Origin of the sequence: Corallococcus interemptor, from assembly GCF_003668875.1 — a bacterium.
Classification (GTDB): Bacteria; Myxococcota; Myxococcia; order Myxococcales; family Myxococcaceae; genus Corallococcus; species Corallococcus interemptor.
On sequence record NZ_RAWM01000012.1, the window covers coordinates 54,535 to 111,545 of the forward strand.

Sequence of the window (57,011 nt, forward strand, 5' to 3'; positions counted from 1 at the left end):
GGGAGCGACAAAAGAACCCGCCCCTCATCCCGGAGTGTCCCCTAGCATGCGTGAGTCGGCCGAAGTCATTTCCGGTCCCAGGAAGATGTCCATGCCCCCCTCTGAACAGCCGAAGACTGACCTCGAGAAGGAGCTCTCCGAGCTCCGCCGCGAGGTCATCGAGTCGCGCAACCTCGTCATCAAGACGGACAACCTGCTGAAGAACCTCCACGCGGAGGTGAAGGCGGTTGGCAAGCGTCACGAGGACTTCCAGAAGCGGCAGTGGATCTCCTCGGCGGTGGCCTACGCGCTCTTCGCGATCCTGGCGGTCGGTGGCGCGGTGCTGGTGAACGGCGCGCGCAGCTCCAGCAACACCAATGAACGCGAGCGGCTGGAGAAGCAGGTGGCGGACCTCTCCACGCAGCTGGAGAAGCAGCGCGCGGATACGACGTCGCACCTGACGGCCCAGCGCGCCGCGGGCGAGGTCTACAAGATGATGACCACGCTGCCGGGTGACGAGCGCCTCAAGGGCATCGACGCGCTGGTGAAGCTGGACACGCAGAAGCTGTCCTCGCTGGAGCGCCAGGCGCTCAACGACCGCGCCGCCATCCTGCGCCGCGAGACGGGCGACGCCGCCTTCGAGCGCGGGAAGATCGCCTTCCGCAAGAACGAGATGAACGCCGTGGTGGAGGACCTGTCGCGCTTCCTGGCCATGAACCCGCCGGAGGCGGACGCGCTGGACGCGTCCTTCTTCCTGGGCACCGCCTACAACCAGCTGCGTCAGCACGACAAGGCCGTGCCGCTGCTGGCCCGCTTCGTGGAAGGCGACAAGAAGTCCAAGACGCGTGACTACGCCATGCTGCTGCTCGCCCAGTCGTACCAGGAGACGGGCGCCTTCGATAAGGCCGCGGACACCGTGCGCGACGCGCTGGCCACGTACCCGGCCACCCAGTACCTGACGCAGTTCCGCGGCCGCCTGAGCTCCGCCAAGCGCGCCGCCGCCGGTGGCTCGGACGCCGCCGCGGTGCCCGCCGCCGCTCCGGCCGCCGCGCCCCAGGCCGCTCCGGCCGTGGGCGCCCCCGCCGGCCAGTAGCAGCCCCCAGGCCGTCGCCGTCCGGACGGTGCGCAAGGGAAGCATTGCCACCCGGGGTCCAGGGTCGTAAGACCTGGACCCCGTGTCCGTTCCAGACCCTCGGAAAGATCCCCGCTTCCGCGTCTACCGTGGCGTCGCGTACGCCATCCACATCACGCTGGCCACGCTGGTGTCGGCGTGGCTCATCTGGAACGTGGGCCACTCCGTCGCGGCCATGACGCCCGAGCGCCCGCCGTCCGTGACGCCGCCGCTCACCGTGCGCGAGTGCCTGGACGCCGCGGACGCGCACTGGAAGGACCTGGAGTCCGAGCGCGAGAAGCTGGTGCACGTGCTGCCCGCCCGCAAGGTCGACCAGGAGTGGATGCGCTTCCGCACGGACTGGCTGACGCGCGTGCGCAAGTCCGAGTCCGAGTGCGCCCTGGAGTCGAGGGATCCGGCGCGCGTGGAGCTGCGCTCGGTGTTCCGCCACCTCACGCGGGTGCAGGACCTCTACACCATCCACGCGGTGCAGTACGCGGGCGAGGTGGGCGGCGCGGTGGACGCGCTGCACGCCGCCTTCGACACCGCGCGCCGCAAGGACAGCGGCCGCTAGGCCTTCAGCGCGTGGGCAGCACGGTGGAGTAGCGCCCCGTGCTGTCGGACACCGTCTGCGCCAGCAGCAGCGACTCCGGCCGTCCCGCCACCGTCACCACGCGGAAGAAGCGCACGGACGCGTTCGCCGCGATGCCGTCCGGCGCCACCTCGGGGTCCGGGGGCAGGGTGATGCGGCCGCTCAGCGAACGGCCCCGGGACAGCGTGAAGGCGGCCAGCGGCAGCACGTCCGTCCCGGCGTTGCCGGCCGGCACGCTGACGAAGCGGCTGACGCGCGGCAGGTTCTCCCCGGGCAGGAAGTCCAGCCGGTACTCGCCCGGGTCCAGGGCCAGCGAGAACTGGCCCTCGCTGTTGGTCGTCTGGGGGGACTCGAAGCCCAGGGGCGGCTGGGGCCAGCCCGTCAGCGCGCCCACCGGCTCCACGACGATGCGCACGCCCGACGCGGGGCCCGTGCCCTCCGGGTTCTTCACGCTGCCCGTCACCGTCATGCGCGCCGGGCACGTCACGTCGTCCAGCGCCGTGTCCACCGCCGCCACCGTCACCGGCTGGAGCGTCAGGCGCGAGGGCGAGCCAGGCGGCGGGACGATGACCAGCGTGAGCGGGGACTCCGCGACGCCGGGCCGGGACTGAAGCTGGTAGCGCCCCTGCGCGTCCGTCAGCACCGGCACGCCCTGGAACGTGCCGCCGCCGGCCACGCGGCCCTGGAGCGCCACGCGCGCGCCCGCCATGGGCGTCTGGCCGTTGGACTCCAGCACGCGGCCCGTCACCTTCACGGCCGCGCCGGGGTTGCCCAGCTCCAGCGGGGAGGTGAGGGGCTCGGACGGGTCCACCACGAAGGTCTTCCGGGGCATCAGGTCCGCGGCGTCCACGGGCGCGGCGCGCAGGAGCACCGTGGCGCGCTGGGCGTCCGCCCGGGCGAGCACCAGCTGGAACGCGCCCGTGTCGCGGGCCACGCGGGCGCGCTGGGACAGCGGGCGCAGCGACTCATCCAGCGCCTGCACCTCCATGTCCGCGTCCACGAGCGCCGGGCCCTGGAGCACCAGCGTCCCCGACAGCGTCACCACGTTCGGGGCGGTGGGCAGCTCGAACGTCACCGTGCCGCCCGTGGCGGGGTCCACGGAGGCGGTGCGCGACAGCGGCGGCAGGCCCGGGTCCAGCGGCGTGAGCGTCACCGTGTAGTCGCCGCTGCCCACGGGCAGGGCCCACGCGCCGTCCTCCGGGGAGAGCGTCGTCTCATAGCGCCGCGCCACGCCCGGGATGAGGCGGCTTTCGCCCGTGGCCAGCAGGTGGACGGGCGCGCGGTAGGGGATGGAGGCCAGGCCCCCGTCCGGCGTGGCCATGGTGCCGCGAGACACCTCGCCCCTCAGGCGCACGGGGCTGAACAGCTCCAGGTTCTGCTCCGCGCGCAGCCGGTCCACCGGGAAGTCCTGCGCGAGCAGGCCCGCCTTGGGCAGGGGCTCCACCTCCACGACGATGTCGCCGCCGGGGTTGCCGCAGCCGTCCACGAAGCACACCTGGCCCGGGGCGCACTCCGCGTCGGAGCGGCACACCAGCTGATCCGGCGGAGGCTCTTCTTCCAGGAAGCCACACCCGGCCCCGGTCAGCCCGAGCGCCAGCGCCAGGGCCCGGCGCGCGCGCGTCACTGGCAGTCCCCCGCCACCGTGTTCACCACCCACGAGTACGAGGTGACGAAGCCCGGGTTCTTCACCACGCCGCCGTCCGCGAGGAACACCTCCTCCGGCGGATCCGGCTGGCGGTTGGTGAGGTGCCGGTCCGTGACGAGCGCCTCCACCAGGTGGATGCCCGGCGGGGCCAGCGGGTTGTTGGCCGAGCGCAGGTCCATGCGCAGCGTGCCGCGGTCGTCACGGCGGGGCTGTCCGGTGTTGGCGAGGACGATCTGCCGGTAGTAGCCCGAGGGGTAGGACGGGTTGTAGTCCACGTACCACTCCACGGTGATGCGGTCGTCGACGTCCAGGTCCTCCACCACCACGTTGAAGTCCTGGACGCAGCTGCCCACGCCGAAGTTACGCAGGATGCGCTCCGAGGGCTCCACCTGCTCCTCCATGATGCGCGGCGGCCGGTTGCGGAACTGGGGCACGCTCTCCAGCAGCGCCTCGTCCTGGGGGATGAGGCACCCGGAGCCCGTCGCGATCGCCGCGAGCCCCAGGGCCGCCACGAGCGGCTGGAGGATGCCGCGGGACTGTCGCGTCACGTGACGGTGCATGGCGTGGCTGGAGGGCAACCCTATAGCAGTTCCTCGTTGTCGTCCGGGGGAAGCGGACCGCCCGTCTTCTCCGCCTCCAGCTTCTCCAGGTGGCGGAAGATGGTGCGCGGATCCACGCCCAGGTCCTTGGCCGTCTTCGTCCGGTTGCCGTTGTTCCGCGCCAGCACCTCGTTGATGTAGCGCTTCTGGAACTCCTCCTTCGCCTGGAGCAGGGGCATGATGGGCTCCAGGTTCTCCGGCTTGAGGTCCAGGTCGTCCGCGCCCAAGAGCGGCTTGTCCGCGAGGACGACGGCCTTCTTCAGGCGGTTCTCCAGCTCGCGGATGTTGCCCGGCCAGCCGTACTTCTTCATGGACACGGCGGCGGCGGGCGTGAAGCCGCGCGCCTTGGAGTTGAACTCGCGCGCGTACTTCTGGAGGAAGAAGCGGCCCAGGACGATGACGTCCTCGCCGCGCTCGCGCAGGGGCGGCAGCTTCACGGTGACGACGTTGAGCCGGTAGTAGAGGTCCTCGCGGAACGTGTTCCGCTTCACCTCTTCCTCCAGGATTTTATTCGTCGCGGCCACCACGCGGATGTCCACCGGCTCGCCGCGGTTCTCACCGACCTTGTAGACGACCTTGTCCTGGAGCGCGCGCAAGAGCTTCACCTGGAGCTGGAGCGGCATCTCGCCGATTTCATCCAGGAAGAGGGTGCCGCCGATGGCCGCCTGGAACTTTCCGGGCCGCGTGGCCACCGCGCCGGTGAAGGCGCCCTTGGCGTGGCCGAACAGCTCGCTCTCCAGCAGGTTCTCCGGGATGGCGCCGCAGTTCACCGTGATGAACGGGCCCTTGGTGCGCGGCGAACGGCGGTGGATCTCCCGGGCAATCAGCTCCTTGCCCGTGCCCGTCTCACCCGTGATCAGCACGGAGATGTCCGTGGGCGCGATCTTGTCGATGCGCTTGTACACGTCCCGCATGCCCTGGCACGCGCCCACGATGTCGCCGTAGCGCTGGTCCTCCAGCTTGCGGCGCAGCTCCGTGTTGTCGAGCTTCAGGTCGTTCACGAGCAGCGCGTTCTGCAACAGCAGGGACGCCTGCGCCGCGAACACGGTGAGCATGTCCAGGCTCTTGGGCTCGAAGCGGTTCACCAGCCGGTCGTTGCCCACGTAGAGCACGCCGAACAGGTCGCCCTTGTGCATGACGGGCACGCACATGACGGAGTGGACCTTGAGGTTCACCACGGACTCGCTGGCCTTGAACTCCGGCGCGTCCAGCGCGTCCGCGACGATGATGGCCTTCTGGTCCTTCACCACCTTGGCGATGATGGAGTCGGACAGCTTCTCCACCGCGTCCTCGATGTTCTCCCGGGCCACGTTGCGCGCGGCCTTCACGCGCGGCTCGCCGCTCTCCATCAGGATGAGGAAGCCCTTGTCGGCGCGGGTGACCTCGATCGCCTCGTCCAGCAGGCTCTCCAGGATGCGGTCCACGTCGTAGCTGCCGAACAGCCGCTCGCTGAAGGCCGTCAGCCGCTTGAGCAGGACGAGCTCGCGGCCCACCACGCCGGGCAGCTCCGCCGTGTGCGAGTCCGACGACGCGGTGGCGGCGGAGGGCAGGGGCACCTCGCGCTCGGGCACCTCGCGGCGCACGGGTTCGCGGGGGGCGTCCTCGCGGGAGAAGGTCAGCTCGGTGCCGCCCACCTTGACCACGTCGCCGGTGGACAGCGCGTGGTTGTCGCGGCGCTTGCCGTTGACGTGGAAGGTGGCGCCCAGGCTGCCCACTTCGTAGCGGGTGCCGTCGAAGGTGACGTGCAGGGCGCTGGCGGGGACGTTGGCGTCCTCCAGCGGCACGTCGTTGTCGGATCCCCGCCCCAGGCTGGTGATGCGCTTGAGCAGGGAGACCGTGCGGACCTTTCCATCGGGGGTGCGGACGGTGAGGCTGGCCATGGGCGGGGTCGGGCTCTTCGGGTGACTAGAACGTGAGGGAGAAGCCGGCGCCCAGTCCACCGCGGGTGGAGTACAGCCGCATGCGTGGCGACGCGGCCTGGGAGACGGAGGGAGAGGGCTTCGGTTCGGGGCGGGACTCGACGGTGGTGCTGGTCACCACCTGGTCCTCGTGGTGGTAGACGGCGTCCACCACGCCCAGGGCGTAGACGGTGTAGAAGCCGGTCGCGGACGCGAGCCGGAGGAACTGCCAGGTGTCCGCCTGCCGGGCGCGGTCCGTGGGGATGAAGCGCACCGGGATGGACGCGCGGCCGTCCTCGTCCAGCACGTTGTCCAGGTTGATGAAGCGCTCCTCGAAGAGAGAGTCGTACGCGAAGAACGCGATGATGCTGGTGATGGCCATCACGCCCTCGGTGGCGGCGAAGGCGATGCCCATGCCGTTGCGGCCCTGCTGGAACTGGCCGGCCCCGAAGGGGACGAAGTTGACCAGGAAGTTGCGCTTCTCCACGGTGCGCACGGTGACCTGACGGGCCAGTTCCTCCGCGCGGCGGCGCTGCGTCTCCAGCGCGACGCGCTCCTGTTCACGGCGCTCCTGTTCGGCCTTCTCTCGCTCCAGGCGCAGGCGCTGCTCCTGGCGGAGGAAGTCGCGCTCGCCGGACATCTGGTTCTTCAGGTCCTCGAAGTAGGCGACGGCCGGGGGCGGGACGACGAAGGGGTCCAGGCTGAAGTCCGGGTCCAACCGGAGCACGGCGCGCAGGTGGCGCTCGGCGTCGTCCGTCTTGTTGAGGTTGAAGGCGGACAGGCCCGCGAGCTTGTGCAACTCCACCAGGTCCTCTTCCGGCAGGTCGCCCCGGTCGATGCGCTGACCGGCGCGCTCCAGCACCTCCGCGTACTTGCCGTACTCGAACGACGAGCGCAGGGCCGCGACCTCCGGATCCGCGCCAATGCCCGTCTGGGCGCGCGCGGACGCGGGGCCCAGCAGGGCCAGCAGGAGACAGGCGAGTAGCAGCGGACCGCGGCTCATTCGGGCGCCAGGCTCCCGCGCAGGGTGGTGGGCTTGCCGGGCTCCAGCAGCACGACGCGCTTCTCCGTCTTGTAGCCGGGGGAGGAGATCTCCACCTCCACGCGGTGCTGGAAGCTGGCGGGGCCGCGCGGGGAGCGGATGTCGAAGGGGTGCTGGAGGCTGTCGTGCGCGGTGCGCTCCACGTCGCCCACGCGCACGGTGGCGTCCTGCGGCTGGTAGTCCATGGAGAGCTGCGAGGCCTTCAAGAGCGCGCGCAGGCGGAAGACGTTCTCCCGGTCCGGCCTCACGTCGATGGTCTCCGTGGCGTCCTCGCAGTAGCCGCAGGAGACGGTGATGGTGTGCGGGCCCGGGGTCAGGTGCACGTCGTGCTGCGAGAGCTGCTGCGTGCCTGCGGGCCCGTCATCCACGCGGATGGAGCCGTACGGACGCACGAGGATGGACACGGGGACCTTGCCGGTGCGGGCGTGCCTGGCGTCGTCCTGCGGCTCCACGCTGGCGACCACCAGGGGCGGCCGCGACGGCGTGCGCTCCGGACGCGGAGGCGTGTCGGTCTCCCGGACCGGCGTGGACGTCCCGGTGCCGCCCATGCCTTGCGCGCCGGCGGGACGCGGGCCCGTGGGAGCGGCCTCGACCGGGACCGGAGTGGTGGTGTCAGCGGGAGGAGGGGAGACCTTGGGAGGACTGTCCGGAACCTGCGCGGGCTTCGTGCCGGGGTCCTGCACACGCGGAGCCGTCGCTTCCACTGTCGGCGTCTCGGGCGCGTGCGCGTTCATCCGGTACACCTGCCAGCCACCCAGCCCCAGGGCCAGCGCCACGCCCGCCCCAATGCCCGCGCGGATGCCGCGCTTGCGCCAGGTGCGCCGCCGCTGCTGACGCTGGATGCTCTTGAGCAGCCCCAGGGCGCGCTCGTTCGTCGCGTCCAGCGCGAGCACGTGGTTGAGGCACGCCAGCGCGCGCGGCGTCCGCTTCTCCGCGAGCTGCCGCTCCCCTCGCTCCAGCAGCGCCGCCACGATGCGCTGGCGCGCGAGCCGCTGGTACGACGGCGGATCCGCGAAGAACGAGATCAGCTCTTCACCCACGCGGGAGAAGCCCAGCCCCGCGAGCGCGTCCGCCAGCGCGTCGCGCAGCTTGCCCGCGTTGGGGTAGCGCCGCGCCGGGTCGCGCTGGAGGCACGTGGCGCAGATCTCCGCCAGCTCGTCCGACAGCGTGGGCACGCGGCGGCGGGGGTCCTCGTAGGCCCCGTCCAGGATGCGCTTGAGCGTCGCGGTGGTGTTGGACGCGGTGAACGGCAGCCGGCCCGTCATCAGCGCGTAGAACATGATCCCCAGGCTGAAGACGTCCGCCTCGGGGCCGGCCTCCATGCCCTCGATGATCTCCGGCGACATGTGCGCGGGCGAGCCCACCAGCGCGCCCGTCACCGTCATCCGGTCCTCGATGTCCAAAAGCCGCGCGATGCCGAAGTCCATGAGCTTGAGGACCCCGTCCTCGCGCACCATGACGTTCTCCGGCTTCAGGTCGCGGTGGATGACGCCCGCCTCGTGCGCGTGCGCCAGCGCCGCCGCCAGCTCGTGGATGATCATCGCCGCCAGCTCCGGCGGCTCCAGCGGGCCTTCATCCAGGTACGTCTTGAGCGTCCGGCCGCGGATGTACTCCGTGACGATGAAGGCGTCGTGCGCCTCCGCGGAGGAGAAGTCGAAGACCTCCAGGATGTTGGGGTGGTGCAGCTTCGCCACCGCGCGGGCCTCGCGCGCCAGGCGGCGGCGCGACTCGTCCTTGCCGGCCAGGTGCGGGTGCAGCACCTTCACCGCGACCTCGCGGTCCAGGGCCGTGTCCAGGCCCTTGTACACGACGCTCATGCCCCCGGAGCCCAGCTCCTCCAGGATGCGATAGCGACCGATATGGCGGCCGACGAGCGTCATGGCGTGCGGTGCGCGCTCTCCCCTCAGTCCCCGAACCCGATGCCCATGCTCCGCGCGAAGCGCACCAGGTCTCCCTGGACGTCCACGCGGCGCTCCTTGCGAGACTCACTCAGCGGCACGGCGACGACGTCGTTGTTCCTCAGCGCCACCATGTGGCCCCACTGGCCGTCCCGCACCAGGTCCAGCACCTTGCAGCCGTAGCGCGTGGCCAGCACCCGGTCCGCCGCGCTGGGGCTGCCGCCGCGCTGCAGGTGGCCCAGCACCGTCACGCGGATCTCCGCGTCGATGTGCCGCGCCAGCAGGTCCGCGCACACCTTGCCGGAGCCGCCCAGCCGCACCACGCCGCGCCCCGGGATGTCCGCGGCCTCCGCCAGCACGGACAGCGCGCCGCCCTCCGGATACGCGCCTTCGGAGATGGCGATGATGGAGAAGCTGCGCCGCCGCGTGGCCCGGCGCTTCAGCGTCTCCAGCAGGGACTCCACCCGGTACGGAATCTCCGGGATGAGGATGAGGTCCGCGCCGCCGGCGATGCCGCTCTCCAGCGTGAGGAAGCCCGCGTGGCGGCCCATGATCTCCACCACCATCACGCGGTCATGCGCCTCCGCGGTGGAGTGCAGCCGGTCCAAAGCCTCCGTGACGATGAGCCGCGCGGTGTCGAACCCGAAGGTCTGGTCCGTCCCGGACAGGTCGTTGTCGATGGTCTTCGGGCAACCGACGACCTTCAGGCCCTTGCCGGCCAGCTGGTGCGCGATGGAAAGCGTGCCGTCCCCGCCAATGGCCACCAGCCCGTCCAGCCGCAACTCCTCGCAGCGGCGCACGACCTGATCCGACACGTCCTTCTCCACCCAGCCGTCGCCCTCACGCACCGCGTAGCTGAACGGGTTGGCCTTGTTGGACGTGCCCAGGATGGTGCCGCCCTTGGGCAGGATGCCGCGCGTGTCCTCCACACCGAGCGGGCGGACGAGCTCCGGCTCCACCAGGCCCATGTAGCCGTTCTCGATGCCCACGAACGAATGGCCGAACTCGTGCACGCCCCGTCGCACGAGGCCCCGGATGAGCGCGTTGAGTCCCGGGCAATCACCACCGCCGGTGAGGACGCCGAGTCGAAGAGGTCGAGCCATAGGAGCGAGGAAAGTGGGACGCGGGTGTCAGTGGGAACGGGCGACACTATGACAGCAACGTCGGTGCGGATTGTAGGTGCCACCCCAGGGGGGTGCAACGCATCAATCAGCTGTGACGTCGGATCCGCGCTCGCAAGGACTCAGGGGGCCGCCCCTCAGTCGCGCTTGAGGCGACGCCGGGAGGCCAGCCGGTCCAGGAGGGCCTGGAGCCGGTCCTCCTTCTTCGCGGGAAGGGCGCGGTCCGTGGGGGACTGCACGGGCATCTCGCGGGCCATCCGGTACAGCTCCTCCAGCCGCTCCAGCACCAGCTGGTTGCCGGGGCGCTCCTGCAGGGCCCGGCGGTACGCGGCGGCGGCGCCCACGTAGTCACCCAGCGTGAAGAGGCGCTCGCCCTCCTGCATGGGGGAGGCGGGGCCCAGCGGGAGGTGCTGGGGCTCGCGCACGCGGTTCTTCAGGTGCTGCAGCTCCTCCGGCTGGAGGCTGTCACGCAGGTGGGCGACCTTGAGGGCCAGGGCCTGCTCGCTCGGGAAGGCGGCGAGGAGGTGCTCGAAGAGCTCGAACGCCTCCGCCAGCTCCCCCCGCCGCAGGGCGCGGTCGGCACGTGCTTCCATGTCGGCCCGGACGGCAGGAGTCATCTCGCGCGGCAGAGTAACTGGACCCCACCCGGGATGTCACATGCGGAAAAGCCGCCGCTCGCCGGGCCGCAAGGCCTCTCAAGCAGGCGAGGCGGACGACTCCGGAATCACCGCGTTCTCCGCGCTCCGGGCGCTCCGGCGCCAGTGGCGGAAGAGCCACACGGCCACCAGCCCGTGGAGCAAGAGGCCGAAGACGCCCTCGCCGTTGAAGACCCAGACCTGACCGCCGAAGAGCCCCGGCCGGCCGTTGTAGACGCTGCCGAAGAGCTGCGGGTTGATGAGGTTCCAGCTGATGTGGAAGAGGGCGGGCGGCCAGATGGAGCGCGACGCCATGTACAGCTGCGCGAACACCACCGCGGCCACGGCGATGGACAGCAGGAACGTCACGTTCTGCCCCACGTGCCCGCGCTGCGCCTTGGAGAAGATGAGGGGCAGGTGGAACGCGGCCCACACCGGCATGGTGATGGCCGCGGCCAGCGCCGGCCGGTGCATCCACCAGCGCACCAGCGTCCCGCGCCAGCCCACCTCCTCACCCAGCTCGCTGGGGACGCCGAAGCCCACGACGGGCGCCCACACCAGCGCCGCCAGGCCGTAGCGCAGCCAGCGCCAGCGCTCGGGCAGCTTCGCGCCCAGCTTCTCCACCCAGCGCCAGCGCACGGACGCGGCGGCCAGCCACCACGTCACCGTCATGGCCCAGAACAGGAGGATCATCACCGGCACCGTCGCCAGGCCCGTCACTCCGAACGGGCCCTTGAGCAGCTCCGGCTGGTACGTGATGAAGGACGCGTCCCCGGTGGCGAACCGGATCGCGTAGGCCAGCGGCGTGATGACGGCGCCGTACGCCAGCGGCAGCGCCAGCCCCAGGAACCACCACTTCCAGCCGGGGAACGCGAAGCCCACCGCGGACGGCGCTTCGCGACGGAAGAACCACGAACACCCGAGGCCGGCGATGCCGGGCACGCACATCATCCAGCGCATCAGCCACACGTCCTCGCGCGTCTCGCCGCCCATGATGAACAGGACGCCCATCGTCCAGCTCACCGCCAGCGTCACCGCGATGAACGCGAGGGTTTCTTTCCGGGGATTCCGCATGTTCCGGAGCATACCGGCTTCTAGCTCTTCAGGTGGACCTCGCGCGCGCCCTGGAGTCGTTCGGCCTGGAGGCCGCGCTCGCGGGCGGTGGTGAGGAGCAGATCGGACTCCTTCATGCGGGGCGTCTCCGGCGTGGCGGCGGGCCCGATGATGTGCTCCATCCAGGGCTCCAGGCCCATGGCGTAGTTGAAGAGCCGCTTCGCGCCCACGAGCTCCAGGAGGCGCAGGCCTTCGGTGGAGTTGCTGCCGCGGCAGCGGCGGTTCTTCTCCAGCTTGCGGTCGCGCTTCTTGGGGAAGAAGCCCTCCAGCATCCACGTGTGCGGCGCGCCGACGATCTCCGTGTTCATGAAGACCGTGTGCAGGTCGCCCACCGTGCTGCGCAGGTCGCGGTACGTCGTCTCGTCCACGCACATGGAGTCGGCCGCGAAGAACAGCCGCTCCTCGCCCGTGCGGATGATCCACGCCGTCTTGGCGTGGGCCACGTCGCCGTGCTCGCCCATGAACGGCGCGGCGATGATCTCCCCGTCCGGGATGGGCAGGGACTCGTAGAAGTAGGGCTCCAGCACGTTCTTGAAGCCGAGCGCCTTGCCCAACAGCCGGGGCGAGTAGTCACCCGCCAGGGCGCCGCTCGAGCGAGGCACCATCAGCGTGCCAATGCGGTGGCGCAGCCGCAGCAGCGTCTCGATGTCCAGGTGGTCCGGGTGGCTGTGGGTGATGACCACGTAGTCGATGCGGCGGGGCAGGTCCGCGAAGGACATGCGCTCCAGCGGGACCGCCACCTTCTCCGGGCGCACCGGCACCACCGCGTCGATGAGGATGGACGTGCCCTTCCACTCCACCAGCACGCACGCGTGGCCCACGTAGCGGATGCGCACGCCCGGCCCGTTCCACGTCTCGGGGAGCGTCTGCGGCGCCTCCGTGAGCAGCGGCATCAGGTCCGCGTCGGACTTCACCGCGTCGCCCAGCACGTCGCGGATCCACTCCAGCGGCTGGGGCTGCAGGTCCAGGCTGAACAGCTTGTCCAGGCGCTCGTCGTGGAAGGGCACCTTCCAGTCCAGCTGCCCCGCCTCCATCAGGCGCGGCGTGGTGAGCAGCGAGTCGCGCTCCGCGTCCGCCTTCAGCCGGCGGAGCCGCATGGACTGGAGGTCCGACTTGTAGTGGCGGCCGCGGTACAGCAGGCCCTCGTGCACGCGCATGGAGGGGCGGTTCACGTAGTCGTAGACCAGCTCCACCACGCCCTTGAGCGGCTCCGGAAGGCGCGCGTACAGCGGCTCCAGGGACTGGCCCTTGGCCTCCGCCAGCAGCTGCGTCTGGAACTCGTCGAACGCCTCCGCCAGCTTGATGTTGTCCTCCTGCGCGGCCGTCATCCGCTGCATGAGCGCCCGCACCTCTTCCGCGCGCTCCGGCGCGATGCCCACGAACGAGCTGCCGCTGAGCTCCGGGTCCTTCGCCGCCTTCGCGTGGAAGTCCGGCGTCTGCAGGTAGGCCTTGATGAGCGGCAGCAGGTAGGCCTGCAGATGCAGGCTCGCGGGCATGGGGGCCACCGTCATCCACCAGGCCTGGAAGTCCTGGACGAGCGGTTCAACGAGGGTGGCGTCCGCGAGGCGATACAGGGGAGCGGTCATGGGAGTTCGGGCGATCGGGGAGGCACCCACGCCCTGCTCAAGCTCCAGGCGATTCCGAGCGTGGAAGTCGCGGAGTCAAGGCAGGACAGGGCGCGTGCTGAAGACCAGGAAGCTGAGCTGACAGGCGAATTTGAGCGATTCGAGCAAATTGTTCAAGTTCGGTAGAACCGGGTCCTGGTGGTATTCTCGTATCCAGTTCTGTTCCCCCGGACACATTTCAAGGGCGCCTGTGCCACGCACGTTGTGGGTGCGTTCCGCACAGGAAGTCGGCCCACTGAAGCCCGTGTCATGTGCTCCGGCCTTCCAGATGGGTCCTTCCTTGTCGCGTTCTCCTGAGCTGACGCCCTCGAATTCCACCCTCGTCGAAATCTTGCGGACCCGGGCCCAATCGCGGTCCGAACAGCCGCTGTACACCTTCCTGGATGACGCGGGGCAGGAAGACGGAACGCTGAGCTACGCGGGATTGGATGCTCGGGCGCGGCGCATCGCGGTGGCGCTGCGCAAGGTGGCGAAGCCGGGCGAGCGCGTGATGCTGCTGTACCCGCCGGGCCTGGAGTACGTGGCGGGCTTCTTCGGGTGCCTCTACGCGGGGCTCGTCGCGGTGCCGGCGTATCCGCCGGATCCGATGCGGCTGGAGCGCACGCTGCCGCGCCTGCGCGCGATCATCCAGGACGCGAACGCGACGGTGGTGCTCACCACGTCCGGCATCCTGTCCATGACGGAGTTCGTCTTCGAGCAGGCGCCGGACTTGCGCTCGCTGCACTGGGTGGGGACGGACGAGATTCCGGCGGGTGGGGAGGCGGAGTGGACGCCTCCCGAGGTGGACGCGTCCACGCTGGCGTTCCTCCAGTACACGTCCGGGTCCACGGGCTCGCCCAAGGGCGTGATGCTGAGCCACGGCAACCTGGCGCACAACCTGGCGCTGATCACGGACGCGTTCGAGCTGGGCCCCAGCAGCTCCGCCGTCATCTGGCTGCCGCCGTACCACGACATGGGCCTCATCGGCGGCATCCTCACGCCGCTGTACGCGACGTTCCACGCGGCGCTGATGTCGCCGCTGACGATGCTGAAGAACCCGCGCGTGTGGCTGGAGGCCATCACCCGCTACAAGGCCACCATCAGCGGCGGGCCGAACTTCGCGTTCGACCTGTGCGTGCGGCGCATCCCGGCGGAGGAGCGGCAGTCGTTTGACCTGAGCTCGTGGAAGGTGGCGTTCACCGGCGCGGAGCCCGTGCGCCCGGCGACGCTGGATCGCTTCGAGCAGGCCTTCGGGCCGCAAGGCTTCAAGCGTGAGTTCTTCTTCCCGTGCTACGGCCTGGCGGAGGCGACGCTGCTGGTGTCGGGCGGGCGCGTGGACGCCGCGCCGGTGCGGTACGCGCTGGATGCGCCGGCCCTGGAGCAGCGCCGGGCGGTGCCGGTGGACCCGTCCAGGCCGGAGGCGCGCCTGCTGGTGGGCTGCGGCGAGGAGCGGCCGGGGCACCCCGTGGTCATCGTGGATCCCCAGACGCGCGAGGCGTGCGCGCCGGGCGGCGTGGGTGAGATCTGGGTGCGCGGCCCCAGCGTGGCGCTGGGCTACTGGAACAAGCCGGAGGCGACGGCGGAGGTGTTCCAGGCGCGCGTGAAGGGCACGGACGAAGGCCCGTTCCTGCGCACGGGAGACCTGGGCTTCCTGCGGGACGGCGAGCTGTACGTCACCGGCCGGGCCAAGGACCTGATCATCATCCGCGGCCGCAACCACTACCCGCAGGACATCGAGCAGACGGTGGAGGAGAGCCACCCCGCGCTGCGCGCCGGCAGCGTGGCGGCGGTGTCGCTGGAGGTCGCGGGCGAGGAGCGCCTGGTCATCGTGCAGGAGGTCGACCTGCGCAAGGCGGGCAACCTGCGCAAGCAGGTGGACATGGCGGAAGCCGCGGTGAAGGAGATCCGCCAGCGCGTCGCCGAGCGCCACGAGGTCCAGGTGCACGCCGTGGCGCTGATCGAGCCCGGCAGCATCCCGAAGACCTCCAGCGGGAAGATCCAGCGGCACGCGAGCAAGGCGCAGTTTATCGCGGACGAGCTGCGCACGGTGCTGGTGTGGCGCGAGCCGGGGTTCGAGGAGGCGGAAGCCGCGGACGAGTCCCCGGAGCCTGACTCAGCGCCGGTGCGTGAGGACGTGCCGGAGGCCGCCCGGGCCGCGCTGACGTGGCTGGTGGAGCGCGTGGCGGAGCAGCTGAAGGTCCCGGCGAAGACGGTGGACGTGCGTGAGCCCATCACGCGCTACGGCCTGGATTCGCTGAGCGCGGTGGAGCTGGCGCACGCGGTGGAGAAGGGGCTGGGGATCGCGCTGCCCATGGAGCTGCTGCTCCAGGGCCCGAGCCTGGTGGAGCTGGCGAAGCGCATCACGGCCGCGAAGCAGGAGCCGAAGGCGGCGGTGCTCGCGCCCCGGCCGCGTGGAGCGACGCAGCCGCTGTCGTTCGCGCAGCAGCGCCTGTGGTTCCTGGACCGGCTGGAGCAGGGCAGCGCGCTCTACAGCATCCCGGGCGCGGTGCGGCTGGACGGCGCGCTGGATGCGGAGTCGCTGCGGAAGAGCCTGGAGGAGGTCGTCCGCCGGCACGAGTCGCTGCGCACGACGTTCCGCGAGGAGAACGGCGAGGCGGTGCAGCTCATCCACCCGGCGAAGGCCTTCGAGCTGCCGGTGGTGGACCTGACGGGCTTCCCGGAGACGCAGCGCGAGGCCGAGGCGCGGCGGTGCGTGGATGAAGAGGCCGTGCGCCCGTTCGACCTGGGCACGGGTCCGCTGGTGCGCGCGCGTTTGCTCAAGCTGGGTGACGCGAAGCACGTGCTGCTGGTGACGATGCACCACATCGTCTCCGACGGCTGGTCCATGGGCGTGCTCGTGCGCGAAGTGGCCGCGCTCTACGACGCGTTCCGCGCGGGCCGGGGCTCGCCGCTGCCGCAGCTGCGCGTGCAGTACGCGGACTTCGCGCAGTGGCAGCGGGAGTGGCTGCTGGGCGGCGTGTTGGAGAAACAGGTCGGCTACTGGAAGCAGCGCCTGGCCGGAGCGCCCGCGCTGCTGGAGCTGCCGACGGACTTCGCGCGTCCGGCGGCGCAGACGTACCGGGGCGCGACGGTGCCCGTGAAGCTGGGCGCGGAGCTGAGCAAGGCGCTGGGCGCGCTGGCGAAGCAGGAAGGCGCCACGCCGTACATGCTGCTGCTGGCGGCGTTCCAGGTGCTGCTGTCGCGCTACAGCGGTCAGGACGACGTGAGCGTGGGTTCGCCCATCACCGGCCGCACGCGCGCGGAGACGGAGGGCCTCATCGGCTTCTTCGTCAACACGCTGGTGCTGCGCACGAAGCTGGACGGCAACCCGAGCTTCCGCGCGCTGCTGGCCCAGGTGAAGGAGACGACGCTGGGTGCGTACGCGCACCAGGACGTGCCCTTCGAGAAGCTGGTGGAGGAGGTGCAGCCGCAGCGCAGCCTCAGCCACTCGCCGCTGTTCCAGGTGATGTTCGTGTTGCAGCAGGACGTGCTGCCGCACTTCCGCCTGCCGGGCGTGGAGCTGTCGCCGTACGACGTGGAGTCCAAGACGGCGAAGTTCGACCTGACGCTCTACCTGACGGAGACGGCGGGCGGGCTGGAAGGGACGCTGGAGTACAACACCGACCTGTTCGCGGCGGCGACCGCGCGCCGGATGACGGAGCACCTGCGGGTGCTGCTGGAGTCGCTGATCGCGAACCCGGGCGGGAAGCTGTCCGAGCTCCCGCTGATGGGCGCGCAGGAGCAGCAGTCGCTGCTCAAGGACATCTCGGGGACGGACCTGCCGGCCCCGGTGAGCGGGACGATGCAGGCGCTCTTCGAGGCGCAGGCTTCGCGCACGCCGGACGCGCCCGCGGTGCACTTCGATGGGGAGGTGCTGACGTACGCGCAGCTGGACGCGCAGGCGAACCAGCTGGCGCACCACCTGCGTGGCCTGGGCATCGGGCCGGACACGCTGGTGGGCGTGAGCCTGGAGCGTTCCGCGCGCATGGTCGTGGCGCTGCTGGGCGTGCTGAAGGCCGGTGGCGCTTACGTGCCGCTGGATCCGGCGTACCCGCGTGAGCGCCTGGGTTGGATGCTGGAGGACGCGCAGGCCCCGGTGCTGCTGACGCAGCAGAAGCTGCTGGGCGTGTTGCCGGAGCACTCGGCGAAGACCGTGTGCGTGGACACGGACGGGTCCGTCATCGCGCGTCAGCCGGCCACGCCTGTCGTGGCGGGCACGGGCGTGGGGAACCTGGCGTATGTGCTGTACACGTCGGGCTCCACGGGCCGTCCGAAGGGCGTGGCGATTGAACAGCGCAGCGTGGTGGCCTTCCTGCACTGGGCCACGGCTGCGTTCACGAAGCAGCAGCTGGCGGGCGTGCTGGCGGCGACGTCGCTGAACTTCGACCTGTCCGTGTTCGAGGTCTTCGCGCCGCTGGTCAGCGGTGGTGCCGTCATCGTCGCGGAGAACGCGCTCGCGTTGCCGACGCTGAAGGACGCGGGCCGCGTGACGCTGGTGAACACGGTGCCCTCCGCGATGGCGGAGTTGGTGCGCAGCCAGGGCGTGCCGGATTCGGTGCGCACGGTGAACCTCGCCGGTGAGCCGTTGCTGAACCGGCTGGCGCAGCCCCTCTATGCGCTGAAGAACGTCGAGGGCGTCTACAACCTCTACGGCCCGACGGAAGACACGACCTATTCGACGTACACGCGCGTGGAGAAGGGCGCCGCGCGGGAGCCGACGATTGGCCGCCCGCTGACGGGCTCGCGCGCGTACGTGCTGGACGCGTGGCTGCGGCCGGTGCCGCAGGGCGTGCCGGGCGAGCTGTACCTGGCGGGCGCGGGCCTCGCTCGCGGCTACCTGGCGAAGCCGTCGCTGACGGCGGAGCGCTTCGTGCCGAACCCGTTCTCGGCGCAGCCGGGTGCTCGGATGTACCGCACGGGCGACCGCGTGCGGTGGCTGGCGACGGGTGAGCTGGAATACCTGGGCCGCATCGACTTCCAGGTGAAGGTGCGTGGCTTCCGCATCGAGCTGGGCGAGGTGGAGTCGGCGCTGGCGTCCCAGCCCGGCGTGCGCGAGTCCGTGGTGGTGGTGCGCGAGGACGTGCCCGGCGACAAGCGCCTGGTGGCGTACGTGGCTGGCGCGTCGCTGGACACGGCGGAGCTGCGCAAGGGGCTGAAGTCGCGGCTGCCGGAGTACATGGTGCCGTCGGCGTTCGTGGTGCTGGGCGCGCTGCCGCTGACGCCCAACGGGAAGGTGGACCGCAAGGCGCTGCCGGTGCCGGAAGGCCAGTCTTCGCAGCGCCAGTACGTGGCGCCGCGCACGGCGACGGAGGAGCAGGTGGCCACGCTCTTCGCGCAGCTGCTGCGCGTGGAGCGTGTCGGTGCGGAGGATTCGTTCTTCGAGCTGGGCGGCCACTCGCTGCTGGCGATGCAGTTGGTCTCCCGCCTGCGCGCCGCCTTCGGTGTCGAGGTCCCGCTGCGTTCGCTCTTCGAGCTGAGCACGGTGGCTTCGCTCTCGACGTTCGTTGACGGGAAGAAGCAGCAGGCGGAAGGCGCGAACCTGCCTCCGTTGAAGCGGGTGGCTCGTGAGGGCTCGCTGCCGCTGTCGTTCGCGCAGCAGCGCCTGTGGTTCCTGGACCGGCTGGAGCAGGGCAGCGCGCTCTACAACATCCCGGGCGCGGTGCGCCTGGAGGGCGCGCTGGACGTGGAGGCCCTGCGCCTGACGCTCCAGGAGATCGTCGCTCGGCACGAGTCCCTGCGCACGACGTTCCGTGAGGAGAACGGCGAGGCGGTGCAGATCATCCAGGCCGCGGGCCGGATGGCCCTGCCCGTGGTGGACCTGACGGCCGCGGGCGAGACGGAGACCCAGCGCCGCGTCAACGAGGAGGCCCTGCGCCCGTTCGATCTGGGCACGGGCCCGCTCTTCCGCGCGCAGTTGCTCAAGCTGGGCGAGGCGAAGCACGTGCTGCTGGTGACGATGCACCACATCGTCTCCGACGGTTGGTCGCTGGGTGTCCTCGTGCGTGAGATGGCCGCGCTCTACGAGGCGCACACGCAGGGCCGCGCCATGCCGTTGCCGGAGCTGCCGGTGCAGTACGCGGACTTCGCGCAGTGGCAGCGGGAATGGCTGCTGGGCGGAGCGCTGGAGAAGCAGGTCGGCTACTGGAAGCAGCAGCTCTCCGGGGCTCCGGCGTTGCTGGAGCTTCAGACGGACTTCGCGCGCCCGGCGGTGCAGACGTATCGCGGCGCCACGGTGCCGGTGAAGCTGGGCGCGGACCTGAGCCGCACCCTCAACGCGCTGGCGAAGCAGGAAGGCGTCACGCCGTACCAGCTGCTCCTGGCCGCGATCCAGGTGCTGCTGGCTCGCTACTCGGGCCAGGACGACATCTCGGTCGGTTCGCCCATCGCGGGCCGGACGCAGGCGGAGACGGAAGGCCTCATCGGCTTCTTCGTCAACACGCTGGTGCTGCGCACGAAGCTCTCGGGCAACCCGACCTTCCAGCAGGTGCTCAAGCAGGTGCGTGAGACGACGCTCGGCGCGTACGCGCACCAGGACGTGCCGTTCGAGAAGCTGGTGGAGGAGCTGCAGCCGCAGCGCAGCCTCAGCCACTCGCCGCTGTTCCAGGTGATGTTCGCGCTGCAGCAGGACGTGCTGCCGCACCTGAAGCTGTCGGGCATGGAGCTGTCGCCGTACGACGTGGAGTCGAAGTCGGCGAAGTTCGACCTCACGCTCTTCCTGACGGAGACGGCGAACGGGCTGGAAGGAACGCTGGAGTACAACACCGACCTGTTCACGGCGCTGACCGCGCAGCGGATGACGGAGCACCTGCGGGTGCTGCTGGAGTCCGTGGCGGTGCGGCCCATGGCGAAGGTGTTCGACCTGGCGCTGATGAGCGCGCAGGAGAAGCAGTCGCTGCTCAAGGACATCTCGGGGACGGACCTGCCGGCTCCGGTGAGCGGGACGATGCAGGCGCTCTTCGAGGCGCAGGCGGCTCGTACGCCGGACGCGCCGGCCGTCTACTTCGACGGGCAGGTGCTGACGTACGCGCAGCTGGAGGCGCAGGCGAACCAGCTGGCGCACCACCTGCGTGGCCTGGGCATCGGGCCGGACACGCTGGTGGGCGTGAGCCTGCAGCGTTCGGCGCGCATGGTCGTGGCGCTGCTGGGCGTGCTGAAGGCCGGTGGCGCGTACGTGCCGCTGGATCCGGCGTACCCGCGGGATCGCCTGGGCTGGATGCTGGAGGACGCGCAGGCGCCCGTGGTGCTGACGCAGCAGAAGCTGCTGGGCACGCTGCCTGCGCACTCGGCGCGCAACGTGTGCCTGGATACGGATTGGGAGACCATCTCCAAGAATCCTGTGTCGCCCGTCGATGCGCGCACGAGCCTGGGGAACCTGGCGTACGTGCTCTACACGTCGGGCTCCACGGGCCGTCCGAAGGGCGTGGCCATCGAGCAGCGCAGCGTGGTGGCCTTCCTGCGCTGGGCGACGACGTTCTTCACGCCGCAGCAGCTGTCGGGCATGTTGGCCTCGACGTCGCTGAACTTCGACATCTCGGTGTTCGAAGTCTTCGCGCCGCTGAGCGTCGGTGGCTCGGTCATCGTCGCGGAGAACGCGCTGGCGTTGCCGACGATGAAGGACGCGGGCCGCGTGACGCTGGTGAACACGGTGCCCTCCGCGATGGCGGAGCTGCTGCGCAGCGGGGGCGTGCCGGAGACCGTGCGGACGGTGAACCTCGCGGGCGAGCCGCTGCTGAACCGGCTGGCGCAGGCGGCGTACGGACTGAAGAACGTGGAGGCCGTCTACAACTTCTACGGCCCGACGGAAGACACGACGTATTCGACGTACCTGCGCGTGGAGAAGGGCGCGACGCGGGAGCCGACGGTGGGCCGTCTGCTGACGGGCTCGCGAGGGTACGTGCTGGACGCGTGGCTGCGTCCGGTGCCGCAGGGCGTGCCGGGCGAGCTGTACATCGCGGGCGCGGGCCTCTCGCGAGGCTACCTGGCCAAGCCGTCGCTGACGGCGGAGAAGTACCTCCCCAATCCCTTCAGCGACGAGCCCGGCGCGCGGATGTACCGCACGGGCGACCGCGTCCGGTGGTTGCCGAACGGCGAGCTGGAGTACCTGGGGCGCATCGACTTCCAGGTGAAGGTGCGTGGCTTCCGCATCGAGCTGGGCGAAGTGGAGTCGGTGCTGTCCAAGCAGCCCGGTGTGCGCGAGTCCGTGGTGGTGGTGCGCGAGGACGTGCCCGGCGACAAGCGCCTGGTGGCGTACGTCGCGGGCGCGTCGCTGGACGTGGCGGAGCTGCGCAAGGGCCTGAAGGCGCGGCTGCCGGAGTTCATGGTGCCGTCGGCGTTCGTGGTGCTGAACGCGCTGCCGCTCAATCCGAATGGCAAGGTGGACCGCAAGGCGCTGCCGGTGCCGGAGGCCCAGTCGTCGCAGGGCCAGTACGTGGCGCCGCGCACGGCGACGGAGGAGCAGGTGGCCACGCTCTTCGCGCAGCTGCTGCGCGTGGAGCGCGTGGGCGCGGAGGATTCGTTCTTCGAGCTGGGTGGACACTCGCTGCTGGCGATGCAGCTGGTCTCCCGGCTGCGCGCGACCTTTGGCGCCGAAGTGCCGCTGCGTTCGCTCTTCGAACTGAGCACAGTGGCTTCGCTCGCGGCGTTCGTGGACACGGCCCGTGCCACGTCCAACGCCCCGGCGATCGTGGCTCGGCCCCGGAGCGTCACGGAGCCGCTGTCGTTCGCGCAGCAGCGTCTGTGGTTCCTGGACCAGCTGGAGCAGGGCAGCGCCTTCTACAACGTGGCGGGCGGCGTGAAGCTGGAGGGCACGCTGCATGTGGAAGCCATGCGGCGGGCCCTGGAAGAGATCGTCCGCCGGCATGAGTCGCTGCGCACGACCTTCCGCGAGGAGAACGGTCAGGCCGTGCAGGTCATCCACCCGGCGAAGGCCTTCGAGCTGCCGGTGGTGGACCTCTCCGGTGCACAGGACTCGGAAGCGCGGCGGCAGGCGGAGGAAGAAGCCGCGCGCCCGTTCGATCTGGGCACGGGCCCGCTCTTCCGCGCGAAGCTGCTGAAGCTGGGCGAGGCGAAGCACGTGCTGCTGGTAACGATGCACCACATCGTCTCCGACGGTTGGTCGCTGGGTGTCCTCGTGCGCGAGGTTGCCGCGCTCTACGAGGCCCAGGTCCTCGACCAGAAGTCCCCGCTGCCGGAGCTGGCGGTGCAGTACGCGGACTTCGCGCAGTGGCAGCGGGAGTGGCTGCTGGGCGGGGTGCTGGAGAAGCAGGTCGGCTACTGGAAGCAGCAGCTGGCCGGAGCGCCTGCCGTCCTGGAGCTGCCGACGGACTTCGCGCGTCCCGCGGTGCAGACGTACCGGGGCGCCACGGTGCCGGTGAAGCTGGGCGCGGACCTGAGCCGCACGCTCAACGCGCTGGCGAAGCAGGAAGGCGTCACGCCGTACCAGTTGCTCCTGGCCGCGTTCCAGGTGCTGCTGTCCCGTTACAGCGGCCAGGACGACGTGAGCGTGGGTTCGCCCATCGCGGGCCGGACGCAGGCGGAGACGGAAGGCCTCATCGGCTTCTTCGTCAACACGCTGGTGCTGCGCACGAAGCTGGCCGGTAACCCGAGCTTCCAGCAGATCCTCAAGCAGGTGCGTGAGACGACGCTGGGCGCGTACGCGCACCAGGACGTGCCGTTCGAGAAGCTGGTGGAGGAGCTGCAGCCGCAGCGCAGCCTGAGCCATGCGCCGCTGTTCCAGGTGATGTTCGCGCTGCAGCAGGACGTGCTGCCGCACCTGAAGCTGTCGGGCGTGGAGCTGTCGCCGTACGACGTGGAGTCGAAGTCGGCGAAGTTCGACCTCACGCTGTCGCTGACGGAGACGGCGGGCGGGCTGGAAGGAACGCTGGAGTACAACACGGACCTCTTCGCCGCCTCGACGGCGCGGCGGATGACGGAGCACCTGCGCGTGCTGCTGGAGTCCGTGGCGATGCGTCCCTCGGCGAAGCTGTCCGAGCTGGCGCTGATGGGGCCGCAGGAGCGTCACCAGGTGCTGGTGGCGTGGAACGACACGCATGGCGAGGTCACGGGCGACGTGACGTTCCCGGTGCTCTTCGAGGCCCAGGTGCGTCGCGCGCCGGACTCGCAGGCGCTGGTGTTCGAGGACGCCTCGCTCACGTACGCGCAGCTGGACGCGCGGGCGAACCAGCTGGCGCACCACCTGCGCACGCTGGGCGTCGGGCCCGAGGTGCGCGTGGCGCTCTGCGTGGAGCGTTCGCTGGACCTGGCCGTGGCGATGCTCGGCATCCAGAAGGCCGGTGGCGCCTTCGTGCCGCTGGATCCGTCCTACCCGCGTGAGCGCCTGTCCTTCATGCTGGAGGACAGCGGCGCGCCCGTGCTGGTGACGCAGGACTCGCTGAGCCAGCAGTTGCCCACCGACGGCCTGCGCGTCGTGCGCATGGACGTGGAGGCGGCGCACCTCCGGTCGCTGCCGGAGTCCGCTCCGGCCTCCCGCGCCAACGCCGACACCCTGGCGTACGTCATCTACACGTCCGGCTCCACGGGCCGCCCCAAGGGCACGCTGCTGCCGCACCGGGGCCTCAACAACACCGCCCGGCAGGCCGCCGCGGCGAAGGGCCTGGGCACGGGCCGCCGCGTGTTGCAGTACGCGGCGTCCAGCTTCGACGCCAGCGTGTGGGAGGTGTTCAGCACGCTCGTGTCGGGGGCCACGCTGGTGCTCGCGGCGCGCGACCGGCTGCTGCCGGATGAGCCGCTGCGCACGCTGCTCCAGTCGCAGCGCATCAGCACCGTGACGCTGACGCCGTCGGTGCTCGCGCAATTGAGCACGGACGGGCTGGAGGGCCTGTCCACCATCGTCTCCGCCGGTGAGGCGCTGAGCGTGGAGATGGCGCGCAAGTGGGGGCTGGGGAGGACGCTGATCAACGCGTACGGCCCCACCGAGACCACGGTCTGCGCGACCCTCACGCACGGCGGAGTCCGCGCGGATCGCCTGACCATCGGCAAGCCGCTGGCGAACGTGCGCGTGTACGTGCTGGATGCCCTGCACCACCCGGTGCCCGTGGGCGTGGCCGGTGAGCTGTACGTCGCCGGTGAAGGCCTCGCGCGCGGCTACCAGGGCCGGCCGGACATGACGGCGGAGAAGTTCGTCCCCAACCCGTTCAGCGACGAGCCCGGCGCGCGGCTGTACCGCACCGGCGACCGCGTGCGCTGGCTGGCGGATGGCGAGATCGAATACCTGGGCCGCATCGACCACCAGGTGAAGGTGCGCGGCTTCCGCATCGAGCTGGGTGAAATCGAGGCCGTGCTGCTGCGCCACGCGGACGTGCGTGAGGCGGTGGTCGTGGTGCGCGAGGATGTCCCGGGCGACAAGCGGCTGGTCGGCTACGTCGTGTCGCAGCCGGGCCGGACGGTGGACGCGGCCTCGCTGCGCAAGCACCTGAAGGACGGCGTGCCGGAGTACATGGTGCCGTCGGCCTTCGTCGTGCTGGACGCGCTGCCGATGACGCCCGCCGGCAAGGTGGACCGCAAGGCCCTGCCGGCCCCCACGGGCGCGCTCACGCGTCCGGACGCCTACGTGGCTCCGCGCACGACGACGGAGGCCCGCGTGGCGGCCCTCTTCGCGCGCGTGCTCACCGTGGAGCGCGTGGGCGCGGAGGATTCATTCTTCGAACTGGGTGGCCACTCGCTGATGGCCACGCAGCTGGTGTCGCGCCTGCGCGGCGAGTTCCAGGTGGAGCTGCCCCTGCGCGCGCTCTTCGAGTCCCCCACGGTGGCCGCCCTGGCCGCCCGCGTGGACGAGGCCACCGGCGCCGAGCGGAAGTTCAAGACGCCGCCGCTCAAGCCCGCGTCGCGCGAGGGCTCGCTGCCGCTGTCGTTCGACCAGGAGCGCCTCTGGCTCTTCGAGCAGCTCACGCCGGGCACGCCCATCTACAACGTGCCCAGCGCGGCCCGCCTGAGCGGCGACCTGGACGTCGAAGTGCTCCGCCGCGGCCTGGAGGAGATCGTCCGGCGCCACGAGGCGCTGCGCACCGTCTTCCAGCAGGACGCGTCCGGTGCTCCCGTGCAGGTCGTCCTGCCGGCGAAGCCGTTCGTGCTGCCGGTGGTGGACCTGTCCTCGCTGCCCGCCGACCAGGCGGAGGCCGAGGCCCGCAAGCACCTGAACGCGGAGGCCGCCCGGCCGTTCGATCTGGTGCAGGGCCCGCTCCTGCGCGCCCAGCTCCTGAAGCTGAGCGCGCGTGAGCACGTGCTGTGCCTCGCCATGCACCACATCGTGGTGGATGGCTGGGCCGTGGGCGTGTTCATGCACGAACTCCAGGCGCTCTACACCGCGTTCTCGCGCGGAGAGGCCTCGCCGCTGCCCGCGTTGCCCGTGCAGTACGCGGACTACACGCTCTGGCATCGCAACTGGCTGAGCGGCGACGTGCTGGAGCAGCAGATCTCCTGGTGGAAGAAGCAGCTGGCCGGAGCGCCCCGCATCGCGCTGCGCACGGACGCGCCGCGCCCCGCGGGCGACCGCTTCCACGGTGACAGCCGCCGCTTCCACCTGTCTCCGGAGCTCACGTCCCGCATCGAGGCGCTGGGACGAGGGGAGGGCGCCACGCTGTTCATGGTGCTGCTCGCCGCGTTCGACGCGCTCCTGCACCGCCGCACGGGTCAGGACGACATCGTCGTGGGCACGGACATCGCGAACCGCGCCCGTGAGGAGCTGGAGTCGCTGGTCGGCTTCTTCACCAACCAGCTCGTCCTGCGCACGCAGGTGTCGGGCGACCTGTCCTTCCGCGCGCTGCTGGAGCGCGTGCGCAAGGGGACCCTGGACGCCTACGAGCACCAGGACCTGCCCTTCGGCACGCTGGTGCAGGCGCTCAAGCCGCCGCGTGAGCCGGGTGGTCAGCTCTTCAACGTGAAGTTCGTGCTGGAGAACGCGCCGCTGCCGCCGCTCCAGCTCCCGGGCCTGGAGCTGAGCCTCCTGGACGCGGAGACGAACGGCACCGCCAAGTGGGACCTGCTCGTCGTCGTCTTCCCGTGGCAGGGCGGGCTCACCGTCACGGTGGAGCACAACACGGACGTGCTCGACCGCGCGTCGGTGGAGCGCCTGTTCGCCCACTTCGAGTCGTTGCTGCGCGCCGTCGTGGACGACCCGGAGCGCCGCATCGGCATGCTGCCGCTGCTCACGCCGGATGAGCGCGGCACGCTGGCCGCGTGGAACGACCGCCCGAGGACGTACCCGCACGGTCAGCCCGTGTCGCGCGTCTTCGAGGCGCAGGCCGCCCGCGCCCCGGACGCGGTCGCCGTGAGCTTCGAGGGTGAGACGCTGACCGCCGCGCAGCTCAACGCGCGCGCCAACCAGCTCGCGCACCACCTGCGTGCCCTGGGCGTCAGGCCCGGCAAGCGCGTGGGCGTGTCCCTGGAGCGTTCGCTGGATCTCGTCGTCGCGGTGCTGGGCATCGCCAAGGCGGGCGGCGCGTACGTGCCGCTCGACCCAAGCTTCCCCACCGAGCGCATTTCGATGCTCATCGAGGACGCGGGCCTGTCCGCGCTGGTCAGCGTCTCCGCCATCGCGGACGAGCTGCCCGCGCAGTGGCTCCAGGTGATCTGCCTGGATGACGACGCGGCCGCGCTCGCGAAGCGTCCGGACACCAACCTCGACACCGCGCCGAGCGGCGAGGACGAGCTGTACGTCCTCTACACCTCCGGCTCCACGGGCCGGCCCAAGGGCGTGTCCGTGCCCCATCGCGCCGTCGTGCGCCTGGTGTGCGGACCGGAGTGGGTGAGCCTGTCGTCCAAGGAGGTCTTCCTCCAGCTGGCGCCGCTCGCGTTCGACGCGTCCACCTTCGAGCTGTGGGGCGCGATGCTCAACGGCGCGAAGCTCGCCGTGTTCCCGCCGCGCGCGCCCACCCTGGACGAACTGGGCCAGGTCATCGCACGCGAGGGCGTGAGCACGCTGTGGCTCACCGCCGGCCTCTTCCACCAGATGGTGGACGGCAACCTGGACGGCCTGCGTCCCGTGCGCCAGCTGCTGGCGGGTGGTGACGTGCTGTCCCCCGCGCACGTGCTGCGCGTGATGGAGCAGCTGCCGGGCTGCCGCGTCATCAACGGCTACGGCCCCACGGAGAACACGACGTTCACCGCGTGCTACCCGGTGGAGAACGCAAGCGCGCTGGGCATCTCCGTGCCCATCGGCCGGCCCATCAACGGCACGCGCGTGCACGTCCTCAACGCGTCCCTGGAGCCTGTGCCCCTGGGCGCCCCCGGCGAGCTGTTCGCGGGCGGCGACGGCCTGGCGCACGGCTACCTGAACCAGCCGGAGTTGACGGCGGAGAAGTTCATCCCGGATCCCTTCAGCACCGTGCCGGGCGCGCGCCTGTACCGCACCGGCGACCAGGTCCGCTTCCGCGCGGATGGCTCGCTGGAGTTCCTGGGCCGCATCGACCAGCAGGTGAAGGTGCGCGGCTTCCGCATCGAGCCGGGAGAGATTGAAACGGCGCTGCGCGGACACCCGTCCGTGCTCGACGTCACCGTCGCCGTGCAGGAGGTCGCGGGCGAGAAGGCCCTGGTGGCCTACGTCGTCACGGAGGAGGGCGCGGAGCCGCTGGGCGTGGACACGATGCGTTCGTTCCTCCACGACAAGCTTCCCGCGTACATGGTGCCCACGGCACTCATGGCGCTGGACGCGCTGCCCCTCACGCCCAACGGCAAGGTGGACCGCCGCGCGCTGCCCGTGCCCGGCAGCGAGCGTCCGCAGATGTCCACGGAGTACGCCGCTCCTCGCACCATGGAGGAGACCGCGCTGTGCGAGGTCTGGGCTGAGGTGCTGGGCGTGGAGCGCGTCGGTATCGACGACAGCTTCTACGACCTGGGCGGTGACTCCATCCGCAGCATCCAGCTCATCGCGAAGCTGCGTGAGCGCGGGCTGGATCTGCCCATGGTGGAGCTGCTGCGCCAGCCCACCATCCGCGCGCTGGGGAACCTGGTGCACGCGGCGCCGTCGAAGGCGGCGGCGCAGGCCGTCCCGGGCTCGGAGCCGTTCAGCCTGCTGTCCGACGCGGACCGCGCGCGCCTGCCCTCCGACGTGGAGGACGCGTACCCGGTGGCCGTGCTCCAGGCCGGCATGCTCTTCCAGAGCGAGCTGGACCAAGCGTCCGGCATGTACCACGACGCCACCAGCTACCACCTGGAGATGGCGCTGGATGAGGCGAAGATGCGCCAGCTGCTGGCCGAGCTGGCCCGCCGCCACGCCATCCTGCGCACGTCGTTCGACCTCACCGGTTACGAGCAGCCGTTGCAGTTCGTGCACCGCGAGGCCCAGGTGCCGCTGGAGCTCCACGACGTGCGCCACGTGCCCGCCGCCGAGCAGGACGCGCTGCTGCGCAGGCTCGTGGAAGCGGACCGCTGCCGTCCGTTCGACTGGAGCCGCGCGCCGCTGCTGCGCTTCGCGATCTACCGGCGCACGGAGAAGACGCTCCAGTTCTCGCTCATCTTCCACCACGCCATCCTGGATGGTTGGAGCCTCGCGACGCTGCTGTCGGAGCTGTTCCGCGGCTACGTGAACCTGCTGCGCGGCACGCCGGCCCCGGAGGCGGCGCCGCTGGCCGTCACCTACCGCCAGTTCGTCGCGCTGGAGCACCAGTCGCTCACCTCCGGTGAGGGCGAGCGGTTCTGGAAGTCGCGCCTCGCGGAAGTGGACCGTCCGGCCCCCCGCGCGCCGCTGCCCGCGGGCCAGGAGCCGGTGCTGAGCATGCGGCAGGTGGACGTGCCCGCCGCGCTCCAGGAAGGCCTGCAGCGCGTGGCGCAGGCGGCCAACGTGCCGCTGAAGACCGTGCTGCTGGCGGCGCACCTGCGCGTGCGCGCGCTCATGGAGGGACAGCGCTCGGTGGTGACGGGCGTGGTCTCCAACGGCCGTCCGGAGACGGCCGACAGTGAGCGCATGGTGGGCCTGTTCCTCAACAGCATCCCGTTCCCGGTGACGCTGGAGGACGGCTCGTGGCTGGACCTGGTGCGCCAGGTGTCCAAGGCGGACGGCGACATCTGGCCGCACCGCCGCTACCCCATGGGCCGGTTGCAGCAGCAGCTGGGTGGCCAGCGGCTGTTCGAGACCATCTTCAACTTCGTCCACTTCCACGTGGCCGGAGGCCTGTCGCAGCTCGAAGGCGTGCGCCTGCTGGAAGAGACCCCGTCCACCGCGTGGATGGAGCTTCCCCTCAGCACGCTGTTCCTCCAGCGCCCGGACACCGGCGCGCTGATGCTCGTGCTGCGCACCAACGGCACGCAGCGTGACGCGGACCAGACGGAGGCGCTGGCGGGCTACTACTTCCGCGCCCTCGAAGCGATGGCCGCCAACCCGCACGCACGCCACGAGCACGCGCGGCTGCTGCCGGACGTGGAGCGCCAGAAGCTGCTGGTGGAGTGGAACGCCACGAACGCAACGCCCGCGAGCGACACCTGCGTGCATGAGCGCTTCGCCCTCCACGCGGCCCGCACGCCGGACGCAGTGGCGGTGGTCTGCGACGACGGCCAGCTCACCTACGGCGAGCTGAACCGCCGGGCCAACCAGCTGGCGCACTGGCTGCGCGCGCGCGGCGTGGGCCCGGATGCTCGCGTGGGCCTGCTCACCGAGCGCACCCCGGACGCCATCGTCGGCATGCTGGGCATCCTCAAGGCCGGCGGCGCGTACGTGCCGCTTGATCCGTCGCATCCGCCGGAGCGCCTGCGCACGGTGCTGGAGGACGCGTCGGCTTCGCTCGTCGTGACCCAGGCCTCGCTCGCCGCGAACGTGGCGGACGCGGTCCAGGGACACGTGTGCCTGGACTCCGACGCCGCGATGCTTGCTCGCGAGCGTGAGGACAACCCGGCGCGGCCAGGCGACGCGAGCTCGCTGGCCTACGTCATCTTCACGTCCGGCTCCACGGGCCGGCCCAAGGGCGTGGCCATCGAGCACCGTCAGCTCAACCACTACGTGGAGGGCGTGACGCTCCGGCTGGAGCTGCCGCCCGCGGCGAGCTTCGCGTCCGTGTCCACGCTGGCCGCGGACCTGGGCCACACCGCCGTCTTCCCGACGCTGAGCGGCGGCGGCACGCTGCACCTCATCTCCCGCGACCGCGCGTCCGACCCGGCCGCGCTGGGCGACTACTTCCAGCGCCACGCGGTGGACTGCCTGAAGATCGTCCCCTCGCACCTGACGGCGCTCCTGTCGTCGCCGTCGCCCGAGCGCGTCCTGCCTCGCAAGCGGCTGGTGCTGGGTGGCGAAGCGTCCGATCCGGCGCTCGTGGCGCGCGTGCACGCGCTGGTGCCCGGCCTGGAGGTCTTCAACCACTACGGCCCCACGGAGACGACGGTCGGTGTGCTGACGTGGAAGGTGGAGCGCGGCACGCAGCTGTCGGCCACGGCCTCCGTGCCGCTGGGCCGTCCGCTGCCCAACGCGCGCATGTACGTGCTGGACGCGGCGCTGCAGCCCGTCCCCGTGGGCGTGCCCGGTGAGCTCTTCATCGGCGGCGCGGGCGTGGCCCGTGGCTACCTGGGCCGGCCGGACCTGACGATGGAGCGCTTCCTCGCGGATCCGTTCCACGCGGAGCCGGGCGCGCGCGTGTACCGCACGGGCGACCGCGTCCGGTACCTGCCGGACGGCGCGCTGGAGTTCCTGGGCCGCGTCGACTTCCAGGTGAAGGTGCGCGGCTTCCGCATCGAGCTGCCGGAGATTGAAGCCGCGATGAGCGGCCTGCCCGGCGTGGCGGAGGTCGTCGTGCTGGCGCGCGAGGACGTGCCGGGCGACAAGCGCCTGGTGGCCTACGTCGTCGCGGTGCCCGGCCACACGCTGGAGGCCGGGGCGCTGCGCCAGGGCCTGAAGTCGCGGCTGCCGGACTACATGGTCCCGTCCGCGTTCGTCATGCTGGACGCGCTGCCCCTCACGCCCAACGGCAAGGTGGACCGCCGCGCGCTGCCCGCGCCGGAGAAGGAGACCGAAGCCGGCCGCGCCCACGTGGCCCCGCGCACTCCCACCGAGGAGCTGATCGCGGGCCTGTGGTCCAAGCTGCTCGGCGTGGAGCGCGTGGGTGTGAAGGACGACTTCTTCGCGCTCGGCGGCCACTCGCTGCTGGCGACGCAGATGATCTCCCGCATCCGGAGTGCGTTCCGCGTGGAGCTGCCCCTGCGCGCGCTCTTCGAGGCGACGACGGTGGAGACGCTGTCGGCCCGCGTGGACGAGGCCGTCCGCCAGGGCTTCGGCCTGGAGGCGCCGGCCATCGTGCCGCTGTCTCGCGAGCAGACGCTGCCGCTGTCGTTCGCGCAGCAGCGCCTGTGGTTCCTGGACCAGCTGGAGCCGGACAGCGCGTTCTACAACATCGCCGCGCCGGTGATGCTGGACGGCACGCTGGAGGTCGCTCCGCTGGAGCAGGCCTTCACGGAGCTGGTGCGCCGGCACGAAGTCCTGCGCACCACCTTCCGCGCGGAGGGTGGCAACCCGGTGCAGGTCGTCCACCCGGCGGCCCCCGTGCCGCTGCCGCTCGTGGACCTCACGCACCTGCCGGAGGCCGAGCGTGAAGCCAAGGCTCAGCGTCTGGCGGATGAAGACGCCGGCAGGCCGTTCAACCTGGCCACGGGCCCGCTGCTGCGCGCCACGCTGGTGCGCATCTCCGACGTGCGCCACATGCTGCTGCTCACGGTGCACCACATCGTGTCCGACGGCTGGTCGCGCGGCGTGCTCGTGCGCGAAGTGGCCGCGCTCTACGAGTCCTTCCGCCAGGGCAAGCCGTCGCCGCTTCCGGAGCTGCCGGTGCAGTACGCGGACTACTCGGGCTGGCAGCGCGGCTGGCTCCAGGGCGACGTGCTGAAGAAGCAGGTCGGTTACTGGAAGCAGCAGCTGTCCGGCGCGCCCTCCGCGCTGGAGCTGCCCACGGACTTCCCGCGCCCGGCGGTCCAGACGTACCGCGGTGAGACGCTGCCCTTCACGCTGCCGCGCGAGCTGTCGGATGCGCTGCGCGCGCTGGCGCTGAAGGAAGGCGTCACGCCGTACATGCTGCTGCTCACCGCGTGGCAGGTGCTGCTGGCGCGCCACGCGGGCCAGGACGACGTCACGGTGGGTTCGCCCGTGGCCGGCCGTGGCCGCATGGAGACCGAAGGCCTCATCGGCTTCTTCATCAACACGCTCGTGCTGCGCACGCGGCTGGAAGGGGACCCCTCGTTCCGCCAGGTGCTCGCGCGGGTGCGGGAGTCGGTGCTGGGCGCGCACGCGCACCAGGAAGTGCCCTTCGAGAAGCTGGTGGAGGAGCTGCAGCCGGTGCGCGACACCAGCCGCTCTCCGCTCTTCCAGGTGTGGTTCGTGCTGCACCAGGAGCTGGCGGCGAAGCTGTCCGTGCCGGGCCTCACCCTGAGCGCCTACGAGGCGGAGGCGCGCACCGCGAAGTTCGACCTGGCCCTGTCCATGCTGGACGCGGCGGACGGCTTCGTGGGCCGCCTGGAGTACAACTCCGACCTGTTCGCCCGCGCGACCGCTGAGCGGATGATGGCGCGCCTGCACGTGCTGCTCTCCGGCATCGTCGCGAAGCCCGAGGCGCCCGTGGGCGAGCTGCCCCTGCTGTCCGCCGAGGAGCGGCACCAGGTGCTGGTGGGCTGGAACAGCGTCCGCGCGGAGCTGCCGCGCGAGGCGACCATCCACTCGCTCATCGAAGCGCACGCGGAGGCCACGCCGGACGCGGTGGCGCTCGTGTACGAGGACCAGTCGCTCACGTACGCGGAGCTGGACGTGAAGGCGAACCAGCTGGCGCACCACCTGCGCCGCCGGTACGTCGGACGCGAAGTGCGCGTGGCGCTCTGCCTGGAGCGCTCGCTGGAGCTCGTGGTGGGCATGCTCGGCATCCTCAAGGCCGGCGGCGCGTTCATCCCGTTGGATCCGTCGTACCCCGTGGAACGGCTCGACTACATGCTGTCGGACTCGGGCGCGCCGGTGCTGGTGACGCAGGAGTCGCTGATGGACTCGCTGCCCACCGACGGCCGCCTGACCATCCAGCTGGACATGGACGTGGACGCCATCGAGCGGATGCCGGAAGAGGCCCCGCGCTCGGGCACGTCCGCGCACAACCTGGCGTACGTCATCTACACGTCCGGCTCCACGGGCCGTCCCAAGGGCACGCTGCTCCAGCACCAGGGCCTGGTGAACACGGCCCTGCGCGCAGCCGCGGCGAAGCAGGTGGGACCGGGCAGCCGCGTGTTGCAGTACGCGGCGTCCAGCTTCGATGCCAGCGTCTGGGAGATCTTCAGCACCCTGGCCGCGGGCGCCACGCTTGTGCTCGCGCCGCGCGACCGGCTGATGCCGGACGAGCCCCTGCGCACGCTGCTGAAGGAGCAGGGCATCACCACCGCCACCCTGACGCCGTCGGTGCTCTCGCAGCTGAGCACGGAAGGGCTGGAGGGCCTGCGCAGCGTCGTGTCCGCCGGTGAAGCGCTGAGCGTGGAGCTGGCGCGCAAGTGGGGCGCCGGGCGCCTGATGATCAACGCCTACGGCCCCACGGAGGCCACGGTCTGCGCGACGCTGACCGAAGGCGGCGTGAACCCGGAGCGCATCACCATTGGCAGGCCGTGGGCGAACGCGCAGGTCTACGTCCTGGACGCGTCTCGGCGTCCGGTGCCCGTGGGCGTGGCCGGTGAGCTGTACATCGGCGGCGTGGCGCTGGCGCGCGGCTACCAGGGCCGGGCGGACCTGACGGCGGAGAAGTTCGTGCCGCATCCGTTCAGCCAGGAGCCGGGCGCGCGCCTGTACCGCACGGGTGACCGCGTGCGGTGGCTTGCGAACGGCGAGCTGGAGTACCTGGGCCGCATCGACTTCCAGGTGAAGGTGCGCGGCTTCCGCATCGAGCTGGGCGAGGTCGAATCCGTGCTGCTGCACCACACGGACATCCGTGAGGCGGCGGTGGTGGTGCGCGAGGACGTGCCGGGCGACAAGCGCCTGGTGGCCTACGTCGTCGCGCAGGAGGACACGGAGCTGGACGTCGCGGAGCTGCGCCGTCACCTGAAGGGCGAGGTGCCGGAGTACATGGTGCCGTCCGCCTTCGTGGTGCTGGAGGCGCTGCCCATGACGCCCGCCGGCAAGGTGGACCGCAAGGCGCTGCCCGCGCCGTCCGACTCGCGCACGGAGCGCAGCGAGGCGGAGTTCGCCGCGCCGCGCACGCCGACGGAGGAGATGCTCGCCACGGTCTGGACGGAGATCCTGGACGTGAAGCGGGTAGGGGTGCGCGACAACTTCTTCGACCTGGGCGGGCACTCGCTGCTGGCCACGCAGGTCGCCTCGCGCATCCGCGAGGCGTTCGGCGTGGAGCTGCCGCTGCGCGCGCTCTTCGAAGCGCCCACCATCGCGGACCTGGCCCAGCGCGTGGACCAGTCCGTGCGTTCGGAGCAGGGACTCCAGGCGCCGCCCATCGTGCCGCTGCCGCGCGAGGGCTCGCTGCCGCTGGGGCTGGCCCAGCAGCGCCTGTGGTTCCTGGACCAGATGGAGCCGGACAGCGCGTTCTACAACATCGTGCTGCCCGTCCGTCTGGAGGGTGAGCTGGACCTGGGCGTGCTGGAGCGGACCTTCACGGAGCTGGTGCGCCGCCACGAATCGCTGCGCACCACCTTCCACGCGGAAGGCGACCAGCCCGTGCAGCGCATCCACGCGCCCGCGCCGGCTTCGCTCAACGTCGTGGACCTGAGCGGCCTGCCGGAGGCGGAGCGCGAGGCCGAGGCGAAGCGCCTGGCCGACGCGGAGACCAACCGCGGCTTCAAGCTGGACACGGGCCCGCTCATGCGCGCCCTCATCCTGCGCATGTCCCAGACGGAGCACGTGCTGCTCCTGTCGCTGCACCACATCATCACGGACGGCTGGTCCATGAGCCTGCTCGTCCGGGAGATCGCCGCCATCTACGCGGCCTTCCGCGAGGACAAGCCGTCGCCCCTGCCGGAGCTGCCGGTGCAGTACGCGGATTACGCCGGCTGGCAGCGCGACTGGCTGCGCAGCGACGTGATGGGCAAGCACGTGGAGTACTGGCGGCAGCAGCTGTCCGGCGCGCCCTCCGCGCTGGAGCTGCCCACGGACTTCCCGCGCCCGGCGGTGATGACGTACTCGGGCGGCGGCGTGGCGGTGCAGGTGCCGCAGGCGCTGTCGCAGCGGATCAAGGCGCTGTGCCGCGAGAAGGGCGTGACGCCGTTCATGTTCCTGCTGGCGGCATGGCAGGTGCTCCTGGCGCGCCACGCGGGCCAGGACGACGTGAGCGTGGGCTCGCCGGCCGCGGGCCGCGGGCACTCGTCCACGGAGGGCATCATCGGCTTCTTCGTCAACACGCTGGTGCTGCGCGCGAAGCTGGACGGCAACCCGTCCTTCCGCGACCTGCTGACCCAGGTGCGTGACACGGTGCTGTCCGCGCACGTCCACCAGGAGGTGCCCTTCGAGAAGCTGGTGGAGGAGCTGCACCCGGTGCGCGACACCAGCCGCTCGCCGCTCTTCCAGGCCATGTTCGTGCTCCAGGCGGAGGAGCTGTCCGGCCAGGTGTCCGTGGCCGGCCTCACCCTGAAGACGTTCGAAGCGGAAGCGCGCACGGCGAAGTTCGACATGTCCCTGTCGCTGGCGGACGCGTCCGAGGGCTTCCTGGGCCGGCTCGCGTACAACTCCGACCTGTACTCCCGCGTCACCGCCGAGCGGCTGGTGCAGCACTTCGTGATGATGCTGGAAGGCATCGCCACGGACCTGGATCAGCGCGTGATGGCGCTGCCCCTGATGACGGAGGACGAGGCGCGGCAGGAACTGGTCGTGTGGAACGACACCCGCGTGGACTTCCCGCGCGAGGCCTGCATCCAGTCGTTCCTCGAGGCGCATGCCCGCGCCACGCCGGACGCCGTGGCGCTCGTCTACGAGGACACGTCGCTCACGTTCGCGCAGCTGGACGCGAAGGCGAACCAGCTGGCGCACCACCTGCGCACGATGGGCGTCGCGCCGGAAGTGCGCGTGGCGCTCTGCCTGGACCGCTCGCTGGACCTGGTGGTCGGCATGCTGGGCGTGCTCAAGGCCGGCGGCGCGTTCGTGCCGCTCGACCCGGCGTACCCCATCGACCGGCTCGACTACATGCTGGAGGACAGCGGCGCCACGGTGCTCGTGACGCGCGGCGAGCCCATGCCGGGCCTCCACGCGGAGGACCGCGTCGGGCTGCACCTGGATGACGTCCGCGACGTCCTCCAGGCCCTGCCCACCACGGCGCCGTCCGTGACCCTGACCTCCGCCAACCTGGCGTACGTCATCTACACGTCCGGCTCCACGGGCCGTCCCAAGGGCACGCTGCTCCAGCACCAGGGCCTGGTGAACACGGCCCTGCAGGCGGGCCGCGCGCACCGCTACGCGCCGGGCAGCCGCGTGCTGCAGTACGCGGCGTCCAGCTTCGACGCGAGCGTGTGCGAGGTGTTCGGCACGCTCGTGGCCGGAGCCACGCTGGTGCTCGCGCCGCGCGACCGGCTGCTGCCGGACGAACCGCTGCGCACGCTACTCCAGGAGCAGCGCATCACCGCCGTCACCCTGACCCCGTCGGTGCTGGCGCAGCTGGGCACGGAAGGGCTGGAGGGCCTGCGCACCGTCATCTCCGCCGGCGAGGCGCTGAGCGTGGAGCTGGCGCGCAAGTGGGGCGAAGGGCGCTTGATGATCAACGCCTACGGCCCCACGGAGGCCACCGTCTGCGCGACGCTGACCGAAGGCGGCGCGAACCCGGAGCGGCTGACCATTGGCCGCCCGTGGGCGAACGTGCAGGTGTACGTGCTGGATGACGCGCTCCGGCCGCAGCCGGCGGGCGTCCCGGGCGAGCTGTACGTGGCGGGCGCGGGCCTGGCGCGTGGCTACCAGGGCCGGCCGGACCTGACGGCGGAGCGGTTCATCCCCAACCCGTTCAGCGAGGAACCCGGCGCGCGGCTCTACCGCACGGGTGACCGCGTGCGGTGGACGTCCTCGGGCGAGGTGGAGTACCTGGGCCGCATCGACTCCCAGGTGAAGGTGCGCGGCTTCCGCATCGAGCTGGGCGAAGTCGAATCCGTGCTGCTGCACCACGCGGAGGTGCGTGAGGCGGCGGTGGTGGTGCGCGAGGATGCTCCGGGCGACAAGCGCCTGGTGGCGTACGTCGTGCCCCAGGCCGCGGGCACGCTGGACGCGGTGGAGCTGCGCCGCCACCTGAAGAGCGAGGTGCCGGAGTACATGGTGCCCTCCGCCTTCGTGGTGCTGGAGGCACTGCCGCTGACGCCCGCCGGCAAGATCGACCGCAAGGCCCTGCCCGCACCGACGGGCGAGGTGGCTCGCACGCGCACCTTCGTGGCCGCGCGCACGCCGACGGAAGAACTGCTGGCGGCCCTCTTCGCGCAGCTGCTCAACGTGGAGCGCGTGGGCGTGGAGGACCACTTCTTCGAGATGGGTGGCCACTCGCTCATGGCCACGCGGCTGGCGTCGCGCATCCGCGAGGCCTTCGACGTGGAGCTGCCGCTGCGCACGCTCTTCGAGGCGCCCACGGTGACGGACCTGGCCCGGCGCGTGGACGCGCTGGTGGCGCAGGGCAGGGGAGTCAAGGCACCGCCGCTCGTGGCCCTGCCGCGCGCGGAGCGGATGCCGCTGTCGTTCGCCCAGCAGCGCCTGTGGTTCCTCAACCAGCTGGAGCCGGACAGCGCCTTCTACAACCTGCCGCTGCCGGTGCGGCTGGAAGGGACGCTGGACGTGTCCGCGCTGGAGCGCGCGTTCACGGAGCTGGTGCGCCGCCACGAATCGCTGCGCACCACGTTCCCCATGCGTGACGGCCAGCCCGCGCAGGTCGTCCACCCGGCGGCGACGGTGTCGCTGCCGGTGGTGGACCTGTCCGCTCAGCCCGAGGCCGTCCGCGAGGCGGAGGCCCAGCGGCAGGCCAACCAAGAAGCGCAGCGTCCGTTCCACCTGGCGAACGGCCCGCTGTTGCGCGTGAAGCTGCTCAAGCTGGAGGCCCAGCGGCACGTGCTGCTCGCGACGATGCACCACATCGTCTCCGACGGCTGGTCCATGGGCGTGCTGGTGCGGGAGATGGCGGCCCTCTACGAGGCCTTCGCCTCCGGCCGCGCGCCGTCCCTGCCGGAGCTGCCGGTGCAGTACGCGGACTACGCGGGCTGGCAGCGCGGCTGGCTGCAGGGTGACGTGCTGGCCCAGCAGATGGCGTACTGGAAGCAGCAGCTGACCGGCGCGCCCGCCGCGCTGGAGCTGCCCACGGACCGCCCGCGTCCGGCCGTGCAGACGTACCGGGGCGCCAGCGTGAACCTGCGCGTGGGCAAGCCGGTGACGGACACGCTGAAGGCCCTGGCCCTGAAGGAGGGCGCCACGCCCTTCATGGTGCTCCTGGCCGCGTGGCAGGTGCTGCTCGCGCGCTACTCCGGTCAGGACGACGTGAGCGTGGGCACGCCCATCGCGGGCCGTGGCCGCACGGAGACGGAAGGCCTCATCGGCTTCTTCGTCAACACGCTGGTCCTGCGCACGAAGCTGGAGGGCAACCCGTCCTTCCGCGCGCTGCTGGCCCAGGTGAAGGAGACGACGCTGGGCGCGTACGCGCACCAGGAAGTGCCGTTCGAGAAGCTGGTGGAGGAGCTGGCGCCCACGCGCGACACCAGCCGCACGCCGCTGTTCCAGGTGCTGCTGTCGTTCCAGAACGCGCCGGTGCCGGAGCTGGAGGTCAAGGGCCTCACGCTGCGCGCCGTCCCGCTGGAGCACGCCACCGCGCAGTTCGACCTGAACATGACCCTGTCGGAGGTGGACGGCGAGCTGCGCGGAGCCATGGAGTACAACTCCGACCTGTTCGACGCCGGCACCGCCACCCGGATGCTGGAGCACCTGCGCGTCCTGCTGGAAGGCGTTGCATCCCAGCCGGACGTGCCCGTGCAGCGCCTGCCGCTGCTCACGGACGGCGAGCGCAAGCAGTTGCTGGAGACGTGGAACGACACGCGGGCCGACTTCCCGCGCGACGCCTGCATCCACCAGCGCTTCGAGGCGCAGGTGGCCCGCACTCCGGACGCCATCGCCGCGACCTTCGAGGGTGAGACGCTCACGTACCGGCAGCTGGACGCGAAGGCCAACCAGCTGGCGCACCACCTGCGCCGGCTGGGCGTGGGCCCCGAGGTGAAGGTCGCCCTGTGCCTGGAGCGCTCGCTGGAGATGGTCATCGCCGTGATGGGCGTGCTCAAGGCCGGCGGCGCGTACGTGCCGCTCGACCCGAAGTACCCGCTGGATCGCCTGTCCTTCATGCTGGAGGACACGCAGGTTCCGGTGGTGCTCACGCAGGACTCGCTGGCGGATGAGCTGCCCGTCACCACCCAGCAGCTGATCAGCCTGGATGGCGACTGGAAGCGCACCATCTCCCGCGAGCGCGAGGACGCGCCCGTGACGGCGGTGACGGCCGGCAACCTGGCGTACGTCATCTACACGTCCGGTTCGACGGGCAAGCCCAAGGGCGTGGCCATCGAACACCGCGGCGTGTCCAACTACCTGACGTGGTGCTTGTCCGCGTACGGGCTGGACACGGGCGCGGGCGCGCCGGTGCACTCGTCGCTCGCGTTCGACCTCACGGTCACCAGCATGATCGCGCCGCTGGTCGCGGGCCGGGGCGTGGTGATGGTGTCCGAGGCCCGGGGCGTGGAAGGCCTGGCGGACGTGCTGCGCGAAGGCACGGGCTTCAGCCTGGTGAAGCTGACGCCCAGCCACCTGCGTCTGTTGTCCGACCTGCTGGGCGCGGACGCGGCGGCGGGGCGCACGGGCGCCTTCGTCATCGGCGGCGAGGCGCTGTTCTCCGAAGAGCTGGCGTTCTGGCGCAAGCACGCGCCGGCCACGCGGCTCATCAACGAGTACGGCCCCACGGAGACGGTGGTGGGCTGCTCGGTGCACGTCGTGGCTCCGGAGGATTCCGCCTCCGGCGCGGTGCGCATCGGCAAGCCGCTGCCCAACACGCGGATGTACGTGCTGGATGCGCAGCTGCAGCCCGTGCCGGTGGGCGTGCCGGGTGAGCTGTACATCGGCGGCGTGCAGGTGGGCCGCGGCTACCTGGGCCGCCCGGAGCTCACGGCGGAGAAGTTCGTCCCGGATGCGTTCAGCACCGACGCCGGCGCGCGGCTGTACCGCTCCGGCGACCTGGCCCGCTGGCGCGCCGACGGCACGCTGGAATACCTGGGCCGCGTCGACCACCAGGTGAAGGTGCGCGGCTACCGCATCGAGCTGGGGGAGATCGAGTCCGCCCTCATGGGCGCCTACGGTGTCCGCGAGTCCGTCGTCGTCGTCCGCGAGGACGTGGCCGGCGACAAGCGGCTCGTCGCCTACGTCGCGGGTGACGTGGAGTCCCTGGATCGCAAGGGCCTGCGCGAGCACCTGGAGCGCACGCTGCCGGAGTACATGGTGCCGTCCGCCTTCGTGGTGATGGAGGCGCTGCCTGTCACCTCCAACGGCAAGGTGGACCGCAAGGCGCTGCCCGTCCCCAGCGACGAGCGCGCGCAGGACGAAGCGTTCATCGCGCCGCGCACCCCGACGGAGCAGCTGCTCGCCGGTGCGTGGGGCGAGCTGCTCAACGTGGACCGCGTGGGCGCGACGGACGACTTCTTCGAGCTGGGTGGGCACTCGCTGCTGGCCACGCAGGTGCTGTCGCGCGTCCGGAGCATCTTCCGGATCGACCTGCAGCTGCGGGACGTCTTCAACGCGCCCACGGTGCAGAAGCTGTCCGTCCTCATCGACCAGGCGCTCCAGGCCGGCGCGGGCACCCAGGCGCCCGCCATCGTGCCGCTGCCTCGCGAAGGCCGCCTGCCGCTGTCGTTCGCGCAGCAGCGCCTGTGGTTCCTGCACCAGCTGGACGCGAACAGCCCGGCCTACAACGTGCCCATGGTCCTTCGCCTGAAGGGCTCGCTGGACGTGACGGCGCTGGAGCAGAGCTTCACGGAGCTGGTGCGCCGCCACGAATCGCTGCGCACGTCGTTCCACCTGGACAACGGCCAGGCCACGCAGGTCATCCACCCGGCGGTGTCGCTGCCGCTCCCGGTGGTGGACCTCTCCGACATCCCGGACCCCGAGCGCCATGACGAGGCCCGCCGGCTCGCGGATGAAGAAGCGGTGCACCCGTTCCAGCTGGCCACCGGCCCGCTCTTGCGCGTGAAGCTGCTCAAGCTGGATGAGAAGGAGCACATCCTCCTGCTCGTCATGCACCACATCGTGTCCGACGGCTGGTCGATGGGCGTGCTGGTGCGGGAGATGGCCGCGTCCTACGAGGCCTTCTCCAACGGCGGCACGCCGTCCCTGCCGCAGCTGCCGGTGCAGTACGCGGACTACGCGGGCTGGCAGCGCGGCTGGCTCCAGGGCGAGGTGCTGGAGAAGCAGCTCGGCTACTGGAAGCAGCAGCTGACCGGCGCGCCCTCCGCGCTGGAGCTGCCCACGGACCGTCCGCGTCCGGCGGTGCAGACGTCGCACGGCTCCAGCGTCCCGGTGAAGGTCGGCCGGGAGCTGACGGAGACGCTGAAGGCCCTGGCGCTGAAGGAGGGCACCACGCCCTTCATGGTCCTGCTGGCCGCGTGGCAGACGCTGCTGTCTCGCTACTCCGGCCAGGATGACATCAGCGTGGGTACGCCCATCGCGGGCCGCCAGCGCGCGGAGACGGAGGGCCTCATCGGCTTCTTCGTCAACACGCTGGTCCTGCGCACGAAGCTGGACGGCGATCCGACCTTCCGCGAGCTCTTGGGCCGCGTGCGTGAGACGACGCTGGGCGCGTACGCGCACCAGGAAGTCCCGTTCGAGAAGCTGGTGGAGGAGCTGGCGCCCACGCGCGACACCAGCCGCACGCCGCTGTTCCAGGTGTCCATGACGCTGCAGAACGCGCCGGAGGGGTCGTTCAACCTGACCGGCCTCGTCCTGGAAGGCGTGGAGGTGGAGCACCGCACCGCGAAGTTCGACCTGTCGCTGGGCCTCACGGAGACGGCGAACGGCATCGAGGGCGGGCTCGAGTTCAACACCGACCTGTTCGACGCGAGCACCGCCGAGCGGCTGGCCCGTCACCTGGGCGTGCTGCTGGAGGGCATCGGGGCGAACCCTGACGCGCGGCTGCACCAGCTGCCGCTGCTCACGGAAGGCGACCGCAAGCAGGTGGTGGCGGGCTGGAACACCCAAGAGCGCTTCGCTGTGGAGGCATGCCTGCAGACGCTCTTCGAGCGTCAGGCGGCGCGCACCCCGGACGCCATCGCGGTCACCTACGCCGAGCAGCGCATCACGTACCGCGAGCTGGACGCGCGGGCGAACCAGCTGGCGCACCACCTGCGCACGCTGGGCGTGGGGCCGGAGGTCCTGGTGGGCCTCGCGGTGGAGCGTTCGCTGGAGCTGATGGTGGGCCTGCTGGCCATCCTCAAGGCCGGCGGCGCGTACCTGCCCATGGATCCGGCGTACCCGCGCGAGCGCCTGGAGTTCATGGTGGAGGACGCGCGCGTGCCGGTGGTGCTCACCCAGCAGCACCTGCTGGACGTGGTGCCGTCCGGCGCGGCGAAGCGCCTGTGCCTGGATGCCGATGCGTCGCAGTGGGCCTCCGCGCCCACGACGACGCCGGTCAGTGGCGTGGCGCCGCATCACCTGGCGTACGTCATCTACACGTCCGGCTCCACGGGCAGGCCCAAGGGCGCGCAGATTGAGCACGCCCAGGTGGTCCGCCTCTTCGACGGCACGAAGCACTGGTTCGACTTCGGCACGAAGGACGTGTGGACGCTGTTCCACTCGTACGCGTTCGACTTCTCCGTCTGGGAGATGTGGGGCGCGCTCCTGTACGGCGGCAAGCTGGTGGTGGTGCCGTATGAAGTCAGCCGCACGCCCGCGGACTTCCACGCGCTGCTCAAGCGCGAGGGCGTCACGGTGCTCAACCAGACGCCGTCCGCGTTCCGTCAGCTGATCCAGCACGAGGAGCGCACGGGCGACCACGAGGGCCTGTCCCTGCGCACCGTCGTCTTCGGCGGCGAGGCGCTGGAGTTCGGCAGCCTGAGGCCGTGGTACGCGCGCCACGCGGACAACGCGCCGGTGCTCGTCAACATGTACGGCATCACCGAGACGACCGTCCACGTGACCTACCGCGCACTCAAGGCGGCGGACGCGGAGGGCGGGCGCGGCAGCGAGGTGGGCGTCGCGATTCCGGACCTCCAGGTGTACGTGCTGGATGCGCACGGACAGCCGGTGCCTCCGGGCGTCACGGGTGAGATGTACGTGGGCGGCGACGGCCTGGGCCGCGGCTACCTGGGCCGTCCGGAGCTGACCGCGCAGCGCTTCATCCCGGATCCGTTCAGCACGCGGCCCGGGGCGCGGCTCTACCGCTCCGGCGACCTGGCGCGGTGGCGTCCCGACGGCACGCTGGAGTACCTGGGCCGTGCGGACTTCCAGGTGAAGGTGCGCGGCTTCCGCATCGAGCTGGGCGAAATCGAAGCGGGCCTGCTGTCGCACCCGAGCGTGCGCGAGGCCGTGGTGCTGGTGCGCGAGGACGTGCCGGGCGACAAGCGCCTGGTGGCGTACCTGGTGGGCGCGCCGGGCCAGACGGTGGCGGGCCCCCAGGAGCTGCGCGAGCAGCTGCGGCGCACGCTGCCGGAGTACATGGTGCCGTCCGCCTTCGTGCCAATGGAGTCGCTGCCGCTCACGTCCAACGGCAAGGTGGACCGCCGCGCGCTGCCCGCTCCGGACACGACGCGCGCGGAGGCCTCCACGCTGGTGGTGGCGCGCACGCCGCTGCAGCTGCAGCTGGTGCGCGTCTGGGAGGAGACGCTGGGGATGTCGCCCATTGGCATCCGCGACGACTTCTTCGACCTGGGCGGCCACTCCATGCTGGCGGTGCAGCTGATGGGCCGCATCCAGCAGCTCACTGGCAAGAACCTGCCCCTGGCGTCGCTGTTCCAGGCGTCGACGGTGGAGCAGCTGGCCGCGTTGCTGGAGGCGGATTCACGCGCCTGGTCGCCGCTGGTGGCGCTGAAGCCGGAGGGGACGAAGCCTCCGCTCTTCGCCATCCACCCGGCGGGCGGCGGCGTCCTCTGCTACGTGGACCTGGCGCGCGAGCTGGACGCGGATCAGCCGTGCTACGGCCTGCAGGCCCGGGGCACCGAGGGCGAGGAGCCCCTGGGCACCGTGGCGGAGATGGCCGCGCTGTACCTGGCGTCCGTGCGCGAGGTGCAGCCGCACGGGCCCTACCACCTGGCGGGCTGGTCGCTGGGCGGCATCATCGCCTTCGAGATGGCGCGGCAGCTGCGCGCCATGGGCGAAGAGGTGGCGCTGCTGGCGAGCATCGACGCGTACACCGTGCAGCACATGGTGCCGGACAAGACGCCGGAGCAGGTCCTGGAGGACATGCTCACCTCCGAGCTCACCATGATGCTGGCGGCCACCACGGGCCGCGACCCGATGGAGCTGCGCGAGCGCATCTCGAAGATGACGCAGGCGGAGCGCGTGAACTACTTCTACGAAGTGGGCAGCCAGGGCGACACGCAGATCGCCGACGTGGGCGTGGAGCGCGTGCGCAACCTGTACCGGGTGTTCGAGTCCACCTCGCGCGCCTTCACGCAGTACGACGCGAAGCCGCTCGACGGGAAGCTCGTGCTGCTGCGCGCCAGCCAGCGTCCGGACACGCGTGAGCACACCGGCTGGGAGGACCTCGTCACCGGCGGCGTGGAGGTCGTGGACATGCCGGGCACGCACATGACGATGATGCGCAAGCCGCTGATCACCAACGTGGCGCGCGAGCTCCAGTCCCGCATCGTCACGCACACGACGCCGGTGGACGACGTGAAGAAAAAGATTGGGTAGCTGGCGGCGGGGCAGGGGAGCGGGCGTGGCGCGGGCTTCGGGGTTATCCTCGCAAGCCCGTGCTCCTGCCCGTCCTCACCGGTGTGTGGTTGTCGCTGTCCGGCGCGCTCGGCACGGAGCTGCGCCGGGACGGCTACAGCTTCCGTCCTCCGGACACCTTCCGGATGACGCGCTGGGAGCGCTACGCCGGATCGCAGGCGGGCGCGGTGTCCGGGGACGGCGTGCGCACGCGCGCCCTGTCCGCGGCCCTGGCGGACGGGGAGGGGCCGGACGCGGCCACGTTCCTCATCGCCGTCGTGGACGGGGGCTTCTCCGCGACCCCTTCGGAGCGCGACGCGTTCTCCACGGCCGTGATGCAGCACTTCCAGCGGGAACTGGGCGTAGCGCTGACGCCGGAGCGGGTGGACCGCGTGGGCGGGCCCGTGCCCCGGGTGGAGGTGCTGGGCACGCTGCGTGAGGCCGGACAGGTGCGCACGGTGCTGGTGGCGGGGCTGGCCTCGGAAGGCCGCCACGCCGTGGTGACGGTCAGCGCGCCGGCCGACCGCTGGGACGCCATGGCGCCCCGGGTGCGCGCGTCGCTGGAGACCTTCCGCATGGAGGCCCCGGTGGCGGGCGTGCTGTCGCGGCGGCTCGCGGGGGCGCTGGCGGGCACCCTGGCGGGCGCCCTGCTGGTGTCGTACGCGGCCTGGCGCCGCCGCCGGCAGGGGGAGGGCCCGGCCGCTTCTTGAGCCCTCTCAAGAGGGGGCGACAGCGTCCCCCGGTGGGGCTCGCGGTGGGATACGGTGCCTGCCGCCCATGTACTCCCTTCTCCTTGCCGCCGTGCTCGCGCAGGGGCCCGTGGCCCCTCCGGAGGCCGCGGCGTCCCCGGCGCCGCCGGTCCTTCCCGCGCCGGACGCGGGCGTCGCGGACGCGGTGGTGCCGCCCCTGCCGGTGGCATCACTGCCTCCGGCCACGCATGAGCTGTTCCGCCGCATCCAGGGCCGCGTCGCGCAGGTGCGCATCATCGAGCGCCGCTCCGGCACGAAGTCCTCCATCGGCTCCGCGTTCTTCGTGAGCGCGAAGGGCCACGCCCTCACGAACTACCACGTCGTCTCCGACCTGGTGCTCCACCCGGAGGACTACACGGCGGAGCTGGACCGGGGCGACGCGACGGTGCCGGTGCGCCTGCTCGCGGTGGACGTGGCCAGCGACCTGGCCGTCATCCAGGTGGACTCGCCCGTCAGCGACTTCTTCAAGCTGGAGGAGCACGAACCGCCGCAGGGCACGCGCCTGTTCGCCATGGGAAACCCGCGCGACCTGGGCACCACCATCGTGGAGGGCACCTACAACGGCCTGGTGCGCGACGCCCTCTACGAGCGCGTGCACTTCACCGGCGCCATCAACCCCGGCATGAGCGGCGGGCCCACGCTCAGCGGCGAGGGCGGCGTCGTGGGCGTCAACGTGGCCACCATGGGCAACCAGGTGGGCTTCCTGGTGCCGGTGGCCCGCGCGCGGACGCTGCTGGACAAGGCGCTGGAGCAGGGCGCTCCGCCGGACTCCGCCGCGCTGATGACGTCCGTGAAGGATCAGCTGATGGCCAACCAGCAGCGCATCACCGACCGGCTGATGGCCACGGACCTGCCGAAGCAGGCGCTGGGCGCCTACCGCGTCCCCGGCCGCTGGAGCCCGTTCCTCAAGTGCTGGGGCGACACGCCGCATGATCCGGAGACGCCCTACACGGTGACGAGCTACCAGTGCTCCTCCGAGGAGGACATCTTCCTGTCCTCCAGCCACCGCACGGGCGTGGTGGCCTACCTGCACCAGCACGTGGAGAGCCAGAAGCTGGGCGCGATGCGCTTCTCCGCGCTCTACAGCACGCTCTTCTCGCAGGACCCGGACGCGGTGGCCGCCACGCGCGAGGACGTCACCAACTTCCGCTGCAAGTCGGAGTTCGTGGACGTGAACGGCCTCACGGTGCGCGCCGCCATCTGCCTGCGCGCCTACCGCCGCTTCCCGGGCCTCTACGACCTGGTGCTGCGCGCGGCCACGCTGAACGCGACGACGCACGGCGTGGACACCAGCCTCACGCTGGGCGGCTTCTCCGCGGAGAACGCGCGCAAGCTGGCGCGCCGCTACCTGGAGGGCCTGTCGTGGACGAAGTGATCTTCCTGGAGGTGCTGGAAGGGGACGCCGTCCAGTCACGCCACCGGCTGGACAAGCTGCCGGTTTCGGTAGGGCGCGGCTACGCCAACGACATCATCCTGGACGACCCCAAGGTCTCCGCCGAGCACCTGCGCCTGGAGCGGCGCGAGGACGGCGCGGTGGTGCTGCACGACGTGGGCAGCGTGAACGGCACCTTCAGCGTGGAGCCGTGGGCGCGACTGAAGGAGCTGGTGCTCACCCCGGACACGCGCGTGTCCGTGGGGGACACGGTGCTTCGCTTCCGGCCGCGCTCGTTCATGGTGGAGGACACCGTCGTCAACGAGGCCCCGGCCTCACCGCGCGAGCGCCTCTTCGAACGTCCCCGCGCCTTCGCGCTGGCGATGCAGGCGCTGGTGGCCGTGTCGTTCATCTCGGAGCGGGTGACCCAGTTCGGGAAGACGGACTGGGGCGACCTGCTGTTGTCCAGCGTGCTGCCGCTGGGCCTTGCGCTCCTGTGGGCTGGAGGCTGGTCGCTGGCGAGCCGCATCGCGCGGCGCAGCTTCCACTTCCGGGTGCACGCCACCATCGGCGCGCTGCTGCTGTTGGGCTTCGCGGTGGCGCCGCCGCTGTTCGCGCTGTTGAGCTTCAGCTTCTCGCTGGGCGCGTGGCTGGGCTTCGTGCGGACGCTGGCCGTGCTGGGGCTGGTGGGGTGGGGGTTGTACTGGCACCTGCGCTACGTGACGCGCTGGCGCTCGGCGCGGCTGGTGCGCGGGCTCGTCATCGCGTCGCTGGGCGTGCTGACGCTGACCAACGTGTCGGAGCTCCTGGGCAACGAGCCCTTCAGCGAGTCGCTGGAGTTCCCCCGCTCGCTCCTGCCGCCGGTGCTGCGCGTGGCGCCGGCGCGCTCCATGGACTCGTTCTTCGAGGACGTGCAGCCGCTGGAGAAGAAGGTGGACGCGCTCGTGAAGGAGCGCTGAGGACGCGTCCACCTGCTGGCACCGGCCTACAGGCCGCGCACCGCGTGCGGCTTGTAGGGGGCCTCCAGCGCCTTCACCTCCTCGGGCGTGAGCTTGAGGGTCACGGCCTTCACCGCGTCCTCCAGGTGCTCGGGCTTCGTCGCGCCGATGATGGGCGCGGTGACGGCGGGCTTGGACAACAGCCACGCCAGCGACACCTGCGCGGGCGGGGCCTTGCGTCCTTCCGCCACCTGCTTCACCGCCTCCACCACGTCCCAGTCCCCGGGCTGGTTGTAGAGCACCGGCGACAGCGTGTCGGAGCCCGCGCGCGTCGTGGACTCCTTGTCGTCCAGTGACTTGCGCGAACCCGCCAGCAGCCCGCGCGCCAGCGGCGACCAGGGGATGACGCCCACGCCCTCCGCCTCGCAGAGGGGGATCATCTCCCGCTCCTCCTCGCGGTAGACGAGGTTGTAGTGGTTCTGCATGGACACGAAGCGCGCCCAGCCGTTGCGCTCGGACACGCTCAGCGCGCGCATGAACTGCCATGCGTACGCGGAGCTCGCGCCCAGGTAGCGCACCTTGCCCTGTCGCACGAGCTGATCCAGCGCGGACAGCGTCTCCTCGATGGGCGTGTTCGGGTCCATCCGGTGGATCTGGTACAGGTCGATGGTGTCCACGCCCAGCCGCTTGAGGCTCGCCTCGCAGGCCTGGGTGATGGCCTTGCGTGACAGGCCGCGCTCGTTCTGGCCGCTGCCCATGGGGAAGTAGACCTTCGTGGCCAGCACCACCTCGTCCATCTTCGCGTACTTGCGCAGCGCGCGGCCCGTCACCTCCTCGCTGACGCCGTCCGAGTACATGTTCGCGGTGTCGAAGAAGGTGACGCCCAGCTCCACCGCGCGGCGGAAGAAGGGTTGAGCCGCCTCTTCGTCCAGCACCCACGGGCGCCACTTCGGGGTGCCGTAGCTCATGCAGCCCAGGCAGATGCGGGAGACCCGCAGGCCCGTGTGTCCCAGGTTGGCGTATTTCATTCCGTCCGCTCCTTCGTCTTGAGTGCCAGAGACGTTCGCTGCTTGCGTATTGCCTGCCATGAGCGAGCGCTTCAACCTCCTGTCGCCGGAAGTGAAGGCCAACCCCTATCCCACCTACGCCCGCATGCGCCGCGAGGCCCCCGTGTGTCAGGTGGAGCCCGGTGGCATGTGGGCCGTGTCGCGCCACGAGGACGTCCTGCGCGTCCTCAAGGACCCGCAGCGCTTCTCCTCGCAGGGCTTCCGCGTGGCCACCAACCCGCCGTGGCTGGGCGGCAACCCCTTCTCCGAGTCCATGCTCACCATGGACCCGCCGCATCACGCCCGCCTGCGTGTCCTGGTGCAGAAGGCCTTCGGCGCCACGGCCATGGCCCGGCTGGAGCCCCGCGTGCGCGACCTCTGCCGGCAGGCGGTGGCGGACCTGCCCCGGGGCGTGCCCGTGGACCTGATGCCGCCGTACGCGCTGCGCATCCCCGCCGCGGTCATCAGCGAACTCTTGGGCCTGGACCCGTCGCGCGCCACGCGCCTGAAGCAGTGGGCGGACCTGATCACCGGCGGCGTCACCACCGTCCGGCCGGAGGAGGAGGACCGCAAGCAGCGGGCCCGCGACGCGGTGGCGGAGCTGCGCCACTCCTTCGGCGAGGTGCTGGAGGCCCGCGCCCGCGCGCCCGGCACGGACCTGGTCAGCGAGCTGCAACAGGCCCGCGTGGAAGGGGAGGCCCTGTCGAAGGACGAGCTCATCGCCTTCATGGCGCTCCTCCTGGTGGGCGGCATCGAGACGGTGGTGCACCTGTTGGGCGCGTCCCTCGTCGTGCTGAGGGATCATCCGGAGCTCTGGACCCAGCTGCGCGCGGACCGCTCGCGCATCCCCGCCTTCATCGAGGAGGTGCTGCGCTACGAGCCGCCCGCCCAGGCCGCGCCGCGCCTCACCACGGAGGCGGTGGAGCTGGGTGGGGTGCACCTGCCCAAGGGCGCCCCGGTGCTGGTGCTCCTGGGCTCCGCCGCGCATGACGACACGCACTTCCCGGACGGCGACCGCTTCAACCTGTCCCGCCCCGGTCCGCAGAACCTGCCCTTCGGCCACGGCATCCACTTCTGCCTGGGCGCGCAGCTGGCGCGCATGGAGGGCCGCCTGGCCCTGGAGGCGCTGCTGGATTCCTTCAGCCACCTGCAGGCTGGCCCGGAGCCCATGACGTGGCACCGCACGCTGGTGGTGCGCGGGCCCGCCACGCTGCCGCTCATCCTGCACGCGCACTGACCCCGCAAAGACGACGGGCAGGTCCCCGGTGAAGGGAACCTGCCCGCGTCACTGCTTCAACTCAGGGACCTTACGCCCGGACTTCCGCCGGGGGCGTGTCCGTGGTGGTCGCCGGGATGGCGGCGCCCTCCTTGAACGGAGACGTCTCCAGCGCGGCGCTGAGGACCTCGTCCATCTTCGTGGCGAAGATGAACTCCAGCTCGTTCTTCGCCTGCTCCGGCACGTCGATCAGGTCCTTGCGGCAACGCTCGGGCAGGATGACCCGCTTGATGCCCGCGCGGTGCGCCGCCAGGACCTTCTCCTTGATGCCGCCCACCGGCAGCACCAGGCCACGCAGCGTGGCCTCGCCCGTCATCGCCGTGTCGTGCCGCACCCGGATGCCCGTCAGCAGGCTGGTGAGCGCGGTCAGGATGGTGACGCCGGCCGAAGGACCATCCTTGGGGATGGAGCCCGCGGGGAAGTGCAGGTGGATGTCCGTCTTCTCGAGGAAGTTCGGGTTGATGCCGAGCGACTCCGCCTTGCTGCGCAGGTAGCTCAGCGCCGCCGTGGCGGACTCCTTCATCACGTCGCCCAGCTGGCCGGTGAGCGTCATGCCGCCCTTGCCCGCCATCTTGGTCGCTTCGATGAAGAGCAGGTCGCCACCCGCCGCGGTCCACGCGAGGCCCGTCGCGACACCGGGAACCTCCGTGCGCTCCGCGACCTCCGAGTAGAACGTCTCGGGCCCGAGGATCTCCTTCACGCGCTCGGCGCCGATGGTCTGCTTGTCCAGCTTGCCGCCGGCCACCTCCACCGCCACCGCGCGGCAGATGTCCGCGATGCGGCGCTCCAGGTTACGCACGCCCGCCTCGCGGGTGTACGACGTGGTCAGGATGAGCAGCGCCTCGTCCTGCACCTCGATGTGGTCCCCGTTGAGGCCGTGCTCCTTGAGCTGCTTCGGCACGAGGTGGATGCGGGCGATGGCCTGCTTCTCCTCGAACGTGTAGCCCGTCAGCTCGATGATCTCCATGCGGTCACGCAAGGGACCGGGGATGGGATCCAGCTGGTTCGCCGTGGCGACGAACATGACCTTCGACAGGTCGAACGCCACGTCCAGGTAGTGGTCGCTGAACGTGCTGTTCTGCTCCGGGTCCAGCACCTCCAGCAGCGCCGCGCTCGGGTCGCCGCGGAAGTCCGCGCCCAGCTTGTCGATTTCGTCCAGCATCATGACCGGGTTCTTCGTCCCGGCCTTCTTCATGCTCTGGATGAAGCGGCCCGGCAGCGCGCCCACGTACGTGCGGCGGTGGCCACGGATTTCGGCCTCGTCACGCACGCCGCCCAGCGACAGGCGCACGAACTTGCGGCCGGTGGCCTTGGCCACGCTCTGGCCCAGCGACGTCTTGCCGACGCCCGGGGGACCGACGAGGCACAGGATGGGCCCGCGCATGTCGTTCTTCAGCTTGCGGACGGCCAGGTACTCCAGGATGCGCTTCTTCACCTTCTTGATGCCGAAGTGATCCTTGTCCAGCTGCTGGCGCGCGTTCTCGATGTCGAGGTTGTCCTCGGACACCTTGGACCACGGCAGGTCCGCGATCCAGTCCAGGTAGGTGCGCGCGACGGTGTACTCGCTGGAGGCCGCCGGGATCGTCTTCAGGCGGTTGAGCTCCTTCTGGGCGACCTTCTCCACTTCCGGAGGCAGGGCGGCCTTCTTCAGGCGCTCCTGCAGCTCGTCGAGTTCTTCCTCTTCCTCGCCCATCTCGCCGAGCTCTTCCTTGATCGCCTTGAGCTGCTGGCGCAGGTAGTACTCGCGCTGGGTCTTCGACATCTCGCCCTTCACGGCGGAGTCGATCTTGTTGGAGAGCTTGAGGATCTCGCGCTTGCGGTTGAGCAGCTCCAGGACGAGCTTCATGCGCGCCTTGAGGTCGACCGTCTCCAGCACGGCCTGCTTCTCCTCGATGGGCACGTCCACGTTGGCGGCGATGAGGTCCGCCAGGTGGCCCGGATGCGTGATGCTCTCCACCAGCTCCGTGGCGGCGGCCGGCAGCTCGGGCATCAGCTCGATGACCTCGCGCGCCAGCTTCTTCAGGTTGATGCCCAGGGCCTCCACTTCGACGTTCTCGGAGGAGGTCTTGTCCTCCACCGCGTCGACGCGGGCCTTGAGGTAGGGGGCTTCCTGGACCAGCTCCATCACGCGGAAGCGCGCGAGGCCCTGGACCACGAGCGAGTAGTTGTCCTCGCCCATCTTCAGGAGCTTCACGATGCGGGCGACGGTGCCCATCGTGTACAGGTCGGACGCGCCCGGATCCTCTTCCTCGGCGCGGCGCTGCGTCACGACGCCGATGACCTGGTCGTCACGGACGGCGTCCTTGATCAGCGCGATCGTCTTCTGGCGGCCGACGGCCAGGGGCAGCACGCCGCCGGGGAAGAAGACACTGTTGCGCAGCGGCAGGATGGGCAGCACCTGCGGGATGTCTTCCTTGTTGATGAGCCCCGGAGGGGCCATCGCGGTGGGCATGGCGCTGGCCGCGGTGCCCTTCTTCTTCTCGTCAGACATGGGAGTTCGGCCTCTTCCTTGCTTGAACCCGGTCAGCAAGCGGCCGGGCCGGTGAACCATCCGGTTGTTTTCTGCGGCGGATGAACCAACGTAACAACCAAACCGGACATGGCAAACGCGATGTGCGTTATTTCCGTGCCTCGTTTTCTGTACGACGCTCCTCCTTTAACGGCCCAGAAGTCTCGCGTCCGGCGAAGGGGTGGGGCATGCTTGCCCCCCTCTCACGCTTGATGCGGTGCGCGAGCGCGCGCCCCCGCACTGGAGGCCGATGTGAAGCTCCACACCTGCGCCCACCTGCTGTCGCTGTCCGCGCTCCTGGCGGTCGGTTGCCACTCTCCCGTGGATGACGACGGATCCACGGTCCCGGACAGCTGCGAGGCGACGCCTCCGGTGGTGGCCCCCCAGAAGACGGACATCCTCTTCGTCATCGACAACTCCGGCTCCATGACGGAGGAGCAGCAGGGCATCGCCACGGAGTTGCCCGCCTTCGTCGCCGCGCTGAAGCAGGGCAGCGGTGTGATCCAGGACTTCCGCGTGGGGGTCATCACCACCTCCGTGTACCAGCGCCAGCGGGTGGCGGACGGGACGGACATCATCCGCGCCTTCCCGGATCAGGAAGGCCGGCTGCAGCCGGTGAAGGACGAAGCGAAGCAGCCCACCGGCGAGCGCTTCATCGAGAGCTCGGATCCAGACCTGCTGCCCAAGTTCCAGCGCCTGGTGGATCAGGGGACGAGCGGCAGCGGGCAGGAGGCGCCCTTCGAGGCGGTGCGGCTGGCGGTCGCCTCGCCCCTGGCCACCCAGCCCCCGGAGGAGGGAGGCAACGGAGGCTTCCTGCGCGACGACGCCCGCCTGCTGGTGGTGGTGGTGTCCGACGAGGAGGACTGCAGCTCCACGCAGCGCCCGCCGCCGGTGTACCTGGGGCAGGACCGGGCGGTGGATTCGTGCACCGAGCAGGGGGACAAGCTGACCCCGGTGTCGGAGTACTACCAGGCCTTCCAGGGCCTCAAGGACAGCCGGGGCGCGTCGCGCGAGGTGCTGTGGGCGACCATCGGCCCGGTGGCGCTGACGGACAAGCGCGCGGAGGTGACGACGACGACGGAGGGCGGCGTCACGTACGTGCGCAACGTCGACTGCCCGACGTCCTATGGGCCCGGCTACCGGCAGAGCGACATGGCGAAGTCGTTCGACGCGACGCGGGCGAACCTGGACTCCATCTGCAAGCCCAGCTACCAGCAGACGCTGCTGGACATCGCGGAGCTGGCCACGGTGGCGCAGAGCGTGGCCGTGGTGAACCTGCCGGATCCGCGGCTCGCGGTGGTGTACGTCACGCGCTCGGACGGCTCCGTGCAGACGTGCACCGCGGCCAATGGCGACTTCCGCTACGAGCCGCCCAGCGGCGACCGCTCCGCGCGCATCTTCTTCCTGGGGCCGTGCCTGCGGCGCGTGGGCGACACGAAGGTGGAGGTGAAGGTGCTGTGCGCCGGGTAGCCCGGAGCTGATCCGCGCACGCCGTCCACGAAGGGCCCCGCGAAGCACGCGGGGCCCTTTTTCGTGACCTGTCATGTCCGGTGCGAAAAAAAAGAAGGGCGCGGATCCGCCCTTGTCCGTCGAGTGAAGCACCCGACGCGACAGGTCCGGTCCGCTCGGAATGCCGCCTGCTCGGGTGTCAGACGGCTTCGGATACTGGCCCCATGCGCGCGAGTGCGCGCTGCGAGGAGGCCAGATGGGCGCGGCGGTCGAGCGGTCGGGGTTGGCGGTGGTGGAGGAGCTGCGCGAACGGATCCGCCAGCTGCAGGCGGCGCCGCGGCGCGCGCTGTCGGTGCTGCGCACGGGCGTGGACGCGGTGGACGCGCTGTTGCCCCAGGGCGGCCTGCCCCTGGGGACCTCCGTGGAGCTGTGCGGCGAGGCGGCGTCCGGGCGCACCAGCCTGGCGCTGCGCGCGGTGGCGTCCGCGCACCGGGAGCTGCGGCTGTGCGCGTGGGTGGATGGGCCGAAGGAGCTCTATCCCCCCGCCGCGGCGGCGCTGGGCGTGGACCTGGAGCGGCTGCTCGTCGTGCGGCCCCAGCTCTTCGCGCAGCGGGTGTGGGCCGCCGTGCAGCTGGCGCGCAGCGGGACGTTCACGGCGGTGGTGGTGGACCTGACGCTCGGCGTGGGCGTGCCGGGGCGGCCGGAGCGGCTGGCGCTGACGGAGGCGCGCAAGCTCGCGGACGCGGCGGCGCGGGGCGGGACGCTGGTGCTGCTCCTGACGTCGCCAGAGGCGCCCGCGGACGGGCTGGCGCGGCTGCGGCTGGAGGCCCGGGGCGTCCAGGGCTGGTCCGTGGAGCTGGAGCGCAGCCGGGGCGGAGGCGTGGGAACGCGCGTCGTGAGCCCCTGGAGTGAGCTGTACCCGGAGGTGGGGCTGGATGCCGGGGCGCGGCTGCTGGACGCGGACGCGGAAGCGCCGGGGGACGCGGGGCCGGGCTTCTACCGGGACCCGGGAGACCGCGTGCGCAACGGCCTGGGCATCCTGGGCCAGCGTCCCGGCCGTGACGCGCCCATGCCCTCCCTGGGGAGCGCGCTGTCCCAGTCCCAGTCTCAGGACGGACGCTGAAGGAGGGTGAGGCATGCGGAGGGGCTACCTGCACGTCACGCGCTTCCCGGTGCAGCGCAAGGTCATCGAGTCGCCCGAGCTGTCGGGCCAGCCGCTGGTGCTGGTGGAGGAGGTGCGCGGCCAGCGCCGGGTGGCCTTCGCCTCCACGCGCGCGCTGAAGGCCGGCGTGCGGCCGGGGATGACGCTGACGGCGGCCACCGCGCTGGAGCCCGGGCTGCGGCACTTCCCGTACCGGCCGAAGGACGAGGCCCAGGCGCTGGCGTCCCTGGGGGAGTCGCTGCTCGGCCTGTGCCCGGGCTTCCAGTGCGACGCGCCGGACGGGCTGTGGTTCGACGCGAGCGCGGCGCACCTGGTGGGGGGCGAGCCGGAGCTGGGCGCGCGCGTGCTGGAGGTCTGCGGTGAGCAGGGCTACCGGGCGCACGTGACGGTGGCGTCGGAGGCGTTCACCTCGCGGGTGCTGGCGCGGCATGGCTCCCGGCGCGTGGAGGTGGTGGCGGAGGGGCAGGGCGCGCGCGCGCTGGCGCCGCTGCCCCTGAGCGCGCTGGAGGACGGCTCGGCGAAGGCCTTCTCCGTCCTGGGGCTGTCCACGCTGGGGGAGGTGGCGGCGCTGCCGGCCGGAGCGGTGACGGCGCGCGGAGGCGCGAGCGCGGCCCGGGCCCACGCGCGGTGCCGGGGCGTGGACGACACGCCCTTCACGCCGGATCCGCTGGAGGAGGTGCTGGAGGACCGGGTGGTGCTGGACGCGCCCGCGGACACCTTCGAGCCCGTGCAGTTCGCGCTCAAGACGCTGCTGGACAGACTGGGCGCGCGGCTCTCCGGGCGGCAGCGGGCGGCGGTGCGGCTCACCTTCGTGCTGCGCCTGGACCCCACCGGCGAGGCGCAGGTGCCGCTGCTCCTGGCGCGGCCCACGGCGCGCGCGAAGCTGCTCCTGGACCTGGCGCGGCACCGGCTGGGGGAGCTGCGGCTGGAGCGGCCGGTGGCGGAGGTCGCCGTGCGGGTGGACGCGCACGACGAGGACCTGGGCCAGCAGCTGGCGCTGGGGGACGCGCCGGAGGGGGACGCGGCCCTGGAGGGCGTGCTGTCGCGGCTGGCGACGACGCTGGGCGAGGAGGCGCTGTTCGCCGCGTCCCTGGAGCCGGTGCACCGGCCGGAGGCGGCGCACACGCCCAAGGCCTTCCATCCACCGGAGACGCGGCGGGGCCTGTTGTCCCCGTCCGGCCCGCTGGCGCCGGAAGGCCATGGCCCCGGAGCGCCTGTCACTGTCTGGCGCGAGACGGGGGCGGCCCGGGAGCGGCCGTCGCGGCTGTTGGCCCGGCCGGCCCGGCTGGACGCGGAGGTGGCGGCGTCCGGGGAGATGCTGGCGGCGCGGCTCGCGGGGCGGCGGCACCGGGTGACGGCCATGGCGGGGCCGGAGCGGCTGGGGGGCGAGTGGTGGACGGACACCCCGTACCAGCGGGACTACTACCGCGTGCACTTCGAGGGGCTGGGGCCCGCCTGGGTGTACC

21 protein-coding genes are annotated in these 57,011 nt (G+C 71.2%); 10 read left to right on the forward strand and 11 right to left on the reverse strand.

Annotated elements, in window-relative coordinates; all coding sequences use genetic code 11:
* Positions 1-46: 46 nt before the first annotated feature.
* Entirely contained in the window at positions 47-1,072 is a 1,026-nt protein-coding gene (locus tag D7X96_RS07050; RefSeq protein ID WP_121769308.1) for a tetratricopeptide repeat protein, read from the forward strand.
* An 82-nt stretch (positions 1,073-1,154) separates the two neighbouring features.
* Positions 1,155-1,664 carry a hypothetical protein gene (locus D7X96_RS07055; protein ID WP_199746886.1) on the forward strand — a complete coding sequence of 170 codons (510 nt, stop codon included), beginning with the start codon at positions 1,155-1,157 and terminating at the stop codon, positions 1,662-1,664.
* A gap of 4 nt (positions 1,665-1,668) precedes the next feature.
* Here the strand turns inward: D7X96_RS07055 and D7X96_RS07060 are convergent, their stop codons facing one another.
* From D7X96_RS07060 to D7X96_RS07100, 9 genes are all read right to left on the reverse strand, one after another.
* Complete coding sequence (locus tag D7X96_RS07060; protein ID WP_233609657.1) at positions 1,669-3,306, reverse strand: peptidase associated/transthyretin-like domain-containing protein; 1,638 nt, start codon at positions 3,304-3,306, stop codon at positions 1,669-1,671.
* Positions 3,303-3,875: a hypothetical protein gene (locus tag D7X96_RS07065; protein WP_306449636.1), complete on the reverse strand. Its 573-nt coding sequence runs from the start codon at positions 3,873-3,875 to the stop codon at positions 3,303-3,305. The genes D7X96_RS07060 and D7X96_RS07065 overlap by 4 nt, the downstream gene beginning before the upstream one ends.
* Positions 3,876-3,907: 32 nt before the next feature.
* Positions 3,908-5,806, reverse strand: a complete 1,899-nt coding sequence (locus tag D7X96_RS07070; protein ID WP_120547543.1) for a sigma 54-interacting transcriptional regulator — start codon at positions 5,804-5,806, stop codon at positions 3,908-3,910.
* Positions 5,807-5,831: 25 nt separating this feature from the next.
* Positions 5,832-6,827: a hypothetical protein gene (locus D7X96_RS07075; RefSeq protein WP_120547544.1), complete on the reverse strand. Its 996-nt coding sequence runs from the start codon at positions 6,825-6,827 to the stop codon at positions 5,832-5,834.
* Positions 6,824-8,746, reverse strand: coding sequence for a serine/threonine-protein kinase (locus tag D7X96_RS07080; RefSeq protein ID WP_121769309.1), 1,923 nt, complete (start codon positions 8,744-8,746; stop codon positions 6,824-6,826). The genes D7X96_RS07075 and D7X96_RS07080 overlap by 4 nt, the downstream gene beginning before the upstream one ends.
* A gap of 23 nt (positions 8,747-8,769) precedes the next feature.
* A complete protein-coding gene (locus tag D7X96_RS07085) occupies positions 8,770-9,867 on the reverse strand; it encodes a 6-phosphofructokinase (RefSeq protein WP_120547546.1) in 1,098 nt (365 codons plus the stop codon).
* Between the two features lie 155 nt (positions 9,868-10,022).
* Positions 10,023-10,502, reverse strand: a complete 480-nt coding sequence (locus D7X96_RS07090) for a hypothetical protein (RefSeq protein ID WP_120547547.1) — start codon at positions 10,500-10,502, stop codon at positions 10,023-10,025.
* Positions 10,503-10,580: 78 nt separating this feature from the next.
* Entirely contained in the window at positions 10,581-11,594 is a 1,014-nt protein-coding gene (locus tag D7X96_RS07095; protein ID WP_158626559.1) for a CPBP family intramembrane glutamic endopeptidase, read from the reverse strand.
* Positions 11,595-11,614: 20 nt separating this feature from the next.
* A complete protein-coding gene (locus D7X96_RS07100) occupies positions 11,615-13,219 on the reverse strand; it encodes an MBL fold metallo-hydrolase (protein WP_121722394.1) in 1,605 nt (534 codons plus the stop codon).
* Between the two features lie 319 nt (positions 13,220-13,538).
* Between D7X96_RS07100 and D7X96_RS07105 the strand changes: the two genes are divergently transcribed.
* The 4 genes from D7X96_RS07105 to D7X96_RS07120 all read left to right on the forward strand — a co-directional run bounded on the left by D7X96_RS07105 (position 13,539) and on the right by D7X96_RS07120 (position 48,124).
* Positions 13,539-45,026 carry a non-ribosomal peptide synthetase gene (locus D7X96_RS07105; protein WP_158626560.1) on the forward strand — a complete coding sequence of 10,496 codons (31,488 nt, stop codon included), beginning with the start codon at positions 13,539-13,541 and terminating at the stop codon, positions 45,024-45,026.
* A gap of 59 nt (positions 45,027-45,085) precedes the next feature.
* Positions 45,086-45,754, forward strand: a complete 669-nt coding sequence (locus D7X96_RS07110; protein ID WP_121769312.1) for a hypothetical protein — start codon at positions 45,086-45,088, stop codon at positions 45,752-45,754.
* A 67-nt stretch (positions 45,755-45,821) separates the two neighbouring features.
* Complete coding sequence (locus tag D7X96_RS07115) at positions 45,822-47,168, forward strand: S1 family peptidase (RefSeq protein WP_120547552.1); 1,347 nt, start codon at positions 45,822-45,824, stop codon at positions 47,166-47,168.
* Positions 47,156-48,124, forward strand: coding sequence for an FHA domain-containing protein (locus D7X96_RS07120; RefSeq protein WP_121724521.1), 969 nt, complete (start codon positions 47,156-47,158; stop codon positions 48,122-48,124). Before D7X96_RS07115 ends, D7X96_RS07120 begins: the two co-directional genes overlap by 13 nt.
* A gap of 26 nt (positions 48,125-48,150) precedes the next feature.
* On the opposite strand, the gene D7X96_RS07125 is transcribed toward D7X96_RS07120, so the two are convergent.
* Positions 48,151-49,131, reverse strand: coding sequence for an aldo/keto reductase (locus D7X96_RS07125; RefSeq protein ID WP_120547554.1), 981 nt, complete (start codon positions 49,129-49,131; stop codon positions 48,151-48,153).
* Between the two features lie 58 nt (positions 49,132-49,189).
* On the opposite strand from D7X96_RS07125, the gene D7X96_RS07130 reads away from it, so the two are divergent.
* A complete protein-coding gene (locus tag D7X96_RS07130) occupies positions 49,190-50,386 on the forward strand; it encodes a cytochrome P450 (RefSeq protein ID WP_121769313.1) in 1,197 nt (398 codons plus the stop codon).
* Between the two features lie 70 nt (positions 50,387-50,456).
* Here the strand turns inward: D7X96_RS07130 and lon are convergent, their stop codons facing one another.
* The gene (gene lon, locus D7X96_RS07135; RefSeq protein ID WP_120547556.1) at positions 50,457-52,916 is read right to left on the reverse strand and encodes an endopeptidase La; all 2,460 of its coding nucleotides are present in this window, start codon (positions 52,914-52,916) and stop codon (positions 50,457-50,459) included.
* A gap of 270 nt (positions 52,917-53,186) precedes the next feature.
* On the opposite strand from lon, the gene D7X96_RS07140 reads away from it, so the two are divergent.
* The 3 genes from D7X96_RS07140 to D7X96_RS07150 form a co-directional block, all read left to right on the forward strand.
* Complete coding sequence (locus D7X96_RS07140) at positions 53,187-54,404, forward strand: vWA domain-containing protein (protein ID WP_120547557.1); 1,218 nt, start codon at positions 53,187-53,189, stop codon at positions 54,402-54,404.
* 235 nt (positions 54,405-54,639) lie between these two features.
* Positions 54,640-55,506, forward strand: a complete 867-nt coding sequence (locus tag D7X96_RS07145; protein ID WP_120547558.1) for an ImuA family protein — start codon at positions 54,640-54,642, stop codon at positions 55,504-55,506.
* 13 nt (positions 55,507-55,519) lie between these two features.
* Positions 55,520-57,011: Y-family DNA polymerase (locus D7X96_RS07150; protein ID WP_147468253.1), on the forward strand; the 1,492-nt coding region annotated here is incomplete at its 3' end.

Coding starts and splice junctions, on each gene's coding strand:
- D7X96_RS07050 (WP_121769308.1), top strand. CDS start 47: ATGCGTGAGTCGGCCGAAGTCATTTCCGGTCCCAGGAAGATGTCCATG.
- D7X96_RS07070 (WP_120547543.1), bottom strand. CDS start 5,806: ATGGCCAGCCTCACCGTCCGCACCCCCGATGGAAAGGTCCGCACGGTC.
- D7X96_RS07075 (WP_120547544.1), bottom strand. CDS start 6,827: ATGAGCCGCGGTCCGCTGCTACTCGCCTGTCTCCTGCTGGCCCTGCTG.
- D7X96_RS07080 (WP_121769309.1), bottom strand. CDS start 8,746: ATGACGCTCGTCGGCCGCCATATCGGTCGCTATCGCATCCTGGAGGAG.
- D7X96_RS07085 (WP_120547546.1), bottom strand. CDS start 9,867: ATGGCTCGACCTCTTCGACTCGGCGTCCTCACCGGCGGTGGTGATTGC.
- D7X96_RS07090 (WP_120547547.1), bottom strand. CDS start 10,502: ATGACTCCTGCCGTCCGGGCCGACATGGAAGCACGTGCCGACCGCGCC.
- D7X96_RS07095 (WP_158626559.1), bottom strand. CDS start 11,594: ATGCGGAATCCCCGGAAAGAAACCCTCGCGTTCATCGCGGTGACGCTG.
- D7X96_RS07100 (WP_121722394.1), bottom strand. CDS start 13,219: ATGACCGCTCCCCTGTATCGCCTCGCGGACGCCACCCTCGTTGAACCG.
- D7X96_RS07115 (WP_120547552.1), top strand. CDS start 45,822: ATGTACTCCCTTCTCCTTGCCGCCGTGCTCGCGCAGGGGCCCGTGGCC.
- D7X96_RS07125 (WP_120547554.1), bottom strand. CDS start 49,131: ATGAAATACGCCAACCTGGGACACACGGGCCTGCGGGTCTCCCGCATC.
- D7X96_RS07130 (WP_121769313.1), top strand. CDS start 49,190: ATGAGCGAGCGCTTCAACCTCCTGTCGCCGGAAGTGAAGGCCAACCCC.
- lon (WP_120547556.1), bottom strand. CDS start 52,916: ATGTCTGACGAGAAGAAGAAGGGCACCGCGGCCAGCGCCATGCCCACC.
- D7X96_RS07145 (WP_120547558.1), top strand. CDS start 54,640: ATGGGCGCGGCGGTCGAGCGGTCGGGGTTGGCGGTGGTGGAGGAGCTG.